Below are 55216 nucleotides of genomic sequence, written 5' to 3'. Positions count from 1 at the left end.
ATTTTGGGGATGTATGTCCGCAAAATGATTCTTTTTCTAGCAGCAACAAACCGTTCAAGAATTATTTTTTATTTACGTGCATTTGCCGTGGCAAAATGATAACATACATACATAGTAACCATTTTTGGCTCATTACTCGGGACTCATCATACATTATAATAAATGAGCTTGCAAAAGGAGGATCCTGTCATGAGAATAGAGCGATTAAGTCAAGATAAGATACGGATTTTCCTCACTTTTGACGACCTGAGCGAGCGAGGCATCCAGAAGGAAGACATGTGGCAGGAAGTTCCCAAGGTGCATGACTTGTTTACGGAAATGATGGACCAGGCGTACAGTGAACTTGGGTTCGATGCTACCGGTCCGCTTGCCGTGGAAGTATTCGCTTTGCCAGCACAAGGTATGGTCGTTATAGTGACTCGGGGAAAATATGATCACCATCAGTACGGTGCATCCGGGGAAGAAGAATTGCCTGAAGAGATTTATGAAATGGAAGTTACTCTCGAACAAAGCGACTCCATTGTATATGCATTCCGCGATTTTGAAGCTCTGGTTGAAGCGGCACATGTGCTCATCGGCAACATTACTTCTCAAGGAAAGCTGTATTCTTATAATGATATATGGTATCTCTACTTCGATCCGAAGGAATTTGAGGAATCCGTTTTGTCCGGCCTGGTTGGAGTGCTCTCCGAGTTCGGAGATTCATCTCCGGTCACTGAAGCTGTTCTGTCGGAATACGGCAAGACAGTAATGCCGGAGAATGCAATTGAACTGATATGCACTCATTTCAAACGCCAGCAATGACGGCAGGGGTAGGCCCTGGAAGTGTGAATTCCTTGCGCCTATCCTCGTTTTTTCCATATTAAAAAGTTAAGGCGGGGAGGATATTCGGTGCTTTTGTTATCGGTAATTACGTCAGCAGTGGCACCGGGACTTGCGCTGCTGACTTTTTTCTATCTGAAGGACAAGTACGATCAGGAACCGCTCCATATGGTCATTAAGGTATTTTTGCTTGGCCTGCTGATAGTTTTTCCTGTAATGATTATCCAAAGGGGTCTTACGCTTGGCTTGAACGGCGGACCTTATGTGGATTCATTCCTCATCTCCTCTGGTGTGGAAGAATGTCTGAAGTGGTTTGTGCTGTACCATATGATTTACAATCATACCGAATTTGACGAGCCATATGATGGGATACTATACGCCGTGGCGATTTCGCTCGGCTTCGCAACAATAGAAAATGTAATGTATGCCTGGTACAGCCATGCTTCAATAGGCACTATGTTCGTTAGGGCGCTTCTTCCGGTATCGGGACATGCGATGTTTGGTGTAATTATGGGATATCACATGGGCAGGGCCAAGTTTTCGGGCGGCGTCAAGACAAGGGGGATTCTGCTTATTTCCCTTCTGCTGCCGTGGCTGTGGCATGGAATCTATGACTTCATCCTTACGACTATGGCCAATTACTGGATCTGGTTTATTGTGCCTTTGATGGCTTTATTATGGTATGGAGGCATGGGAAAGGTGAAGCTGGCCAACAGCCGTTCCCCGTTCCGCTTCCTGAAGCGTGAAGAAGAGGTTAAGCTATAACAGAGATGGACACACTTATTCTTGAAGGGCAGTTCCGTAGCAAGGAATTCCAGAAAAGAGCGAGGTGTCTTTTTTTTGCGTGTAAAAGTACGGATTATCTGCAAGCAGTGCGGCGAAAGCTACATTTTGAGAGGAAACAAGGAGCAGGGAGTCATTCAAACAGGCTTTAAGCAATGTCTGTGCAACAGCAGCAGCGGCTTTGAGATTGAAGAACGGGCATGAGGCGGCTGCTTCTGAAACGTTCTTTTTTATTTTGCTGGCCGGTCCGGTGCATAAGACTTCTCAGTTATTGTCAAACTAACGGCAATAAGCTACCGAAAGGAGTCTTGCGGCCCTATGTACAGAAGATTAAGTGCCATAATGTTCCCGCTCACTGCTCTGCTGCTTGTCGGAGCGCTGCTCTGGGGGTATCAGGAGAACCAGGAGAAAAATTCAATTCTGATTAAGGCGGAGAACCAGTACCAGCGGGCTTTTCATGACCTCTCTTATCACGTGGAGCGGCTTCATGGAGAGCTTGGAAATACCCTGGCGGTGCATTCCGGTTCCAGTGGGATGCACCGGAAAGGACTGGTTAACGTATGGCGGCTGACGAGCGAAGCACAGAATGAAATTAACCAGCTCCCGCTTACCCTGCTGCCATTCAGCAAGACTGAGGAGTTCCTCTCCAAAATTTCTAACTTTTCCTACAAAGCGGCGGTGCGCGATTTCACCAAAAAACCTTTGACCGCAAACGAAATGGGCAATTTGAAGGCACTCTACAAAAACTCCGGTGAAATTTCCAAGGATCTGCAGGAGGTTCAGCACAAGGTCATCAGCAACCGGCTACGCTGGATGGATGTAGAGTCGGCGCTCGCGACTGAGGAGAAGGCAGAGGACAACACCATTATCGACGGCTTCAAAACAGTGGATAAACGGGTTGCAGCCTATCCCGAGCTGGATTACGGACCTTCCGTAGCCAGTATTTATGACAAGCGGTCTGTGAAAAAGCTGGGCGGCAAGCCTGTTACTGTGGAAGATGTGAAGCGTAAAGCGATCAAGTTCGCCGATCTCGGCGGAAATGCAAGTGTAGAAATCAGGGAGAACGGCAAGGGGACTGAATGGGCTTCTTATACCGCCACTGTAACCAGCCAGAACCATAAGCATCAGATCAGTATGGATTTTACGGTAGAGGGCGGACTGCTGATCTCCTATAATGACAACCGTGAAGTCGGGCCGGCTAAGGTCACGATGAAGCAGGCTGTTGTGAAGGCGGGGGAATTCCTGAAGAAGAAGGGATATCCCGGCATGACGGCGGTCAGCGCTGACAGATACGATAATCTGGGCAATTTGACCTTTGTAACGAGCAAGAACGGCGTGCTGATCTATCCGGAGAAATTAACGGTGCGTGTCGGGCTGGATACCGGTGATCCAACCGGCTTCCAGGCCAGTGACTATGTCCGCGAGCGTCAGGAGAAACGGCAGATTCCGAAGCCGGTGCTGTCTCTGGCCGCTGCCAGAAAAAAACTCAATCCAGAATTCAAAGAGCTGTACAACCGGCTTGCCTGGATCAAAAATGACAATGCCGAGGAAATGCTGACTTATGAGTTCGGAGGCAGAATCAACGGCGCGCAATACCGGATATATTTGAATGCTAAAGACGGAACTGAAGAAGCTGTCGAACAAGTCAGAACGTCTTCAGGGGCCCAGAATAAATAAATACGGCCGGGCTTCAGGATATAGCTGGAAAAGGAGGGTGTTCCACAGGGATACCCTTTTTTTGTTGTATGCTTGCTTGCACAGAATAATATTTTCTCACCGGGTGCCGGGCCTCCATGCTATAATTAGCTCTAGCATATATTACTAATCAAGTGGCGGTGACATGTTTGTATCCCAAAATCAACGAATATCTATACATACAAGTTGCTTCAAGCGATGCCGCTGAGGCCGAAGTAGAATATAGATCGAGAATTGCAGAGACAGAGGATGACGCTTTTCTTATTGAAATCCCCATGCAGGAAAGCAGCGGGCGGCTGAAAAAGCTGTTTATCGGGGACGAGCTCTCCGTGTATTTTCTTACAGAAGGCGGAATCAAAAATTATTTCAATACGCATGTGATCGGCTTTAAGGAAGATGTTATCCGTATGGTCCGGGTCCGCAAGCCGGAGAAGGACGCAATTTTCAAAATTCAGCGCCGCAGCTTTTTGCGTGTGAATGCCGAGCTTGAGCTGGCAGTGAAGGATTCTCTGGGAGGCCGCTTTTTGGTGCACACAGAGGATATTGGCGGTGGAGGCACATCGTTCCTCAGCGATGCCAAGACGAGCATGAAGGTGGGGGAGAAGCTGTCTTGCTGGGTGCTCATTAATTACCGCAACGGCAGCACCGAGCACGCGAGCTTTGAGGGTGAGATTGTGCGGATTAAGAAGCTTGAGAACGGCCGCAGTCTTGTAATGCTGAAGTTCGCAGAAATTTCCGATACCGAGCGGCAAAAAATAATCCGTTACTGCTTCGAGCGCCAGTTTGATTTCCGCAACCGCTGAAAAGGCATAAATAGACACTTTTTTCTGTATAAATAACTCTGTGCGCTTTTGCACTGAGTTCTAAACTGTGGTATAATTTTATAAGTCGCAGGCAATGCCTGCTTTTTTCTTGATAATATCAGCAAGTCTAGGTGTTTTGAGGAGGAATGCCCCGTTGGATAGGCAGGGGACACATACTTACGACAGAATTAACGTCGCCATCGACGGACCTGCCGGGGCAGGCAAGAGCACTGTAGCCCGATTGGTAGCCCAAAAGCTGTCTTACATTTATGTTGATACGGGTGCAATGTACCGGGCAATTACCTGGTATATGATCCGTGAAGGCATACCGGCTGAAGATCATGAACAGGTGGATCAAAGGGTCCGCGATATGGTGATTGAGCTTATTCCGGAGCAGGATGTGCAGAAGGTGCTGATTAATGGGGAGGACGTCACTCCACATATCCGCAGTCTACAGGTCAGCGGCCAGGTGTCGCAGTATTCGAAGATTGAAGGCGTAAGATCCAGACTGAGTCATTTGCAGCGTCAAATGGCGCTCCGCAAGGGGGTAGTAATGGATGGCCGCGATATCGGTACGACCGTGCTGCCGGATGCCGAAGTGAAGATATTCATGACGGCAAGCGTGGAAGAGCGGGCTCTTCGCCGTTACAAGGAACTGAAAGATGCGGAAACAGTGACGCTCCAGCAGCTTGAACGTGATATTGCCGCGCGGGACCGTCTCGATGAAGGACGGGAGATTTCACCGCTGCGCCGTGCAGAGGATGCCATTCTTCTGGATACGACGCATATGGATATCCAGCAAGCCGTGGAAGCTATAGTCTCCCACTGCAGATCTCATGTTTACGGGGAGAGAAATCCTTTATGATTTATGCCATTTGCGTTGGATTGCTTCGCTTGATTTATGCCGTTTTGTTTCCGCTTAAGATCATAGGGGGAGAAAATGTGCCGAAGGAGGGCGGAGTGCTGCTGTGCGCCAATCACATCAGTCTGCTTGATCCGATGACCATCGGAATCAAACTGAAACGCCAGGTCAAGTATATGGCCAAGGCGGAACTGTTCAATGTTCCTGTGCTGGGCTGGCTCATTAACAAGCTGGGCGCTTTTCCTGTCAAACGTGGCGGTGTAAGCAAGGAATCCATCAAAACAGCCCTTAATACGCTTCGCGGCGGACATGTTATGGGCATCTTTCCGGAAGGAACGCGCAACTCAGATTCCGGTGTGGCCAAGAAGGGCGCAGCAAGTTTTGCGCTTCGCAGCGGCGCAGCAGTTGTTCCGGCCGCTATTGTCGGGTCTTACAAGCCTTTTCGCCGGATGACCGTTATTTATGGGGCTCCCATAGATCTCAGCTCGTTTGACGGCGCGGGGAGCGACTCTCTTGATGAAGTTACCGATGTTATTATGGGACGTATTCATGAGATGATGAAGACTGGAAAGCCTACTGCGAACTAAGCAATGGCAGACAGGCGGATGTTCCGCTGATTATATAATGGCATAATCGCTATTTTTTGGAACATACTAACCTGAAAGTGCAAGTGGTATTATTAAGCAATGCTTGTTTTGAACTCTGCTCTACGCGGGTTTAAATAAATGGGGTTTTGAATCGAGGAGGGTAATCACATGTCTGAAGAAACTAGAAATCAGGAAGCTGCGGCAAATGTTGACAACAATGAAGCCGTGGAAGCTGTGGAAACCGCAGCAGAAGCAGTTGCCAGTAGCGAAGAGGAAGTGACTAGCCAAGAAGGTTTGGAAATCATTTCTCTGAAAAAAGGCGATACCGTGAAAGGAACAATCGTCAAAATCGAAGATAACCAAGCTTATGTAAGCATTGGATATAAATACGACGGCGTGATTCCGATTCGCGAATTGTCTTCCGTTCAACTGGACAACGCTGCAGCAGCGGTTGAAGTTGGACAAGAAGTGGAATGCAAGGTTGTCAGCATCAACGACAACAAGGAAAGCCTGGTGCTTTCCAAACGTGCAATCGACAGCGAAAAATCATGGGAAGATCTTGAGAAATACTTTGCTTCCCAAGAAGTGATTGAAGTTACTGTGGCTGACGTTGTCAAAGGCGGCCTCGTGGCTGATGTTGGCGCGCGCGGATTTATTCCAGCTTCCATGGTTGAACGTCATTTCGTTGAAGATTTCAGCGACTACAAAGGCCGCACATTGCGTGTGAAAGTGAAAGAACTCGACCGCGAGAACAGCAAGGTCATTCTTTCCGCCAAAGAAGTGCTGGAAGAAGAATTTGAAGCTAACAAGCAGAAGATTATGTCTGAGCTGTCCGAAGGACAAATCATCGAAGGTACTGTGCAACGTCTGACTCAATTCGGCGCATTTGTAGATGTTGGCGGCGTTGACGGTCTGGTTCACGTATCCGAAATCGCTTGGACTCACGTTGACAAACCTTCCGATGTAGTTTCTGAAGGCGATAAGGTTCGCGTAAAAGTACTTAAGGTTGACCCTGAAAAAGGAAAAATCAGCCTCAGCATCAAAGCTGCTGCTCCAGGTCCTTGGGACTCTGCAGCCGGCAAAATCAACATCGGTGATATAGTTACAGGCGAAGTTAAACGCCTTGTGAACTTCGGCGCCTTCGTTGAACTGCTTCCAGGCGTGGAAGGCCTTGTGCATATCTCGCAAATTTCCCACAAGCACATCGGCACTCCGCATGAAGTGCTTAAGGAAGGCCAAGAGGTACAGGTTAAGGTTCTGGACTTCAATCCGTCCGAGAAGCGCGTTAGCCTGAGCATCAAGGAAACCGAAGAAGCTCCGGCTCCTGTGGCTAGACCAGAACGCACCAACAACAGAGACAAAGCACCAAAAGAAGTGCTGAACAATCCTAACGTGTCGCTCAGCAATGAAGGACTCAGCTTCACCCTTGCTGAACGTTTCGGCGACAAGCTGGACAAATTCAAGGGTAATAACTAATCCCTTTGTATTTACACTCATTAATGGGTAAAGTAATCGGCGAACCCTCGATACGGGGGTTCGCCGATTGTCTTTTACAGAGAGTTGCTTTAGAGCGGCCGTCCTGTAAGGGTGTTAGCCAATTTCATGGTTTTTTGCTATGATGAGAAACGTAAGAAGGACAGGAGGAATGAATATGGCAAGACCCGTTGTGGCCATTGTTGGGAGGCCTAACGTCGGTAAATCGACGATATTTAACAGGCTGATCGGAGATAGACTGGCCATTGTAGAAGATAAACCGGGGATTACACGTGACCGGATCTATGGCGTTTCTGATTGGAACGGCAAATCCTTCAGTGTGATTGATACCGGAGGGATTGAAATTGACGGTGAAGATGCGATTCTGAAGTCAATCCGCGTTCAGGCGGAGCTGGCGATTGAGGAAGCGGATGTCATCGTTTTTATGTGTGAAGCGAAGAGCGGACTTACGAATGCAGATGAAGAGGTAGCGCAAATTCTTTTCCGCTCCGGCAAGCCCATCGTTCTGGCGATCAATAAAGTGGACAACATGAAACGGGCAGAAGATATTTATGAATTTTACAGTCTCGGAATCGGTGATCCTATCGGCATTTCCGGCAGTCATGGCACGGGCATCGGCGATCTTCTGGATGCGGTAACTGAACGTCTGCCGGAGAAGCTTGACGATGAATATGATGATGATGTCATTCGCGTGGCTCTGATTGGCCGTCCGAATGTAGGCAAATCTTCCCTGGTCAATGCTATTTTGGGGGAAGAACGCGTAATTGTCAGCGATGTCGCCGGTACTACGCGCGATGCTATTGATACGCCTTTTGAACGGGATGGACAACGTTATGTATTGATTGATACTGCGGGAATGCGCAAGCGCGGCAAGGTATATGAAACTACAGAGAAGTACAGCGTTATGCGGGCCATGCGTGCGATTGAGAGAGCCGATGTTGTGCTTGTTGTGATTAACGGTGAGGAAGGCATTATCGACCAGGACAAACACATTGCCGGTTATGCCCATGACGCAGGCAAGGCTTCGATATTTGTGGTGAATAAATGGGATGCCGTCGAGAAGGATGACAAGACGATGCAGAACTTCGAGAACACGATCCGCGACCACTTCCTGTTCATGACCTATGCTCCGGTAGTGTTCTTGTCTGCACTCACGAAACAGCGCTTGCAGAAGCTGCTGCCGGTTGTTCAGCATGTGGCTCAGCAGCATGCGCTGCGCATTACGACACATCTGGTGAATGATGTGGTATCCGATGCAGTCGCGATCAACCCTCCGCCAACGGATAAAGGGCGCCGCCTGCGGATTAACTATGTGACGCAGGTTGCCGTCAAGCCGCCTACGATTGTGGTGTTCGTTAATGACCCTTCGCTGATGCATTTCTCCTATGAACGGTATTTGGAGAATAAGATCCGTGCAGCGTTCGATTTCGAAGGCACACCAATTCGTCTGTTTACACGGCGCAAATCCGAAAACGAAGGTTAGGGGAGAAGATCAGTGGGGTTTGAACTTCTGGTTATCGTTGTAAGCTATCTGCTTGGCTCTGTCAGCTTCAGTGTTTTGCTGGTCCGGCTTCTCAAAGGTGTTGATATCCGCCAATATGGAAGCGGAAATGCCGGAGCTACCAACACACTGCGCGTAATGGGAAAAGGGCCGGCCATTATGGTGCTGGCTCTGGACGTACTGAAGGGAATTGCCGCAGTCTGGCTCGGAACCTGGGCCGGCGGCTGGGGGACGTGGGTGGCTGTTGCCTGCGGTATTGCTGCCATTATCGGGCACAACTGGCCGCTATATTTCCACTTTCGCGGAGGTAAAGGTATAGCGACCACGATTGGTGTTATGGCTACGCTCTGTTTTTGGCCTGCGCTGATTGCTGGCATCATTGCCATTGTGTCTATTGTGATAACGAAATATGTCTCCCTGGGCTCGCTCCTGTTCGTGGCACTGACTCCGGTGTTCCTGATCTTTTCCGGGTTTACTGCGCCTGAGCTGTGGGGCAGTATTGTTATTGCCATTTTTGCCTTTTGGCGGCACCGGAGCAACATTGTGAAGATCATCGAAGGCCGGGAGAATAAAATAGGCTCAAAGGCCAAGGAGGGGAACCGCGTTGTCTGATAAAGTAACCGTGCTGGTCGCGGGCAGTTGGGGAACCGCGCTGGCTACAGTGCTGGCGGCTAACCACTCGGAAGTTTATCTATGGACACGGAAGCCCGAACAAGCTGCTGAGATTAATACCTCGCATACCAATGAACATTTTCTGCCGGGTGTGATCTTGCCTGCGAATATTGTAGCCACCACGGATATGGAAGCAGCTGTTGCAGGGTCCAAGGCCGTTGTCATTGTGGCGCCATCTTCCGCAATGCGGGAGGTAGCCCGCAGCCTCAAGCCGTTCTGGAAGGAAAATATGCTCTGCATACATGCCACCAAGGGATTCGAGACTGAGACGATGAAGCGGATGTCAACGGTTATTGCCGAGGAGCTTGGCTGCACTGAAGGGGAAATAGTTGTGCTCTCCGGGCCCAGCCATGCTGAAGAAGTGGTGCGTCTGTGTCCGACTACAGTCGTTGTGGCCTCGCCGGATGATGTTCGTTCGGGAGCGGCGCAGGAGCTGTTCATTAACAATGATTTCCGCGTGTATACCAATCGGGATCAGGTTGGTGTGGAGCTGGCCGGAGCGCTGAAGAACATTATCGCCCTCGGTGCCGGATTGTCTGACGGTCTGGGCTTCGGTGATAATGCGAAGGCTGCGCTGCTCACCCGGGGCTTGGCCGAGATTTCCCGCGTTGGTGTGGAGCTTGGCGCGAACCCGCTAACCTTTGCAGGATTGGCCGGACTAGGAGACCTGGTTGTAACCGCAACCAGCAAGCACAGCCGCAACTGGCGAGCCGGCTCGATGCTGGGTCAAGGCAAGCCGCTGGCTGAGGTGCTGGACTCCATGGGAATGGTGGTTGAAGGAATCCGCACAACGGAAGCGGCCTACGCCATTTCGCTGAAGCTGAATGTGCAGATGCCGATTACGGATCAGATTTATCATGTGCTGTTCAAAGGCAGATCGCCGCGCAGAGCGGTTGAAGCCTTGATGGGGCGTGACCGCAAGACAGAGATGGAAGCCATTTCCCAGGAAACTTGGGAGCAGTGGCATTCCTGATGAATGTTCACCTTTTTCCGGAAATTCTCATATGTTGTAAGGGGATTGACGGAGGAGGGATGAAAAGTGAGCAGAAATTTTTCCAAGGATGCATTGAACGCCATCAACAAAAAGGCGGGCAAGAACATTACGGAAGGTGCCGTCAAAAAGCTGGCCGCTACGGTCAAGCCGGGAACAACGCAGAATGAAGCCCAGCTCCGCCAGTTAATCAAGCAGGTATCATCAATGGCGAAAGTACCGGTCAGTGAAGCTACTGTGCAGGAAATTGTCAACGCGGTCAAAAAAGGCGGCGCCAACACAGGCACAATGGAGTCATTAATGAAAATGATGCTGAAAAAATAGTGTGAGTTTTCGCGGTGCAAAGAGCAAAGGTTCCGGAGTCCCCCAGATTCCGTGAATGTTTGCTCTTTTTTTCGTTGCAATGATGCTATTTCTGGCTGAAAAGGATAAAATTCATGCTATAATGATCGCAATCCAATTGGCTGAACAGGGGGAGCTCTAACATGGACCCGATGACGAAGATGTGGTTGTCTTTGATTGCGATTCTGATTATGGGATTGTCTGTGTTTCTGATTACCTTTGCACGCAGCAAGACGAAAGGCCTGTTAAGAGCGGTATTGTCCGTTGTTGCTTTCCTCGTTATGTTAATCGGTCTGCTAAGCGGAGCGGCTTCGATCATGTAAGCATTTACATTAATTTCTGGCAGAGGGGCAGAACATAGGCCCAAGGAAGGAAGCTGCGTCATGAAAACGCAAAAGGGATGGACGGTTACCTTTCAGCCGGGCGGGCGTAGGGCTGTAGTTAAGCACGGAAGCTCGCTGCTGGAAGCCTCTCGCAAAGCCGGTGTGGCTCTGACCACCCGTTGCGGTGGCAAGGCAGGCTGTCTGATGTGCAAAATAAAAGTGGAAGATGGCTGTGCTGCGGCTTTAAGGCCTCCAGAGGATGCTGAGCGGCGTAAGCTGGGCGGTTTGCTGGCAGAGGGAGTTCGTCTGGCCTGTCAAGCTGCTGTATGGAATGATGTGACCGTTCATATCCCGGAAGATCCGCTTAAGGCCGCTGTACGGCGCAGGCTGGAAGCGGCAAAGCGCGGGGAAGAAGACGAGCTGTGGTAGCTAATACTGCTGGTGGCTGCTGTAATAAGCGGAGGGAGGCGGGCTTAATGAGCTGCATCAGGAGGGTGAAGAACCTGGAAATGAAATGGCGTTCGGCTATGCTGGTTGTGTTAATTCTTCTGTCATGCTCCCTCTCAGGCTGCATGTATCCCGATGCACAAAAGCAGTCAGGAAGCAATTACCGCGAAAGTGTGAAGCGTGTCCAAGCTGCTGTGGACGATTACCAGCGGGAGGAAGGGCTGCTGCCAATACTTAATGCGGATGAAGCTACTCCAAGATATGAGAAATTCGTTATCAATCTGGAGAAGCTGCATCAGAAAGGTTATCTGGATGAAATTCCGGCGGTTGCCTTTGAGAAGGGCGGCAGTGCGAATTTTCTGGTATTGGATGAAGAACAGGCGCCCTTGGTCAAACTGATGGATCTGGTTACGGTTCAGAAGGTCAATGATGTTCAGCGCCAGGTGGACCGCTATAAGTCCGCGCACGGTGGAAGATTGCCTGAAGGGGAGGAACTGTATCCGGGTCTCTTTGCTATTAATTCTAAGCAAGCAGGAACAGGCTCCATCACATTAAGCAGCATCTATTCCGGCCAGCCGCTGGAGTTCATCATGGACAAGAACGGTACGGTATACGCCGATTATAGTTTTGATATAATGGCCGCCATTGACAAGACCGGCGGCTCTCCTGAAGCAGGAGATGACCTTCGGCTTTACTTGGAGCAGGCCTCTTATTATGTGCCGGTGAAATCTTTGCTCTATCTTTGGCAAGGGGGTCAGCCGGTCCCCCAGCCCCCTCAGCAGTAAATCCATTATCTTCCCAAAAGAAAGTTCTATCCCCAGATCCTCCCTCATATGCTAGCTGAGAAGGCTTCCGGGCGTCGTGACGCTCTGCGGTGCGCAGTGGCAGATTTTATGAAATTTCGATAGAATTGCGCGGGTAGCGGGTCATAAATCCGTTCTGGATACATATGATGATACTAGTCCAAATGCATGTCCGAGCATTCGGAGTTTAGCTTCGGGGCAGAAGGTTCCGCCCTTAAGGCAGGCTAGGCTCCCTGGCGGGCAATGTCAAGTCCGGTGGATGTCCTGCAAGGGTCAGATAGCCGGCGGAACGCGAAGTCGATGCTCTTCAGGCATTTTTTCTTCGGAGTACTATGAGGAGGGGATCTCTTTTGGAAAAAGTGGATATTTTCAAGGACATTGCCGAGCGTACCGGCGGAGACATTTATCTTGGCGTCGTCGGCGCGGTTCGCACAGGGAAATCAACATTCATCAAACGTTTCATGGAAACCATCGTCTTGCCGAACATTACGAGCGAGGCGGACCGGGTAAGAGCGGTAGATGAGCTTCCGCAAAGCGCGGCAGGCAAAACAATCATGACAACGGAACCGAAATTTGTGCCGAACAACGCGGTGCAGATCAAGGTCGCTGAAGGGCTGGAGGTCAACGTCCGCCTGGTCGATTGTGTAGGTTATGCTGTCGAGGGGGCAAAAGGCTATGAGGATGAAAATGGTCCCCGCATGATCTCTACACCTTGGTTTGAGGAGCCGATTCCATTCCAGGAAGCGGCAGAAATTGGCACACGAAAAGTCATTCAGGAGCATTCCACGCTGGGTGTGGTTGTGACTACAGACGGCACTATTGCTGAAATTCCGCGTTATTCGTATGTGGATTCTGAAGAGCGGGTCATCGCTGAGCTGAAGGAGGTTGGCAAGCCGTTTGTGCTTGTGATCAACTCCACCCGGCCGCGCAGTGAAGAGGCGCAGCAGCTCCGCAGCGAGCTTGCCGCCAAATATGATATTCCGGTAATGACGCTCAGTGCAGCGAGCATGACTGAGGAGGACGTGACTGGCGTCCTGCGCGAAGTACTGTATGAATTCCCGGTTCATGAGGTTAACGTGAATCTGCCGAGCTGGGTGATGGTGCTTGGTGAGAATCACTGGCTGCGCAGCAGCTATGAGAATTCCGTCCGTGATACCGTGAAGGATATCCGCCGGCTGCGCGATGTTGACCGGCTGGTCTCCCAGTTTACGGAATACGATTTTATTGATAGAGCAGGACTCAGCGGAATGAACATGGGCCAAGGTGTGGCAGAGATTGATCTGTATGCGCCTGAAGAGCTGTATGATCAGGTTCTGATGGAGGTTGTCGGCGTTGAAATCCGCGGCAAAGATCATCTGCTGCAGTTGATGCAGGAATTCGCACATGCCAAACGTGAATATGACCGCTTCTCGGAAGCGCTGGAAATGGTCAAAACTACAGGCTACGGCATCGCTGCCCCGTCGCTTGCCGAAATGGCGCTGGATGAGCCGGAGCTGATCCGCCAGGGTGCACGGTTCGGGGTCCGGCTGAAGGCTACAGCGCCATCCATTCATATGATCCGCGTAGATGTGGAATCGGAATTCTCGCCGATCATCGGCACGGAGAAGCAGAGCGAGGAGCTGATGCGGTATCTGATGCAGGATTTCGAGAACGACCCGATCAAGATATGGGAATCCGATATTTTTGGCCGCTCCCTGCACTCCATTGTGCGTGAGGGCATTCAGGGCAAAATCGCCATGATGCCGGACAATGCCCGCTATAAGCTGCAGGAAACGCTGGGAAGAATTATCAATGAAGGCTCGGGCGGATTAATTGCTATCATTTTGTAAATTAAAGCTATAGGTAAAAAGAGAGTAGGGCGGGAGAAATCCCGCTCTCTTTTTTGCGTAAATCAAGACCATGAGCAGGATGCTTTGCGGATAAAAAATGCTACTTTCTGCTCCTTTTTTGTGTAACGCCTTGAAATTATGAATGGGCTGTATTACTATAAGTTTGTTGCGCTTCTAGGAAGAGTGGCGCCAATATCTAGTAAAAACGGGATTATCACGTATATTTTGCGTTGAAACGGAAACAGTGTATGATACCGGAAATTTGCCCAGGGAGGTGAGAAGACATGAATAAATCAGATTTGATCAATGTGGTAACAGAAGCAACTGAACTTCCCAAGAAAGATGCTACTAAAGCGGTAGATGCCGTTTTCGAAGCAATCACAGGAGCTCTGCAAAACGGAGATAAAGTTCAGCTGGTTGGCTTCGGAAACTTTGAAGTGCGTGAACGTTCCGCACGTAAAGGCCGCAACCCGCAAACTGGTGAAGAAATCGAAATTCCTTCGAGCAAGGTGCCTGCATTCAAACCAGGTAAAGCTCTTAAAGACGGAATCAAATAGAGATTTCTACATATCTATCCCATAATCTTTTTGAGTAACTACGATGCCGCCCGCAAAGGCGGCATTTATTTTTGAAAACTTTTAGGAGGATTGAATATGACTGAGAAGAATAATGGCGATCATTCCACCCCGGCGGACAGCGACTACGTTGTAATCAAAGCCAAAGAGAACGGCGTTCAGGTCATCGGGCTTACCAGAGGGCTCGACACGCGTTTTCACCACACGGAGAAGCTGGACAAAGGCGAGGTGCTCATCGCCCAATTCACCGATCATACCTCAGCTATAAAAATCCGCGGCAAGGCCGAAATATGGAGCAAACACGGACAAATGGAAAGTGAAAGCTGAAAAGCAGGCATAGCCTGCTTTTTTTAACAATATAACTAAGGATAGCCGAGTCTCAGTTCCCCGTATATTCGCACTACGAGGCGGCAACGATGGAGGATAAGGAGGCTTGTCATGAACCGGAGCTGGCTGATGGGAACAGTAATTCTAATATCCGTGGGTTCCGCCCTACTGCTGCCGCAGCTGGCGGCGGTTGAGCCTATCGTTGCCGGGAAGCATGTAGTGCTTGAGACCTTGGGCGGCAGCGGTACGGTTCTGGAGAATGACAATCTCGTAGACAGGCTGGCGGAGCTTCCACTGACCCTGTCCATTGACAGGGTAGGCTGGAAGAGCCAGGTTCTGACTCTGGATCTGAAGTTGACTGCGAATGATTCAGAGCCGCAGGAGCTGTATCAGAATATGGCTATGGCTATTTCCTTTGCCTTTCAGGATACCACGAACGTGGATCAACTGCTGCTGCGGATCGTTGCGGAGGATAAATGGCTGGACAGCCGCCGGCTGCTGCTTGCGGGCGATATCCGCCGGAGCGAATGGTCGCTGGAGCTGCAGGAGGCTCTGCAGAATGCCGGGAGCAGGCCGCTGCCGGATGACATCAAGAAAGGCTTCCGCATAAGTGAAAGCGAGCTCTGGAAGAAGCAGTTCATTTATCCCTAATCTGGGTAAAAGAAACTAGGACGGTCCAGAGTGCGTGACAAAAAAACATGTGATATAATAGACAAGATTGTGAACAAAGATATTGTCAAAACGTCAATGGCTTCGGAGGCTGAAATGAAACCGTACCGCATACCCCAACTGGCTAAACCTTACACCGACTATGATATGATTCAGCGGCATGCGGAATTGCCGCCGTTTTCAGACGGGCGGGGTCATTTGTTATATATTTTTCTTAACCACGGTTCCTCTGCCGGTCCGCAGAACGGAGAGCTGTTTACGCTTGTAACCGGGCTTGTACAGCTTGGACTGGATACCCATGAGAGTATCGACCGGTCGCAGGATGAGCCGGGTGGTGATCCTATGCGGTCCCGTCAGCTCAAGGTGCTGGCCGGAGATTACTTCAGCAGTTGGTTTTACCATTTGCTGGCTAAGCGCGGGCAGATTGAGATGGTGGGTGTACTAAGTTCGGCCATAGCCGACTTTAATGTGATGAAATCGAATTTGTACAGCAAGATGAAAGGTATGCTCCTATCGGCAGAACAATACCTGCGCCACACAGTACAGCTCAATATGAGGCTGTTTCTTTCTTTTACACCGATGATTGAGGAGTCGCTTGCAGAGCTGTGGGAAATGCTGCTGGCCGAATTCAGCCAGTGCGAGACCGCACTTCTGGAGCTGCGGCGCGGCTCGGATATGGCAAACGCCATTCAGGGCTATTGCTACTGGAAAGTGCTGGAAACCGCGACAGAGGATGAACGGCTACTGCTCCTGGAGCAGGACCTTGATCTCAAGGATTGGAAGAAGCTGAAGCTGAAATCTAAATGTGACTCCCTGCTGATGGACAAACTGCACGGGTCACTCCAGTCTATACAGGGCCTGCTGCAAGGCGTTAAGGACGAGAACCTGATCAGCGAGCTTAGTGCTGCGCTTGACCGCCTTCTCCTGCAGATGAAAATTTCCGGACAAGCAGCCGTGGAGGGTTAGGAATGACTATAGAGAAAACTACAACAATGGGTGATAAAGGCATCAAACCTAAGGAACAATTTGTGCATTCCGTATTTGAGAGCATTGCCGGCAAATACGATATAATGAACGACATTCTGAGCTTTCGCCGCCACAAAGCCTGGCGCAAGTTCACCATGCGCAAGATGGCGATGAAGCGCGGGGATTCAGCGGTTGATTTATGCTGCGGCACCTGCGACTGGAGCATCGCCCTCGCTGATGCAAGCAAGACCGGTAACGTCATAGGGCTTGATTTCAGTGCAGGGATGCTGGAGGTCGGCCGGCGCAAGGTGGAAGCGCGGAATCTTCAGGACCGCATCTCTTTAGTCCAGGGCAATGCCATGGAGCTGCCGTTCGGTGACAATTCCTTCGATTATGCTACGATAGGCTTCGGGCTTCGCAATGTGCCAGACCCCGTTCAGGTATTGAACGAAATGAAGCGTGTGGTGAAGCCGGGGGGAATGGTTGTCTGCCTGGAGCTGTCCAAACCGATGAAGCAGCCGTTCAAAGGCATCTATTATTTTTATTTCCAGCGCGTGCTTCCGCTGCTTGGCAAATTGTTTGCCAAACGCTACGAGCAATATAAATGGCTTCCCGAATCACTGGCCCTGTTCCCGGACAGAGAGCAGCTTGAGGTGATCTTCCGTGAAACCGGACTGCAAAAAGTGGAATCCTTCCCCTTGACCGGAGGCATCGCGGCACTACATATTGGGCTCAAGGAGAACGCAAATGTTTAAGAAAATCGGCATCTTTCTTCAAATGATCAAGTTTGAGCATACGGTTTTTGCATTACCTTTCGCATTTATGGGCGCATTGCTCGGTTCAGTTGTTGTGTCTCACGCCTTGCCCTCCTGGGGGCAGATCGGCTGGATTGTGGTCGCCATGTTCGGCGCACGCAGCGCGGCTATGGGGCTTAACCGGCTGATTGACCGGATCAGTGACGCCAAAAATCCCCGCACAGCGGGAAGAGCGATTCCGGCGGGATTGCTCAAGGTTGGAGAGGTTTCCCTGTTCATCGCGTTTTCATTCTTTTTGTTGTTCTGGGCGGCATTTAAGCTGAATCCTTTGTCAGCAAAGCTGCTGCCAATCGCTGTCTTCCTTCTTGTTTTTTATTCCTTCACCAAACGCTTTACCTGGGCCTGCCATTTAATTCTGGGGCTAACCATCGCTCTGGCTCCGCTGGGCGGCTGGGTTGCCGTAACAGGAACAGTGGACTCTGTGGCTATGGTATTCTATTTCACCATCGTATTTTGGACGGCAGGCTTCGATATCATTTACTCTTGTCAGGACGTTGAGTTTGATAAGAAGGAGGGCCTCTATTCCATTCCTGTCCGTTTTGGAGTTGCCGGTGCGCTGACCATTGCCAAGGTGTTCCACATTCTAACGGGAATCGGCTTTGTCTCGCTGCTCTTTTTGACCGACCTGAGCTGGTGGTATGTGGCGGGAATGATCATAGCCTATATCATCCTTTTTTATGAGCATCATATTGTGTCTCCAAGTGATCTCAGCCGGCTGCAGACAGCCTTCTTCACGATGAATGGTGTGCTGAGCATTGTTGTGTTCTCCTTCACTCTGATTGACCTGGTGGTGCAGTATTACAAATGACAGAACGAAGTCCGAAAAATTTTGTGGTTGGCATTACCGGTGCGAGCGGCAGCATTTACGGCGTCCGTTTGATAGAAAGTCTGCTCTCGCTTGGTCATTCGGTTCATTTGGTGATCAGCAGTGCGGGCTGGCGTGTGTTCAAGGAAGAGCTGGGCTTTACCGCCTCAGACCGGGAAGGCTTCTTGAACGAACAGTTCAGGGGCTATCCCGGTTCTCTTCATTATCACCCTGCTGCTGATATCGGTGCATCCATTGCCAGCGGCTCCTTCCGTACGGAGGCAATGATCATTATGCCATGCTCGATGGGAACCCTGTCTGCTGTGGCGCACGGAAGCTCCGACAATCTGATGACGCGGGCTGCGGATGTAATGCTGAAGGAAGGACGTCCCCTTGTGCTTGTGCCCCGCGAGACGCCGCTCCATGCGATTCATTTGGAGAATATGCTGAAGCTCTCCCGGCTCGGGGTGAAAATTATTCCGGCGATGCCCGCATTTTATTTTGGCCCGACATCTATGGATGATTTGATCAACTTTATGGTGGGCAAGGTGCTGGACAGCTTGAATATCGAGCATACGTTATTTCGCAGATGGGGGGAAGAGGCATGAGCCGCCCGGAAAGTACTGTTATCGGTAAAATCAGTTATACCAACTCATGGCCGGTATTTCACAATTTCGATCCTTCTTTGCTGAAGTACCCGGCGAAGATGGTGAGTGAAGTGCCTGCTTTTCTTAACAAGGGTATGGCGGAGGGAAGCATTCATGTAGGCGCTTTGTCTTCCTTCGCTTATGCCGCCGCCAGCGATCGGCTGCTGCTGCTGCCGGATTTGTCGGTCAGCGCCGACGGTCCGGTGAGATCCATTTTTTTGTTTTCGCGCGCACCGCTGGAACAGATTTCCACAGGCAGGATTGCCGTAACGAACACCTCCGCGACCTCGGTCAATCTGCTGAAAATATTGATGGAAAAGGCGGTCGGCGGCAAACCGGAGTACGTCAGCGCTGCTCCTGATCTGGATACGATGATGGCTCAGGCCGACGCCTGTCTGCTTATCGGCGACAACGCAATCAGAGCCTCATGGCAGGATCAGGGCTATATCGTTACCGATCTTGGCCAGCTCTGGAAGGAGTGGACGGGCCTCAGCATGACTTTTGCGGTCTGGGCTGTGAACCGTGAAGCTGTGAGGGATAAGCCGCGGGCGATAGCCGAGATTGCCGAAGCTTTTGTAGAGAGCAAAAGACGCGGCCAGCACGATTTGGCACCCATTATCCGTGAGGCCTGCAGGGTTATCGGGGGAACGGCAGCCTACTGGAACGGATACTTTCGTAATTTGTGTTATGACTTTGGGGAAAGGCAGCAGGAAGGTCTGAACCTCTATTTCCGCTATGCCTATGAATTGGGCCTGCTGCCGCAGGAAGTGAAGATGGAGCTTTGGAGTCACAATCTGCTGACACGGGTGAAAGAATGAAACGAATGCAAATGTTCGGCTTGCTTAATAAAGATATGGACCAGATTGAAAAGGAGCTGTACCGCAGTGTGCAGGGAGACGATGCTCTGCTCACCGAGACCTCTCTTCATCTGCTGAAGGCGGGCGGCAAAAGGCTCCGTCCTGTATTTGTGCTGATGGGCGGCAAATTTGGGCAATATGATCTGGAGAAAATGAAGCGTGTGGCGATTCCGCTTGAGCTTATCCATAGCGCTTCCCTCGTTCATGATGACGTAATCGACGATGCGGAGCTGCGGCGCGGCGAGCCTACCGTCAAAGCGAAGTGGGGCGACAAGATCGCTATGTACACCGGCGACTATATTTATGCGAAGGCGCTGGTCATGACCACAGAGCTGAAAAATCCCCGGATACACCAAATCCTCTCCAAAGCCATGGTGGAAATGTCAATCGGAGAGATGGAGCAGATCCGAGACTTCTTCAATACCGAGCAAACCGTGCGCCACTATCTGCGGCGGATCCGGCGCAAAACAGCGCTGCTTATCGCCGTCAGCTGCCAGCTTGGTGCGCTGGCTGCGGACGCAGAGCCGGAGACAGCACGGCTGCTCTACAATTACGGCTATAACGTCGGTATGGCGTTCCAGATCCGTGATGATCTGCTCGATCTTTCCGGGACAGAGAAGCAAATCGGCAAGCCGCCGGGCAGCGACATGCGGCAGGGCAACATCACGCTGCCGGTGATCTACAGTCTGGAGGATCAGCGGCTGCGCAGTACACTGCTGGAGGAGCTGGCTTCCATCCGTGAAGAGCACAGCGGTGTCGGCCGCGCCATTGAACTGATTCTCTCTGGCGAAGGCATCGCCCGCGCAGAGGAGCTGGCCACACGGTACATAAACAAAGCGCTGGCTGCGCTGGACCAGTTGCCGAGCAACCGGACGAAGCGCAATCTGCGGGATATTGCCCATTTTGTAACAGGCAGAGCTTATTAAGCTTCCGAGGGCTCAAAATATTAAGCGTTCACAGATGGCGAGGTTTCTGATAATATCAGAAAAACAGCTTATTTTTCAAAAGATAAGCATTTATATGTTTCACACTATAAGTTATCCTTCTCTTTCTCGCTGAAACGGATACCTGAAAGCGATACGGAGTATCGCTGCTTCGGAAGCGTATGCTTTTTTCAGAGGACGACGTAGCCGTTTCTACTTGTTCGGAACAATAAAAAATGGAGAGTGACTCTATGGAGAAAACGTATCTGATGATCAAGCCGGATGGAGTACAGCGCGGATTGATCGGGCGGATTGTCGCCCGTCTGGAGGACAAAGGATTTAAGCTGGTAGCCGCGAAGCTGATTACTGTTACAGAAGAGCAAGCGAAGAGACATTATGCAGAGCATGAGGGTAAGGATTTCTTCCCCGAATTGGTGGGGTTCATTACCTCCGGTCCTGTATTTGCTATGGTGTGGGAAGGCGATGATGTCGTAGCATTATCCCGTTTGCTGATCGGCAAAACGAAGGTAGGGGAAGCCCTGCCGGGTACAATCCGCGGAGATTTTGCCAGTCATACGCCGCTTAACCTGATCCACGGTTCGGACTCTCCGGAAAGCGCAGAACGCGAGATTGCGAATTTCTTCGCTCCGGCTGAATTGGCAGATTACAATAAAGACATCGCAGCCTGGATGTAGCAGACGGGCGGGAAGCAGGGGAGTAATATGGCTGAAAGAGATGAAGTGTCAACGATTGCGGACCCGGATTACACCGGCTTTATTCATAACGTCAACAAGAGCACCGGAATCGATTTGTCCCAGTATAAAGAAGCACAAATGAAGCGCCGGCTCACTACGCTGCGGACGAAGAACGGTTATAATTCCTTTAGTGATTTTTTTGCCGCGATGATGAAGGATAAGGCGCTGTTCTATGAATTTCTGGACCGCATGACCATCAATGTTTCGGAGTTCTGGCGCAACCCTAACCGGTGGGAGGTGCTGCGCGACGTTATTCTGCCCGAGCTGCAACGCTCAGGCCGCAGGCTGAAGCTCTGGAGTGCCGCCTGTTCAACCGGTGAGGAGCCCTATACGCTGGCGATGATCCTCTCTGACAAAAATATACTGGCGCAGACCGGGATTCTGGCAACGGACATTGACGACGGCGCGCTGGCCAAAGCCAAGCAGGGACTCTATTTGGAGCGTTCTCTTAAGGACGTGCCTAAGGATGTGGCCGAACGTTATTTTACACCTGAAGGACCGGTATTTAAGGTAAATGAAGGCTTGAAGAAAAATATTGATTTCCGCAAGCAGAACCTGCTGCTGGACAAGTTCGATGACGGCTTTGACTTGATTATCTGCCGCAATGTTATGATTTATTTTACGGAAGAGGCCAAGAATAAGCTGTATCACAAGTTCTCTGCGAGCTTGCGCCCGGGCGGATATTTGTTCGTGGGCAGTACAGAACAAATCTTCACACCGGCACAGTATAATTTCGAATCCACAGAAACCTTTTTCTATCGCAAGAAATCATAAAATCCATATCCATGTTCCATGGGCTCACCGCATGCCGTAACGTATACTTTTGTAAATTTTCAGTGATACTGAAAGTAGATATAGATTACGTGCGCCATGCGAAAGGTCGTTAATTCAGATGGACAAAAGCAAGGTCATTGAGGCTTACAAGCGGGGCTTTCTGACAGTCCGTGAATGCGGGCAAATCCTCGGCATTGAAGAGCGGCAGCTCCAGCGTCTGCTTGTCATTGAGGAGAGCAAGGCAGACTTCGAGCCACCGAGCCGGCGGATCGGCGGTTGACTGGAGCATTTGCCCGGGGCACACAGCAGCGCCGTCTTTACTCGAAAGAGTAGGGGCGGCGCTGTTCTTTTACAGGCCGGTGTCCATGAGGCGAGGCGTATCCCTTTCTTGTCAAAGCCGATTCGCTATACTATAATGAGCAAAGACATTTAACATTTTAGCGGTTTACAGTTTAAAAGTGTGAAGGGGGAACGCAGCATGAGTTTACGCTATTTGACAGCGGGGGAAACGCACGGCCCCCAGCTTACAGCTATTATTGAAGGACTGCCCAGTAATTTGACACTGAATTTCGAAGAGTTGAATTTCCAGCTCCAGCGGCGGCAAAAAGGCTACGGACGCGGACGCCGGATGCAAATTGAGAAGGATACCGCACAAATCGTCGGCGGTGTGCGTCACGGCTCCACCACAGGAGCTCCTGTAGCTCTGGTTGTTGAGAACAAGGACTGGACCCACTGGAAAAATATTATGAACATCGAGCCGATTCCGGGCAGTGACGAAGAGAAGCGGCGGGTGAACCGTCCGCGTCCCGGGCATGCAGATTTGAACGGCGGACTGAAATACAATCTGACGGACTTGCGTAATGTGCTGGAGCGCTCCAGCGCGCGTGAAACGGCGGCAAGAGTAGCCGTAGGCGCGGTAGCCCGGCAACTGCTTGCAGCGTTCGGTGTGAAGATTGCCGGACAGGTGATCCGTATTGGCGAGATTGAAGCGCCTGCGAATGATCTTCCGATTGACGAATTGATCGCGCAGACTGAAGCGTCTTCTGTGCGTGTTGTGGATAAAGAAACTGAGCAGAAGATGGAAGCTTACATAGACAAGATCAAGGAGGAAGGCGACTCCATCGGCGGCATCGTGGAATGCATCGTTGAGGGTCTTCCGGTTGGTCTGGGAAGCCATGTCCAATCCGACCGTAAGCTGGATGGCGCCATCGCCGGAGCTGTAATGTCCATCAACGCCTTCAAGGGTGTTGAAATCGGCATCGGCTTTGAAGCAGGCAAGCTGCGCGGGTCCCAGGTCCATGACGAGATCATGTATGAAGCTTCCCGGGGCTACTACCGGGCAAGCAACCGTCTGGGCGGCTTTGAAGGCGGAATGACCAACGGCATGCCGGTTGTGGTCCGTGGTGTAATGAAGCCGATTCCTACGCTTTATAAACCGCTGCAAAGTGTCGATATCGACACGAAGGAGCCTTTCACCGCCCAGGTGGAACGTTCGGACGCATGTGCTGTTCCGGCAGCTTGTGTCGTGCTGGAGAACGTGGTGGCCTGGGAAATCGCCAAAGCCTTCCTCGACAAGTTCGGCGGCGATTCTCTGGAAGAAATCCGGGCCAACTATGCCAATTACCAGGCGCAATTGGAGAGCTACTAATTATGCGCAGCATAACAGTAAGCTTAGGTGAACGTTCCTATCCGATTCATATCGGCAGCGGCCTGCTGCGTGAAATCGGCGGCAGATGTGTGGAAGCCGGATTTCCGCTCCGCAGTCCGATCCTGGTTGTCAGCGACAGCGAAGTCGGTCCCCGCTATCTGCCGGTGGTCGAAGCCTCGCTCCGGGAGCGCGGATACAAGGTCGTCAGCCATGTTATCCCGGCAGGCGAAGCCTCCAAATCGCTGGCTGTGTATGAAGAGGTCATTACAACCGCAATTAAGGCCGGTCTGGACCGCAGCTCGGCGGTTCTGGCGCTGGGAGGCGGCGTAGTAGGGGATTTAGCAGGTTTTGTTGCCGCATCCTATATGCGGGGAATAGGGTTTATTCAAATGCCTACAACGATCCTTGCCCATGACAGCAGCGTAGGCGGCAAGGTGGCGGTGAATCATCCGCTGGCGAAGAATATGATCGGCGCCTTCTATCAGCCTGAAATGGTGCTGTATGATCTGGACACCCTGAGCACGCTTCCGCCGCGCCAGGTTGCATCGGGACTGGCAGAGGTAGTGAAGCATGGTCTGATTCTGGACCGTGAATTTGCGTACTGGTGCCGCGAGCATGCAAGCGAGCTGCTTGCCCTGGACCCTGAGGCGCTGGGCTACGCCCTGGAGCGCGGCTGTGCGATCAAGGCAGTAGTAGTAGGCAATGATGAGCGCGAGCACGGGCAAAGAGCGATTCTGAACCTGGGACATACGATTGGTCATGCGATTGAGGCGGTTGGAGGGTACGGCGTATTTCTCCACGGCGAAGCCATTGCCATCGGAATGGCCGGTTCTGCGCTGCTAGCAGCCAAGCTTGGCCGGGACCAGGCGATTTATGAGGATACCGTTTCCATGCTGTCTGCACTCTCGCTGCCGGTAAGACTGCCTGCGCAGTACAGCGAGGATGAGCTGATGGAAGCGATGATGCATGACAAGAAGTTCAAGGAAGGCAAGATGACCTTTGTCGTACCGGATTCCATTGGGGCCGTCAGCATCGTGAATGAAGTGCAGCAGAGTGCTGTGCGTGAAGTCCTCGCGCAGCTTAAGAAGGAGGGAAGCCCGTGGTGAACCGGGGAATACGCGGTGCAACTACCGTAGTCCATAACGAGGAAAACGAGATTTTGCGTGAGACGGTTGTGCTGTTGCGTGAGATTGTTGAGCGCAACGATGTGATCGCCGAGGATATATGCAGTGTGTGGATTACTGTGACGGGCGATTTGGATGCCACCTTTCCGGCAAGAGCCATTCGTGAGATAGAAGGCTGGGAATGGGTGCCGCTGATGTGCTCTGTAGAAATTCCTGTCAAGGGCGGGCTGCCGAAGTGCATCCGGCTGATGGTACAGGTGAACACAGAGAAATCACAGCGGGAGATCCGCCATGTCTATCTGAATGAAGCCGAGAAGCTTCGTCCCGATCTCTCACAGAAGAAGTAACAAATTCATTGTGCGGGGTTGCCATTATCTATTGCCATCATGTATAGTGTAGTTAGCCGAGTGAAGCAGAGTTTAGTTTAGCTGAGATGAGTATAGTTGAGCAGAGTGCAGGATTTTAGTTGAGTACAGGCATACCATACGTAATGCAATTCTCTTTTTATGAATACCTTATAGTGTTATTTTGCACTATAGCTGTATTCTTTTATGGGAGAAGTGTATCTTTGATGATGGTTTTGTGCCGCTCATATGCGCTTATCACATACTTACTTACATTAACCTCTACTTCGGTAGAGGTTTTTCTGTGTTTCGGACAATATAAACAATATCCCAAGGAGGTATCCCAAGTGACGAATCCAAGAGTAGAAGAAGTATTGTCGCTATCGCGGGAATATAATCTGATTCCTGTAGTGAAAAGGCTGCTCGCCGATATGGAGACGCCGATCCGGTTATTCCAGCGTTTTGCTGAGCAGGACCGGGCATTTTTGCTGGAAAGTGTAGAAGGCGGGTTAAAGTGGGCGCGGTATTCTTTTATCGGCAGTGATCCGTTCCTGATGATCTCCGGCAAAAAAGGCGTGATCCACGTCGAGGTCGGCGGTGAGAAGAAACGTCTGCTCGGCAAACCCGTCGAGGAGCTTAAGGCGCTGCTGCGCTCCTACCGCAGTCCCAAGCTGGACGAAATGCCTCCTTTTACAGGCGGTGCCATTGGATTCTTCGGGTACGACCTCCTGCAGTATTATGAGAAGCTGTCCGCTCATGCGGTGGATGACCTGAACATGGATGATATCCGCTTTATGTTCTGTGACCGCATCATTGTGTTTGATCATGTGAAGCAGCAGATTCTGCTGGTCGGCAACCTGCACATCAAGGACGGCGATACGGATTCCGATATCCGCGCGGGATATGAGGAGCTGAGCCAGCGCTTAGAGAATATGGCTGAAGAGCTTCAAAAGGAAGGACCGAAGGAAAACGTCAACCGGCGCAGCATTCCCCAGGACATTGAGCTTGGCGAGATTCATTCGAACCTCACCAAAGAACAATATATGAGCAATGTAGAGCAGGCCAAGGAATATATACGGGCGGGGGATATTTTTCAGGTGGTGCTGTCGCAGCGTCTGCATATTGAAACCGAAGTCTCTCCCCTTCACGTGTACCGGGTGCTGCGGACCCTGAACCCTTCACCCTATATGTATTATCTGAAAATGGATGAGGAGATCATCGTCGGTACTTCCCCGGAGGCACTGGTTAAGGTGGACGGAAGCCGGGTGGAGACACGGCCGATTGCCGGAACGCGGCCACGGGGCGCGAATGAAGCAGAGGACCGGGCGCTGGTCGCAGAACTGCTGGAGGATGAGAAGGAGCGGGCGGAGCATCTGATGCTGGTCGATCTGGGCCGCAATGACCTGGGGCGGGTATCAAAGTTCGGTACGGTCAAATGCGATTCTTTTATGGAAATTGAGAAGTACTCGCATGTGATACACATGGTGTCCAATGTATCAGGCACCCTTGACACAGGAAAAGATTTCTTCGATGCCTTCCTCTCATGCCTGCCAGCCGGTACCGTCTCTGGTGCGCCCAAGCTGCGGGCAATGGAAATTATCGCCGAACTGGAGCAGGAAGCAAGAGGCGCGTATGCCGGGGCGATTGGTTATCTGGGGTTCTCGGGGAATATGGACTCCTGCATCACCATTCGAACGATCATTTTCCGCAAAGGGCGGGCTTATGTGCAGGCTGGAGCGGGTATTGTCTGGGATTCGGTGCCGGAGAAGGAATATGAGGAAACGCTCAATAAGGCCAAAGCGATGCTGAAGGCCATCCGGATGGCGGAAGCCATGTTCCCGGCTGAAGTGAAAGAGAAGCAGGTCATCAACCAGGATTACATGTATGAATATACCCCTTGATTATAATCGTTAGGAGGAGACAGCAATGGATGCAAGCCAATTGATACAATCGGGTATCGCCAGTCTGATTGAGGGCCGGGATCTTAACCGCCCGCAGGCTCGTGAGATTATGGGAACGATTATGGAAGGAGCGGCAACATCTGCGCAGATTGGCGCGCTGCTGACGGCACTGCGGATCAAGGGGGAGACCGTTGAAGAGATCACCGGCTTCGCGGAAGCGATGCGGGGATTCGGCACACATGTGGCTACAGAGCGCTCACAGCTCCTTGATACTTGCGGAACCGGCGGCTCCGGCATTCATAAGTTCAATATTTCCACCGCCTCGGCCATTATTTCTTCCGCAGCTTCCGTAAGAGTGGCGAAGCACGGCAACCGTTCCGCTTCCGGGCGGGCGGGCAGCGCCGATGTGCTGGAGGCACTTGGCGTCAATATTCATCTGAATGCGGAGCAGGCCCGGCAATGTCTGGACAGCATCGGCATCTGCTTCCTGTTCGCGCAGATCTATCATCCGTCGATGAAGCATGCGGCAGCTCCCCGGAGAGAGCTTGGCGTACGTACGGTGTTCAATATGCTCGGCCCGCTGACCAACCCGGCAGGGGCTGACCGTCAGTTGATGGGTATCTACGACAGAGACAAAACGGAGATTGTGGCAAACGTCCTGAAAGAGCTCGGGTCAAAGCGGGCGATGATTGTTAGCAGTCTGGACGGTTTGGATGAAATCAGCATTTCGGCACCTACACAGGTGTCCGAATTGAAAAATGGTGTTGTAACCACCTACGAGATTACACCGCAGGCGCTGGGGCTCAGCACGCATCCGCTTGAGGATGTGCTGGGCGGAGATGCGGCGGAGAATGCCGCGATTATCATGGGCGTTCTGCGAGGGGAGCTTAACCCTTACCGTGACATTGTGCTGGCCAATGCGGGGGCGTGCATTTATGTTGCCGGATTAGCCGACACCTTAAGAGAAGGTGTGGATAAAGCGAGAGAAGTAGTGGATTCCGGTGCTGCGCTGCAGAAGCTGGAACAGCTTAAAGCCATGACGAAGGAGCTTGATTATGTATCTTGACCGGATTGTCGCCACCAAAATCAAAGAAGTTGAAGCCTTAAGCCAAACCTTCTCTTTGGAGGAGGCCAAACGTCAAATTGCAGCACTGCCGCCTACAAAAGGGTTCCGCAATGCGCTCACGCAGTCGCGTAACAGGTCGATGGGGCTGATCGCCGAGGTGAAGAAGGCCTCGCCTTCCAAAGGCCTGATCCGTGCTGATTTCGATCCGGTATCCATTGCCAAGGGGTATGAAGCGGGCGGAGCCGATTGCTTGTCTGTCCTGACGGATAAGGATTATTTTCAAGGCAGCGGCGCTTATTTGCAGCAGGTAAGAGCGGCGGTAGGCCTGCCGCTGCTGCGCAAGGATTTCATCATTGATGAGCGGCAAATCTATGAAGCGCGTCTGCTTGGAGCCGATGCTATACTGCTGATTGCTGCAATTCTGACGTCTGAGCAGTTGATTTCATTCACGGATACCGCAGCAGCGCTGGGACTCGATATCCTGATTGAAGTTCATGACCGCAGCGAACTGGAAACGGTGCTGGCTACCGGAAAAGTGCAGCATTCTGGCGTGCTGCTGGGCATTAACAACCGCAATCTGCGCACGTTCGAAACATCGCTTGCCACTACAGCAGAGCTAGCCGCATTGCTTCCAGCAGGTGTTCCCGTAATCAGCGAGAGCGGAATAACCGGACCGGCAGATATCGAATATCTGAGAACTACCGGTGCTGCCGGTGTCCTCGTCGGAGAGTATCTGATGCGCAAGCCGGATGTGGAGCAGGCTGTGAATGAGCTGATGGGTGCGCTGCCCGCAGGGAAGGATCGTGCGACTCATGGCTGAGACAATGGTAAAAATCTGTGGACTTCAGGACGTTGAAGTGCTAAAATCTATGAAGCGATTACCTCTGGATGTTGTCGGATTTGTGTTTGCAAAGAGCCGCCGCAAGGTAAGCCCTGAGCGTGCGGCAGAACTCATTGCAGAGCTTGCCGGCTGGGAGAACGGGAAGCCTCCGCTCGCCGCAGGAGTGTTTGTGAATCCTACGCTGGCTGAGCTAGAGGAGCTTCTATCCACCGTAAGGCTTGATGTAATTCAGCTACATGGTCAGGAAAGCGCGGAATATTGCCGGGCCGTCAGGGAGGCTTTTCCACAGGTTCAGGTATGGAAGGCTCTTTCTGTAGCCGGAAGTGCAGGAGAGGCCGCTGCAGGCAGCCCTGATGATCTGAAGCCATATGCCGGGGCCGTCCATGCTGTGCTGCTGGATACATATGATCCGTCAGGCAGCGGCGGCTCCGGCCGGACCTTTGACTGGGAGAAGATTCCGGCTTATCAACAGGCAGCCGCTGCGTACGGCTTGCCTTTATTTATAGCTGGCGGATTGCACCCGGATAATGTGCGTGAGCTGCTGGAGGGCTATGCACCGTATGGAGTAGATGTCTCTAGCGGCGTAGAGAGCGATGGAATTAAGGATATCGTCAAAATCACAGCTTTTGTGGAAAGGGTGAAGCAATCATGATACAAGTACCGGACAAGAATGGACGTTTTGGTTCTTTTGGAGGCCGCTTCGTTCCTGAAACATTGATGAATGCGCTCATTGAGCTGGAGGAGGCCTACCGCAAATTTTCGGCTGATCCGGCTTTTCAGAAGGAAGTAGATTATTTGCTCAAGCAATATTCCGGGCGGGAGACACCGCTGTATTATGCGGAGCGCCTCAGCAAGCGTCTGGGTGAAGCCAAAATATATTTGAAACGTGAAGACCTCAACCATACAGGGGCGCATAAAATCAACAATGCAATCGGCCAGGGCATACTCGCCAAAATGATGGGCAAAACCAAGGTCATCGCCGAAACCGGCGCAGGCCAGCACGGCGTGGCGACAGCTACAGTGGCGGCGCTGCTGGGGATGGAGTGCAAGGTATTCATGGGCGAAGAAGATACGCGCCGCCAGGCGCTTAACGTCTTCCGCATGAAGCTGCTGGGAGCAGAAGTCATCCCGGTAACCTCCGGCTCCCGGACCCTTAAGGATGCAGGAAACGAAGCGCTCCGCTACTGGGTCAGCAACGTGGAAGATACGTTCTACGTGCTCGGTTCTGCAGTGGGACCGCATCCGTATCCGATGATGGTCCGCAATTTCCAGCGTGTAATTGGCGATGAGACACGCCGCCAGATTCTTGAAGCCGAAGGAAGGCTCCCGGATCTGCTGGTAGCGGCAGTAGGCGGCGGAAGCAACGCGATCGGCATGTTCTATCCGTTCATGGAGGATGAACAGGTCGCCATGATCGGAGTAGAGGCTGCCGGCAAAGGCGTAGATACTCCATTCCATGCAGCCACAATGAGCAAAGGCACACAGGGAGTGTTCCAGGGCTCGCTCAGCTATCTGCTGCAGGATGAGCATGGACAGGTTCAGGAGGCGCATTCGATATCGGCGGGGCTGGACTACCCGGGGGTTGGCCCTGAGCATTCCTATCTCAAGGATATTCACCGGGCGCAGTATGTGCCGGTCACAGATAAGGAAGCTCTGGAGGCGCTGGAGCTGCTGTGTGTTACAGAAGGCATCATTCCGGCGCTTGAATCCGCTCATGCGATTGCCCATGTCGTGAAGCTTGGACCTACCCTGACCAAGGATGATATCGTGGTTATTTGCTTGTCGGGACGCGGAGACAAAGATGTTGAATCGATCATGGCCTACACAGAAAGGGAGGGTAAGTGATGACAACCGAAACAACGAACCGGATGGATTTGACCTTCCGTAAGCTTAAGGAAGAGGGACGGACAGCACTTATTCCTTTCCTGACGGTAGGGGACCCTGATCTTGAGACAACACTTGATATTATCGCTGAGCTGGAAGCAGCCGGTGCGGATATTCTGGAGCTTGGCGTACCTTACTCCGATCCGCTTGCGGACGGCCCGGTCATTCAGCGTGCTTCTTCCAGGGCGCTGCGCGGCAACATCCATTTGCGCACCTGTATGGAAACGGCCCTGAAGGCCCGGCAAGCGGGCAGCAAGCTGCCTTTTATTCTGTTCACCTACTATAATCCGGTCATGCAGATGGGGCTCGACAGCTTCTTTGCTGCGCTTGATGCCCATGAGATCAGCGGCCTGATTATTCCCGATCTGCCTGTGGAGGAGTCGGAGGAGATGCGCGAGCGGAGCCGCGCTGCCGGGGTGAATCTCATTCCGCTTGTAGCGCCTACCTCCAGCGAACGCATCGCCAAAATCGTATCCGGCGCCAGCGGTTTTGTATACTGTGTATCCTCGCTGGGTGTAACGGGGGAACGCTCCAGTTTTCATGCCGGAGTAGAGGAATTTATTGCGTCTGTCCGCCAGGCTACGGACCTTCCTGTGGCGGTAGGCTTTGGCATTTCCACCGGGGAGCAGGTGGCGCGTTTTGCCCGTATCTGCGACGGCGTAGTGGTAGGCAGCGCGATCGTCCGCAAGGTGGAGGATGTCATTCCGCTGCTGGACAATCCTGCCACCCGAAGTGAAGGGCTGTTGCAAATTCGTGAATTTGTGGCACAATTAAGACCATAATGCTCTGCTGTCAGGACTGAAGCAGTTCTAATATTTATGGAGAGTGAGGACCGTTCATGAATCCGAAACCGAATATCGTTAACCTCCCTGTATACAAGCCTGGGAAACCTATCGAGGAGGTCAAGAAGGAGCTTGGCTTAGACGAAGTCATTAAGCTGGCCTCCAACGAGAACCCATATGGGTCTTCACCGAGTGCAAGAGCCGCCATCGTAGCGGAGCTCGACAATCTGTATCTGTACCCGGACGGTTCGGCTGCCGAATTGACGGCGGCAGTGGCCGCTCACCTTGGAGTGCAGAGCGACAACATTATTTTTGGCTGCGGCTCCGATGAGGTCATTGCCTTGATTGCCCGTGCTTTCTTCCTGCCGGGAGATGAGACCATAATGGCGGATCAGACCTTTTCCGTATATAAAAGCAATGCCGAAATTGAAGGTGCAGTCTCCATTGAAGTGCCGCTTGCAGAGGGTACGCATGATCTGGACGCTATGCTGGCCCGGGTTACCGACCGCACCAAAGTAATCTGGATCTGCAATCCCAATAATCCAACCGGAACCATTGTACCCGAGGAGGCGCTGATCAAATTCCTGAGCGCTGTTCCTGCCGGAGTGATGGTTGTTCTGGATGAGGCTTATTCCGAGTATGTAACTGATCCTTCCTATTCGAATGGCATCAAGCTGCTGGATGCTTATCCAAATCTGGTCGTACTGCGGACATTCTCCAAGATCTATGGTCTCGCTGCACTGCGCATCGGCTATGGCGTGGCAAGTCCGGAGATTATTTCCTTGATCAACAAGGTTCGTGAACCGTTCAATACTACACGCTTGGCGCAGGTTGGCGCCTTGGCTGCGCTGGCAGACCAGGAGTATGTGCAGGAATGCCGCCGCCTGAACAGTGCGGGCATCGTGCAGCTTCAGAATGAATTCAAGCGTCTGGGCCTGGCTTCTTTCCCGGCACATGGCAATTTCATTATGGTGGATGTGCGGAAGCCGGCTGTTGAGGTTTTTGATGCCTTGCTGCGTCAGGGGATTATTGTCAGAGCGGGACATCAGTTGTACCCGACCTATATTCGTGTCACTGTCGGATCTACGGAGCAGAATAAGGCATTTATCGCTGCTCTGGAGCAGGTGCTTCAGGAACAGGGAGTACAGGCCTGAGGGGCAGCCCACAAGACGAATCCATAGAAGGCAGGTAGTTCAAAGAACATGACGACAAAAATAGCAATTTTCGGTGTCGGTCTGATCGGAGGCTCACTGGCCCTTTGCTTCAAAGGCAAGGAGGGCCTGACTGTTGTAGGCCATGCCCACCGTCCTGAATCGGCAATAAAATACGTCAGCAGAGGTGTGGTCGATCAGGCCACACTTTCTATTGAGGAAGCGGCGCTGGACGCCGATTTCATTTTTTTATGTGTGCCTGTCGGCATGCTGGAGGACTATTTGCAACGCCTGAGCAAGCTGCCGCTGAAGCCCGGCTGCATTATTACGGATGTTGGCAGCACGAAGGCCACGATTGCCGCTTGCGCGGTGACCCTGGATCTGCCGGGGGTGCATTTCATCGGCGGCCATCCGATGGCCGGCTCCGAGCGCTCTGGTGTGGAAGCCGCCTCTTCGCTGCTGTTCGAGAATGCTTATTATGTGCTGACACCCCCGCCAGGAGTGCCGGAGGAGGCTTATCAGGCACTTGAAGCTTTGCTTCTACATACCAAAGCTCAGATCGTCCGGCTGCAGCCGGACCGCCACGATGAGATTGTCGGAGCAATTAGCCATTTGCCGCATATCATTGCTGTGGCTCTGGTCAATCAGATCCGGGCCTATGACGATACGGACTCATTGTACAGTACGCTGGCTGCCGGCGGTTTCCGTGATATTACGCGGATTGCCTCCAGCGATCCGATTATCTGGCGCGATATCCTGCTGAACAACCGCCCGGTTATGCTTCGTCTGCTCAAGGATTGGAATGAAGAGGTTTCTTCGTTTGTCCAAATGCTGGAAGAAGCCGATGGCGAAGGTATTGAGGCTGCATTCCATGAGGCGAATGATTTCCGCAGCCAGTTGCCGGAGCGGCGCAAGGGGATGATCACACCGCTGTTCGATTTGCATATTGATGTTCCCGATCATCCGGGGATCATTGGGCGTATCGCAACAGAGCTTGGGGATCAGGGCATCAATCTTAGCAACGTGCAGATTATTGAGAGCCGCGAGGATGTTCCGGGCATTATGCGCCTGTCCTTCCGTCAGGAGAACGATATGGAGCGGGCCAAGATTCTTCTGCAGAACAACGATTATACCGTTTATGTATAACGCCGGGGCGAGAGCCCCGGTTTTTTCATACCCCTCACAACCGCCTCGTCTAGCAGAAACTCCATTTTGCGGTATAATAGGATGGCAAAAGGAGGAAAACAGGCGATGAACGACGAGATATTGATTATAGAAGATGAAGCCGGAATTGCCGGGATGCTGGAGCTTTTGCTGGCCCGGGAAGGCTATTCGGCGGTCCGCACCGCTTCTACCGGCGCAACGGCGCTGAGCTTGCTGGAGAGCCGGGAGCCGGATATTATTTTGCTCGATGTTATGCTCCCGGACTGCAACGGGTTCGAGCTGTGCCTGGAGCTGCGCCAAAAAACGAATGCCCCTATCCTGTTTCTGACTTCCCGCACTGCGGATTACGACAAGCTGACCGGGTTTGCAATGGGCGGTGACGATTACATAACGAAGCCTTTTAACTCCCTGGAGGTGGTGGCGCGGATTAAGGCGCAGCTTGCCAGAAGGAGGCTGTACCTGCAGGAGGCTCCATCCTCCTGTTACGCTTTTGCCGATTTTGAAATCAACAAGGATACCGGCGGGCTGATGGTGCGCGGCCAGCAGCTCCGCTGCACGGCCAAGGAGTTTGCGCTGCTGCTGTTTTTTGCCGAGCATCCGAACCGGCTGTTTACGGCGGCGCAGCTCTATGAGCAGGTCTGGGACCAGATGCAGCTTGGCGATGATAAGACGGTTGTTATTTATATTTCCAAGATCCGCAATAAAATAGAACAGGACCCGAAGCAGCCCCGCTACATCGTTAATTTCCGGGGACTGGGGTACAAATTCATTCCAAACCCCTTGCCGGCGAATCCGGTATGAAAGGGGTTCTTCGTGTTGTCCTGCGGCTGCTGCTTTTTTTGCTGGCACTGGTTCTAGGCGTGGTATCGGCCTGGCTCGTGCTGTTTATCATATTTGCTTTTGCACGGGAAATCATTCCGTGGCTGAAAGGGCTCGCAATGTGGCATTATCAAATCTGGAGCTTCCTGATCCTGAGCCTGGCTGCGGTTGTCCTTTATTTGTGGAGTTTGACGAAGCCGGTATTTTATATGCTGACCTGGCTGAAGCGGCTGGCGCAGGGTCAATATGAGGAACCTTTACGGAGCGGCTGGTGCGGCCGCCCTGTTCCCGGAAACCGCATCGCGCTGCCGTATTCGCTCTTTAAGGAAATTATCGGGCAGCTGTCCACATTGACCCGTGCGCTGCAGCGCACGGAGCACGAACGGCGTGAGCTGGACGAGAACCGCAAAAACTGGATCGCCGGCGTGCGGCATGATCTGAAAACCCCGCTGGCTTATATTCGCGGGTACGGCTCCATGCTGGCGGCTGCCGATCAATATGCGTGGTCGACCGATGAAATCATACAGTTCGGCGCACTGATGGAACAAAAAGCAATCCAGGCAGAGCAGCTTATTGAAGATATGAACGCTTCCTATCAACTGGACAGCTCCGAGGTTCCGCTCAAGCGGGAGCCTGTGGAGATGGCTGGATTTATCAGGCAGATCGTTGCCGATATTGCCGAGCATCCGTTGTCCGCGCGCCATACCTTTGCATTTGACGCTGGTTTCGAGCAGCAGATGGAGATCGACAGCCGCCTGATCCGGCGGGCGCTGCACAATTTGCTGTGGAATGCCGTGGTTCACAATCCCGCAGGCTGCCATATTGAAACGGAACTTCACCGGGAACGGGACGGGCTGACGGTCGAGATCCGCGACAACGGGACAGGAATCGGGGCGGCGGCGCTGGAGCGGCTGAATGCGGTGGAAGATAACGTGCTGTCGGCACAGGCCAGGCTAACCGGCTCCGGTCTGGGCATGGCGCTGGCCAAAGATTTTGTAACACGGCATGGCGGCAGAATGACTGTACACAGCAAGCCGCAGCATGGGACGCAAATCACTCTTTACTTTTCCTCTTGAATCCGGCTGGCGGCCGCATCAATATAGCTTTGTAATCATTGCGGCACATTTTTCAGATTTGGCAAAAAAGCAGGCCTGGCCCCCTTGTTGTGGTGCCGGCCTGTTTTTTTACTTATTTTTTACTTTTCTTTACCTGGCTGCTACTTCCGGCGGCTAATATTATCTCCATATCAAAGATATGGGGTGACAGGATATGCCAGAGCTTATAGTGGAGACAGAAGGGCTGACCCGCCGCTTCGGCGAGCAGGTATCAGTTAATGAGGTGAACCTGGAGGTTCCCGAAGGAAAAATATACGGTTTTCTCGGGCCGAACGGCGCGGGGAAAACGACGACAATCAAAATGCTTCTGGGGCTGCTCCGCGCCGATGCCGGAACGATCCGCATTTTTGGACAAGAGATGCCGGGCCGCAGTCTGGACATTCTGCGCAAGGTCGGCTCACTGGTGGAGAATCCGTCCTATTACGGGCATCTGACAGGCTACAAAAATTTAAAAATACTGAGCACAATGCTGGAGCTACCCGACCGGCGTATCGGCGAAGTGCTGGAGATTGTTCGGCTGACATCAAGCGCGAACCGGAAAGTGAGCGGATATTCGCTTGGCATGAAGCAGCGGCTAGGCATAGCAGCCGCGTTGCTGCGGAGTCCACGGCTGCTGATCCTGGATGAGCCGACCAACGGCCTCGATCCGGCAGGCATCCAGGAAATCCGCCATCTGATGCTGGAGCTGGCCCATGAGCAGGGAATGACAATTATGTTATCCAGTCATTTGCTGAGCGAGGTGGATTCGATTGCCGACGAGATCGGCATTATCAGCAGCGGCAGGCTCGTCTATCAGGGAGCCTTGGAATTGCTGGAGCGGCGCAGCCGAAAGGTGCTGCGGTTTGAATTGGAGTCGCCGGAGGAAGCGCTCCGCTCGCCCGGGCTGCAAGGATTCAACGTGGAGCGGGAAGGCAATATGCTGTCGATAGCAGCGGAGGAGGGCAATGTGCCACAGACGGAATTGTTCAAGCTGCTGGGTCCTTACGGGATTAAAAATGTGCAGGAAACCGGCAAGTCGCTGGAAGAGCTGTTTCTGGAGCTGACAGGAAAAGGAGGAAGCTTATGATTTGGCGGGCTTTGCGGGCGGAAGGAATGAAGCTCAAACCGGCGGCCCGCTTGCTGCCGGTTATCAGCTCCTTGCTGTTCATCGCATTCATGGCCCTGGAATGGTACCTCTATTTCAGGAAGGGCCCGGGAGGGGTATACAGCGCTTTTAATGTGATGTATATGTTTCTGGGGTTCGTAATGCTGCTGAATACCGCGCTGTTCACCGGTATGCTTATCGGTGTGGAGCAAGAATCCAATAGCTGGAAGCAGCTCTTGACCCTTCCCGTTGCCCGCCCTTTTCTGTACTGGGCCAAGGCGCTCTGGGTTCTGATTCTGCTGCTCTGCACCGCGCTGCTGATTATTGCCGACATGGTTCTGCTATGGATTTGCTATACCTCAGAGCCGCTGCCATTCCAATTTCTGATCAAACAGATCATGTACAGCTTCCTTGCTTCTGCAGCAGTGCTGGGGCTGCAGATGTGGCTGTCCGTCCAATTCGCCAACCTGTCTATTCCGCTCTCCATCGGCTTCCTGGGGGCAGTTTCCGGCCTCTTCATCGCCCGGGACAGCGGGGCGGTGTGGGCCCGGCTGTGGCCATGGGCCTATCCGACGCTGTCCAGCCCGTTTATGCCGGGTGCCGGGATGTGGATTGCCATCAGCGTGGGTCTGGGAGCAGTACTGCTTACCGCCGGAGCAATGCATTTCAAAAATAAACAATTCTAATTAAAAGAGGTGTAATTATGGGAAGCTTGATGAAAGCCGAACGGATGAAGCTGCAGTATCCTGTGATCGTCATCCTGTTCCTCATCGGTGCGCTAGGTACGGTGATGCTCGGAGTTAACAGTTTAAATTCAGAAAATTTTGTAGGCTTTTATGTACGCGGCTGGAAAACCCTTTATCTGCATATGGCCAGCTTTCACGGCTTGTTTTTATATCCGCTGTATACGGGGGTGCTCGCGTCCTTTCTCTGCCGTTATGAGCATATGAACGGAGGCTGGAAGCAGCTGTATTGTCTGCCTGTCCGCCGTTCCCGCCTCTACTTCGCCAAACTGGGAACCCTGATGCTGCTGCTGGGTTGGATTCAACTGCTGTTTACCGGAACATATCTGATTGCCGGAGGGCTGCTGCGATTGGGGAATGATTTGGACTTTGCCGAATTGCTGACAGGTACGGCTGGGGGCTGGCTGGCCATACTCCCGTTTGCAGCGCTGCAATTGTGGGTATCCATGCGCTTGAAGTCGTTTGTTTCCTCCTTGATTTTAACAGCCTCGATTGTTATCGCCAACATTGTGCTTACCGGACTCCACGCTTCCATCGGCGCCTGGTTTCCGTCTACGACGGCTTACTATGCCATGTATCCAAGAGGAACGGCCTTGTCTCCCCGGCTGGATGTAATTCCGTTCATTCTTATTGTGGCCGTAACCTCTGTATTGTACATCTGGGCGGGCCGCCGTTCGCTTAATCGCGGGGCTCAGTTATAGACAAAGTCCTGAAAATTCGAACCAAAAATGGACAAAAAAAAGACCGCTTACATAATAAGCGGTTACAGTCCACAATTTCTTGGAACTGTGTAGTTTTTGGATAGGAGTGGAGAGAAACCATACTGTACTTTTATTATATGTATCCGTTTACATTTTGTCAACACTTTATTCAAAAGTAAATTGGATAATTTTTGTTTGTTTTTCGACCTCAATCCGGGGCTTAGAACGCTATTCCTGACGGCTCAAGTCTACTAATGTCATCCAGTTGGAATATATGTTATACTAGCTTAGTATGTTTATAGACTTCCAGCAGGTACATACATAAATGACCCGATGATCTGTTGCGTGGAAATCAGTGGATATGCATGCCTTATTTTTCGGGTGCCTGAATATACATAGGAAGTATCTGCGTTAAAATGCTGCGAATTTGGAATAGTACCGCAACTTTTTGAGCCCTGCCCGGTATAACGAAGTATGGACCGGACGGGATTAAACGTGCAAGGGCGAGGAGGGCCGATCTCACCATGACGGATTCCCAGTTGATCCAGCTAATCAAGCAAGGAAATACAGAAATATATTCAGAATTAATGCGGCGTTACCAACGTAAAATACTGGCTTTTGTCTATCATATGCTCAAGAATTCCCATTTGGAGCTGCTTGCCGAGGATCTGTGCTCGGAGACCTTCTATAAGGCCTTCCGCAGCCTTCATTCCTTCCGGGAGGTGGACGCGTCCTTCTCGACGTGGCTGTACACAATCGCCCGGAATACGGTGCTTAGCGAGCTGCGCAAGAACCGTGCCGGCAACGTGTCTCTGGAAGAGAGCGGGTATACGCCTGTAGCCCCGTCCGAGGTGGCTCCAGAGCAGGCCGCGCTGCGTAAAGAACGGATGAATCTGGTTCGTGAGGCGATCAATAACCTGCCGGAGAAGCAGCGCTCGGCGCTTATTCTGAGGGAGTATGACCAGATGGATTACCAGGAAATTGCTGTGATTTTGGATCAGAGTGTAAGCTCCGTGAAGTCACTATTGTTCCGTGCCAGGAGCAGTGTGAAGCTCCAGCTCGAATCCTACTTTTATGAGCCTGAGGCAGAAGAGCAGGCTGAGAGGGTGTAAGGCCAATGAATTGCAGGGAAGCGCAGGATTCCTTTCCGCTTCTGTGGGACGCTCCCCCCACCGACCCGAGGCGGATTGAACTGGAAAGGCATATTGCGGGCTGTCCTTACTGCAGCGCTGAGTGGGCGCTCTGGCAGGAGAGCAGCGAGCTGATGCAAGCAACAAAGATTGAAGTCAGCGAAGAACGTGCGGAGGCAGTCAATCTTCGGGTGATGGAGCGGATTTACCTGGAAAGCCCTTGGCTGTTGCCGGGGGATGGTAAGTCTCCTGGGAATTCTACCGTTTTCCGCCGTCGGCTGAGCCTTTGGATCGCCTGCTTCTTGGCGGTTTTTATATCCAGCTTTCTTTATTTCACAATGTTCAGAACACCTGACAACACCACTTCAGCCCAGAGCGGAATTGTGGACACGGGTGTAGCCGGTATGTCTTTGGACTGGTCGTCCTCTTATCCAGCTTCAGAGGCGGGAGGCGGCATTATTGAGCCGCTCGTTGTAAGCATGGGGCCAACCCACCCGCAATATTGGATGATGCTGTCCATGCTGGGAGTAGGGCTGTCGATATTTTTACTGTTCAGACTGAACCGTTACCGCAGACATTAGGAAGCTCACTTTACTTTAGGGTAAAGCGGGCTTTTTTTGTTTTTCCTTTTTGCGCGGAGACTGAATGAATATACATGATTAATCTTCAAAATGAAGACATTTGTTTTCATTCGTGTTACATTAGTAAGCAAACATAAAAGAAAGGGCTGGGTGATAGGCGATGCTGATCGGCTTAATACGCCATGGGCTGACGGATTGGAATGTGGAGGGAAGAATACAGGGGCAAAGCGACATTCCGCTAAATGACGAAGGCCGCAGGCAGGCTGACATGCTGGGGGACCGGCTTCTGCAGGAGCCTTACCATTGGGACTATTGCATTACCAGCAGTCTTTCCCGCGCAGCAGAGACAGGCCGGATTATTGCCGGTAAGCTCGGTATTCCACTTCTTGAGCCGGATGTCCGCATCCGTGAGCGTGCCTATGGCCAGGTTGAGGGAATGACAGCAGCGCAGCGCGAAGAGAAATGGGGCAAGGATTGGAACAGGCTGCCGCTCGGACAAGAGACGGATGAACAACTGCAGGCACGTGCCTTGGATTTTATGGAAGAGATTGCGGCGCGTCACCCGGAGAAGAATATTCTCGTCATATCGCATGGCGGGTTTTTGGCACAGCTATACATTGCATTGTATAAGGATAAATTTTCAGAGCGTTTGGGCAACCTCTCACTTACCATTTTGGAGAAAAAAGATCAGGACTGGAATCCGCTGCTGTACAATTGTACTCGGCATATCCTGCAAAATCAGCATTAACCCGACCCTTCGGGTTATTTTTTTTTGAGAAATAAGGAATAAAAAGGGCTGTATTTCCCATAATGGTAGTAAAACGGCGAGGCGATAAAAGATGAATCTGGCGGATATGCTCACTTACGCGGACATTGGTCAGCTTACCGCCATAGCGGGACACTACCAGTGTGATTGCAAACGAAATTCTAAACATGATTTGATTCAAAGTATATTGATCACACTGGGAAGCCGGGATTTCATGGAATCGCATATCCGTGAATGCGCCCCCGAGGAGCTGCGGTTTCTGAACACATTGCTGTTCGATGAGCGCAGCCATTACAGTCTTGAAGATTTGCTTGCTGCTGCGAGGCTTGCTTCGTTTGATGCCGTACCCGGCAAACATGGGGGCTACCGTGAAATGATCAGCCGGTTCAAAAACGGCGGTTGGCTCTTCAGCGGAGCTTCTCAGCAAAACAGGTATTTGTTCCAAGTGCCCCAGGATCTGAAGAAGCGCTTCCGTGAAGAAATGGGCGAATATCTCAAAGAACGTATTCCCTTAAGCGCCGAGCCTGCAATATACCGGGCCGAGGGGGATATGCTGGCCGGCGATCTGCTGCTGCTGCTGCGCTATGTCAAGGAAAATGAGCCGGAGCTGAACCAGGAAGGCGCGATGTATAAAAGATATCAGCAGGGGATTATGAACGCCCTCCAGATTCCTGAACCCCTTCTTGGCAAAGGCGGCTGGAGATTCGGCTATGGCAGAGCGTGTGAGCATTATCCGCCCAGGCTGGCCCTTATGGTTGATTATGCCCGTCACCGCCGCTGGACCTCGGAAGAGGGCTTTCGCTTAAAGCTTACCGTGGCGGGTGAGAAGCAGGTGTCTGAGGGGAATGCGGAAAGGCTGATGCAGTTATATTCCTTTTGGTTAAAACTGTATAAAGGCGCTGTTCCCAATCTCTCATCACTCGTATACTGGATTAGCGTAAGCGCGGGGAAGTGGGTCACTGTTTCCTCATTGCTTGCGGGAATCGGCTGGCTGATTAAGCCGTTTTATTACGATGATGCCGCTTCGATTCTGGAACAGCGCATACTGCGGATGATGCTGCATCTTGGGATGCTGCGGTTAGGCGAGACCTCTGAGGGTCCCGCAGTCATGATCACTCCTTGGGGAGCGGAGGCAGCTATTCCGAAGCAGCTTAGGTAAGGGGGAGAAGGATGCGGATAGCTTATGGGAACTACATACCGCAGATTGACGAATCTGTATTCGAAGCCGAAGGGGCGAAGCTGGTAGGAGATGTAAGAGTGGGCCGTCACTCCAGCATTTGGTTCAATGCAGTGCTGCGGGGAGATCTTGCCCCGGTCATTATCGGGGAGCGCTGCAATATCCAAGACGGAGCCGTAGGCCATGTGGCGGAAGGTCTGCCGCTGGTGCTGGCTGATGATATTTCGGTCGGCCATTCAGCGATTATCCACGGGTGCAGGATAGGCAAAGGCACATTAATCGGAATGGGTGCGATTGTGTTGAACGGAGCAGAGATTGGTGAATATGCTTTAATAGGAGCCGGATCAATTGTAACCGAAAACAAAATCATACCGCCCTATACCCTTTCCCTTGGTTCACCGGCTAAGGTGGTCCGTGAATTGAATGAACAGGATCTGCTGAGGATGTCACGCACAAGCGCGAGTTATGTGAAAAAAGCACAGGAATATGGAATTATCTAGACAGCGGAGGTGTATCGAATGGACAAAATGAAGGCTACCTATGAAGTGATGCTAGGACTTATGGCAGAAATGGTGTGGGATGAAGCGCTTCGAAAGCGCCGTACCGACATCTTGTACCGGGAGATCGACACGGCGCTGGCTGCCGGTGATAAGGCGGCGTTCCGCAATTTGACTGAAGAACTGAAAAGTTTGGCATAAACTAAAGGGAAATGCGCCTGGCGCATTTCTTTTTTTGTGGCCGCTCTCATATGTACAAAGAATAGCTCACGTCCATCCATTGTCTGTAACGCCGCCTGTCCCTTATAATAGCTGAAGCTTAACTGATAATAATAAGGGTACGATGGGTAGACGGGAGACCGTTTCGATTAAGGGGGAGTTATTATGAAATTCAGTGATTTCACTACAGATAGCTGGACAGAAAACGGCAGATTTTATGATACTTGTCTGCTTCCGTTAACGGGTCTGAGCGGTACAGAAAGCCCTGCCGAGGTGACGGCGGCGCTGGAGCGGCTGCGGGATTTTCTTGAGCTGATTGAAAAACCATTCCAGGGCCGCATCGTAACCTATCCGGCAGTGCAGTACATAGAAGCTAATTCGGCCGAGGTAGTCAACGAGATTTGCCAAAAAGTCAAATCCAAAACCTTCCAGTATGTGATTGTGCTGACGGCGGATGTTTCCTTATCGGGAATGGGGATTGATGAAAGCGATTTACTCCTTTCCCTGACTGATATTCAGGCCTCTCAAGCTCCTTCAATAAGCAGCTATGTCAGTGAGAAAATACAAGCGATGTGGCAGCGGGGAAGATGAGTTAAATGTGACGGAAAATCAACAATTTATTGAAAAAGGCAAAAATACGCCTGTCACAATTTAGACAATATTCTTGACGGGGTATGGAGCCTGGGCTATGATTAGGTTGAACTTATGTCGTGTGACTATTGTCATTGAAAACAGTTGATTTACAGAATATGTATTACTATCTAATCTGCAGGTGCCTTCTCCATTATTGAAAAGGGGGTTACACACCGTATGAGCAGCCATAATGAGGAGCATGAGCCGATTCCGCAAGGACCTCCCAGCCGAAAAGAAATGTCACGCAGACAGTTCTTGACGTATACGCTTGGTGGTGCAACCGCTTTCATGGGAGCGGGAGCCCTTCTGCCCATGATCCGTTTTGCCGTAGATCCGGTATTACATAAGAAAGGTGCGGGAGAATTCATTAAGGTTGCCGAGACGGCCAAAATCACCGATGTTCCGCAGGAATTTACCTTTGAGCTGGCGCAGCAGGACGGCTGGTATGCCAGTACAGCTACCCTGACCGCGTGGATACGTAAGGATGAGAACGGAGAAATTTATGCACTCTCGCCGGTCTGCAAGCATTTGGGCTGTACGGTGGGCTGGAACAATGATAAGGCGTACCCGGATGAATATCACTGCCCCTGCCATGGAGCGAGGTACACCAAGCTGGGTAAAAATCTCGCTGTAGCCCCCAAACCCCTTGACCAGTACAAGATCAAGATTGACGGAGAATGGGTCTACCTGGGCGAGATCGTCCCCAATTCCGAGGTTAATAAGGAGGCGTAGATCTGATGTTTAAAAATATCTACAACTGGGTTGATGAACGTCTGGATATTACGCCGATCTGGAGAGATGTGGCAGACCACGAGGTTCCCGAGCATGTCAATCCGGCCCATCACTTCTCGGCATTTGTGTACTGCTTTGGCGGGCTAACTTTTTTCATTACGGTCATTCAGATCCTGTCGGGCATGTTCCTGACCATGTATTATGTGCCTGATATTATAAATGCGTATGCCAGTGTGGAATATTTGCAGACTAAGGTTGCCTTTGGGCAGATTGTGCGCGGGATGCACCACTGGGGGGCCAGCCTGGTGATAGTGATGATGTTTCTGCACACGATGCGCGTATTCTTCACCGGCTCCTACAAGGCACCGCGCGAGATGAACTGGGTGGTCGGGATGCTGATTTTTTTCGTGATGCTGGGCCTGGGGCTTACCGGCTACTTGCTTCCCTGGGACAACAAGGCCTATTTTGCCACCAAGGTTACGCTTGAGATTGCCAATTCCGTACCGGTCATGGGGCCGGTGCTGAAGGAGCTGATGCAGGGCGGCAACATCGTCGGTGCGGAAACGCTGACCCGCTTTTTTGCACTCCATGTATTCTTCCTCCCGGCGGTCCTGCTTATTCTGCTCGTCGGACACTTTATCATGATCCGCAGACAGGGTATCTCGGGTCCGTTGTAGGCTTGGTCCACAGCAAAGGAGGAAATGCAATGGCTCACGGCGATAAATCCAAAGAAAAGGTTGTATATGTGGGAGATTCCCGGGTCCGCAGGGGCAATGGTTTCATCACGCCTCCGGACTATACAGCATATCCCGGCAAATCGGAAGCTTTTATTCCCAACTTTCTGCTCAAGGAGTGGATGGTCGGTGTCGTGGTACTGGTGGGCATACTGGTGCTGACGATTTCTGAGCCGGCTCCGCTCGGGTTTCCCGCGAATGCCAGTGCTACCGTTATTCCGATTCCGGACTGGTATTTCTTGTTTCTCTATCAATACTTGAAGCTGCCCTATGCATCAGGCGACTATATTGTACTGGGAACGCTGGGCGTTACCGGGGTGGCCTTCGGTTCGCTGCTGCTGGCTCCGTTCCTTGATACAGGGCGTGAGCGCCGCTTCTACCGCCGTCCGATTGCTTCCTCGCTGATGTTCCTCTCCCTGGCCGCGATTATCTATTTGACCAACACCGCCTGGACGGAATACAAGCACGAAATGGCTGAAACGGGACAGATTCCTGAAGATGTGCAGCGTGAGGAGAAGGCGGCCGAGAACAAAGCCAAGGGCTTGCCTACCACAAGTGCGGTGAAGGCCAAGGAGGTTGCCATCGTGGACAAGGATGATCCGGCAATGGCGCTGTTCAAGCAGGCCACCTGTGTGACCTGTCACGCAGTGGATCTGAAAGGTGCCGGAGGGCCATCGCTTCGGGGAGTAGGAGATAGACTGGATAAGGAAGCAATTCTCACGATTGTCAAAAACGGCCGGGGCCAGATGCCGCCGATGGCAGAGACCGCGATGTCGGCAGGTCTGAGTGAGCAGGATATCGACAGCCTGGCGGGCTGGCTTGCCAAACAAAAAAGCGAACAGTAAAATAATGATGACGCACTAGCCTGATCGTATTTGCGGTCGGGTTTTTGTATGCATTCATACTATGCTGCCACATTCGGGAGGTAAAGATTGTATATGCCGTTTCAATGGTTCGACAAGCTGTTCAAGCACCGGGGAGTCATGTGGCTGCTCTTTATTGTGAATTTTCTCGGTACGATTTACGGGTACATATGGTATGCCAATCAATTGGAATTTACGGCAAAAAATTATCCAGCCTGGCTGCTCCCCTTTGTCCCGGACAGCCCGACGGCAAGCCTGTTCTTTACGCTTGCTCTGCTGCTGCTGCTCTATCCGCCTAAAGGGCTAAAAGGAACGCTCATCCGTGAGCTGATTGAAGCGCTGGCGGTTGTCACGTCGGTGAAATATGGGATTTGGGCGGTCGGCATTATTTTTGCCGGGGGCTATCAGGGAAATGTATTAGGCTGGAAGGACTGGATGCTGGTAATTTCGCATACCGGAATGGCGGTTGAAGCGCTGATCTACGCCCGCTTCTTCTCCTTCCGCAGAATGCTGCCCCTGGCGCTGCTCTGGGCCTTTGCCAATGATATGGTGGATTATTCTGAAGGAGTGTATCCTTGGCTCCCCTCCGTTCTGGAGGATGATGTGACAAGTGTGCAATATGCCACTATTGGGCTTACCTTCTTCAGCGCCGCCCTAGCCTGGCTGTTTGGGGGAAGGTCTTCCCTGGACAAGTCCCGGAGCCGGCACTGACAGGCTGTTCTAACTCTTGTCCTCCTGCCATACATTTAGGGTAGGGGGGATGTCTCATGCCACGCAGAAGGTATGTTGTACTGACAGGTTGGGTGCTGTGCTGGCTGCTGGCCGGCATGAGTGCAGGAAGTGTTCATGCGGAAGCTGAGGCAGCCGCACAGGATTCCGGCAACGGGGTGTCTCTGCATGCAGGAAGTACTGCGGGCAGTGTTGCACCGCCGCTTACCGCCAAGAATGCTGCGCAGAAGCTGGAAGAGTCGGCTGAAGCCTTGTATGGATATGTGGAGGAAGGCGATGTGGTCAAGGCTAGGGAGGAGAGCGGGAAGATTTCACAGATCTTTATCTCCTCATCCTTTGAAGGGCTGACCTCTGTAGAAGGGGTGAACGCATTGTCCTCGGTCATTATAGATCTGAAAGGAACGCTGGCCGCAGCGCAGATCTCCCCGCAAAAATGGGAAGCCGCTGCCGCGAGACTCCGGCTTGCCGTCAACAGTCTGAACCATCCGCGCCAGCCGATGTGGCTGCAATATTACAAGCTGATCCGGGAGGATCTGAACGATATGGAGCAAAGTGCTGCGGCGAACGACCTCAAGGGCTGGCAGACAGCCCTTGAACGGTTGCAGGGCAGATATGACAATATCCGGCCCGCTGTGATCATTTCCCGCACACCGGAGAGTGTGAACGCCTTTGATTCCTGGCTGTCCTATGCAGCAGGTATTCCTTCCTCATCGCAGCCTGTACAGCGTGCCAGACTGCTGGAGATTATCTCCTACGGCCAGGACGCGGCCCGGGTGCTGTTCGGCAAAGAGCGGAACGAACCGGCATTGACACTACCGCTTGCCCCGCAGGGGTATAGTGTTTGGGGCCTGCTGGCTGGAGGATTCATCATAGCCTCGCTGATCTACGTTGCCTACCGGAAATACCGGGGGGAGAATGAGGAATGGAAGCCGGTATGAAGCCGGGAATAACGGCAGAAGTGCCGTTAATTCGGCCGCAGCCTGCCTGGAGCTGTGAATAACGGCAGAAATGCCGTTAATTCAGCCATAGCTGGGCCTGGGGTCGAAAATAACGGTAAAAATGCTGTTAATTTAGCCGCAGCCTGGCCTAAAGCCGGGAATAACGGCAGAAGTGCCGTTAATTCAGCCTCGCAAATAAAGAAGACTGTCTCACCTGTGGATATTCTGCAAGTGAGGCAGTCTTTTTGTGTAGCAGGTTAGGTAGTCAGTGATGATCAGGTCTCCCGGAATCCTTCTCCATGCACATCGTGAACATCGCTGATAATGACGAACGCCGTAGGATCGACCGATTTGACAAGCTGGCTGAGCCGGCGGATCTCCTGTCTGGAAACCACGCAATATACCATATGCTTCGCCTGTTTGGAATACGCGCCGATGGCGGGAATCAGGGTTACTCCGCGGTCCATCTCCGCTGTAATGAGATCGGCGATTTTTGGAGCATGATCACTGATGATCGTGAAGGCTTTGGCAGCATACGCACCTTCCTGAATGAAATCAATGACTCGTGAAGAGATAAAGACCGCAACGAGTGTGTACAGTATTTTTTCACGGGGAATATACAGCAGGGAAGTGCCGATAATGATAACGTCGACCGCAAGTATAATCTGTCCCATGCTCCACCCGAATTTGCGGCTAAGAATTCTTGCTACGATATCTACGCCGCCTGTAGTGCCCCCGAAGCGGAAGACAATACCCAGACCCAGGCCCAGCGTAACACCTGCATATAATGAAGCAAGGATAAAGTCACGTTCTGTGCCGAACGTAACAATCCACCCGGCGTTGATCATTCTTTCGAACAGCCAGAGGAAAAAGGACAACGCGCCGATTCCTACACCGGTGTATGCAATTTGCCGCGCACCCAGCACCTTCCAGCCCAGCAGGAACAGCGGCAGGTTGAGCAGCAGTGTGGTTAAGAAGATCGGTATGCGAAAGGCATAGTTAAGCAGGATCGTAATCCCGGTTACGCCGCCCTCCATAAGCTGGTTGGGTACAATAAAGTACAGCAGCCCGAAAGCGTATACTGCAGCTCCCAGCAGAATGGGTGCTACCGTTTTACCTATAGAGACAATTTTGGATGATGAATTCATGTAATCCCTCGCATAGCCCTGAAAATGGGGCAGAATGTAATAATTCAAGTATATCTTTGTTATGTATATTTAAAAAAGATTTGTCTTCAAAACGTCTTTACGATAACATAGGGGCAAACAGAAGGCAAGAACATACAGGGGGCGAAGAAAGAAATTTATGGATAAAAGTCTTGCTGATTTGCAGCGTGAGGTCGATGCCTATATCTCACAGTTCAAAGAAGGTTACTTCAGCCCGCTGTCCATGCTGGCCCGGATGTCAGAGGAGGTAGGCGAGCTTGCCCGGGAAGTCAATCATCAATTTGGCGAGAAGCCGAAAAAAGCGGATGAAGCGGATAACTCCATTGAGCTGGAGCTGGGGGATATCCTGTTCATCACGATTTGTTTTGCCAATTCGCTGGGGATTGATCTGACCGAAGCGCACAATAAGGTGATGCATAAGTTCAACACGCGTGATGCCGGGCGCTGGACACTGAAAAACACCGAATAGGCTTCTACAACATATGCTGTACCAAACGACCGGGATTTAGCCGTGAGGATGGTGAGTATATGAATCATAACGATTACGTCAAAGCGGCATACCGCTCTATTTTACAAAGCGATTTCGAAGGGGCGATCACATTGTTCGAAGCTGCGATTGCGGCCAAGCCGGACGATGCCGAGGTGAGATACCGCTGCTCTATAACGTATGCCCGCAGCGGCATGCTGGAGAGAGCCCTGGAGCATGCGGGGGCTGCGCTGAAGCTCGATGGAGGAAAGCCGGAGTATCGGCTGCATCTTCATCACTTGCAAGCGCTGCAGCTTGTGAGAGAGGCTAAACGTCATCTGGAGGATGAAATTACGGGAGCAAGCAACCCCTATCATCCGGTTACGCTGCTTAAAGAAGCGATAGCACTCGATCCTTTGTACGGGGACGCTTATGTATGGCTTGCAATTGCCCACAGCAGGATGAATGAGCATGTGCAGGCGATTGCCGCATTAAAAGAAGTTATAGCTCTGCACCCGGATGATTCCGGACTGCAGCAGCTCATGAAGGACCTTCAGAAATCGTTGCAGAAATATATCCAATAATTTTGAACCAGTGAAAGCGAGGAGGAATAAGGGTGAGCGACAAGATCAGAGTTATTGTGTCCGGTGCAGGAGGCAGGATGGGCAAAGAGGTTGTTAAGCTGGTGCTGCAGGATGATGCGCTGGAGCTGGCGGCAGCGATTGACCGTTCAAATAGCGGCAGTGATGCCGGCCGTTTGGTGGGGCTTGAGGAGAGCGGAGTCGAAGTTACCGCAGATTTGGAAGCTGCCCTGGCAGAAAGCGGTGGAGAGGTGCTTGTTGATTTTACAACTCCGCAGTCGGCCTATACCAATACTGCACTGGCGATAAAATATGGTGTGCGCCCGGTTATCGGCACTACCGGATTCACTCCCGAGCAGATCGCCGAGCTGGACAAGCAATGCCAGGAAAAGGGGATTGGAGGACTTATTGCCCCCAACTTCTCTATTGGTGCTATTCTGATGATGAAATTCGCAGCGCAGGCGGCGAAATACTTCCCTCATCTGGAAATTATAGAGTATCATGGAGACCAGAAGCTGGATGCCCCATCGGGGACTGCGATCAAAACAGCCGAGATGATTTCCGAAGCCCGGCAGGAGCTGCGTCAGGGCAATCCTAAGGAAGAAGAGGTGATTGAGGGTGCGCGTGGGGCCTACTATAACGGGTTCCGTATTCACAGCGTCCGTCTTCCCGGAGTTTTTGCGCAAGAGGAAGTGGTTTTCGGCGGTTATGGGCAGTCGCTCAAAATACGCCATGATTCTTATGAACGGGCAGGTTACATGCCTGGGGTCAAACTAGGTGTCCAGAAGGTAATGGGCTACACCGGATTGATCTATGGCTTCGAGCATTTTATAGAATAGACGGGAGAGAGTACATCATGTTAAAGATCGCATTTATCGCGCATGACCGTAAAAAAGATGAAATGGTTAATTTCGTAACGGCATATGAGCATGTATTTGTCGGGCATGAATTATATTCTACCGGAACTACCGGTCAGCGTATTATGGAAGCAACCAAGCTGTCCATTCACCGCTATATGTCGGGTCCGCTGGGCGGGGACCAGCAGATCGGCTCTTTGGTGGCGACAGACGAGCTGGATTTGATTATTTTCCTGCGCGATCCGCTGATGGCGCAGCCGCATGAGCCGGATATTACAGCACTCCTTCGCCTATGCGATGTATACGGTATTCCCGTAGCGACGAATATCGCCACTGCGGAAATTCTGGTTAAAGCGATTGACCGGGGCGATTTCGCCTGGCGTGAGCTGGTACATAAGTACAAGCCGGGTGTGGATGAATGAAGCTGGACATCCTGGTATTCGGAGCACATGCCGACGATGCTGAAATCGGCATGGCGGGAACCATCGCCAAGCATACCGCCGCAGGATTGAAGGTAGGCTTATGTGATTTGACCGCTGCGGAGATGTCATCGAACGGAACGGTAGAGCGCCGCAAAATCGAAGCGCAGCAGGCGGCTGAGCTGCTGGGTGCTTCCATACGCACTAACCTGGGGCTTCCCGACCGTGGCCTGTACATGACAGAAGAGCATCTGGCTGCGGTGACTTTGGAAATCCGCCGGTTTGCTCCGGATATTGTTTTTGCTCCTTATTGGGAAGACCGGCACCCGGATCATATCGCCTGCAGCAAGCTGGTGGAAGAGGCGGTCTTTAATGCCAAGCTGCGCAAGTATATGCCGGACAAGCCTGCTGTGCCTGCGCCGCAGCTGTATTTCTATTTCATTAATGATCTGGGGCGTACCGATCTTATTGTGGATGTAACCGAGCAATACGGCCTCAAGGAGCAGGCGCTGTCCTGTTACCGTTCCCAATTTGAGAAAGCTCCGGGGGAGGATGTAGTCTCCACTCCGTTAAATGAAGGCTACATTGAGCGCGTCCGCTCAAGGGATATGCTGCTGGGACAGCGGAGACTTATTCCTTATGCCGAGGGGTTCGCCAGTAAGATTCCGTATCCGGTGGATTTGTTTGTAAAATCGGAATGAACGGCTATAATAAATTCATATTATTACATGAAGTAATAATCATATGTCATACGAAGGGGACGGAACGATGGACCGGTTAAAAATTGGCATCACCTGTTATCCGTCTCTTGGCGGATCGGGTGTTGTGGCGACTGAACTGGGCAAGCTTCTGGCTGAGAAGGGCCACGAGGTTCATTTTATTACACACAGTATCCCATTCCGGCTCGGAACGTTTCAGAAGAATATATTTTATCATGAGGTCGAGGTTAACGATTATTATGTCTTCCGTTACCCTCCTTATGATCTGGCGCTGGCCACCAAGATGGCTCAAGTCGCTAAAATGGAAGGCCTCGACCTGCTTCATGTTCATTATGCGGTTCCGCATGCGGTCTGCGCCTTTCTTGCCAAGCAGATGCTTGGAAATGATATAAAGGTGGTTACGACACTGCATGGAACCGATATTACGGTGCTGGGCCAGGATGAATCGCTCAAGGATCTGATCCGGCTTGGCATTAATGAGAGCGATGCAGTTACGGCAGTCTCGCGGGATCTGATCAAGGAGACTCGCCAAGTGCTCGATATTACCCGTGACATCGACCTGACCTATAATTTTGTCGACAAGCGTGTGTACTATCCGCGTGATGTGACGGAGCTGCGGGGGGATTTTGCTTCCCCGGATGAGAAAATTCTGATGCATATCAGCAACTTCCGGCCGGTCAAACGGGTAGCGGATGTGGTGGATACTTTTGCGCTGGTGAACCAGGAGCTGCCGTCAAGGCTGCTGCTCGTCGGTGAAGGGCCGGATCTGCCCAAGATTCAGGCCAAGATTTGTGAGATGGGTATTGAGGACAAGGTCCGTTTTCTCGGCAAGCAGGATGAAATCGCACAGGTGATCTCTCTGGCTGACCTGCTGCTGCTTCCTTCGGAGAAGGAGAGCTTTGGCCTCGTGGCGCTGGAAGCGATGGCGTGCGGTGTGCCGACAATCGGCTCGCAGGCCGGGGGCATTCCGGAGCTGGTTCAGCATGGCAAGACCGGGTTTCTGGCTCCGATAGGTGATACGGCTGCAATGGCGAAGTACGCTATTAAGCTGTTGTCCGATGACCAAATGGTGGAGCAGTTCAGAGCTGCATGCCTGGAGCGGTCCTGCAATGATTTCAGCAGAGATATGATTACGAATCAATATGAGGATATATATTACCGTGTGCTTGGGCGCAAGGTGCGCGGACTGGATATGATCCAGAAGTAAGGAGTGCTCGCTTGATGGATTGGACAATGGCGCCTGCCGGGATGGCTGAAGCGGCGGGGAAAGTGCTCGCAGGCCTTCTTGAACACGGACATGAAGCCTTCTTTGTCGGCGGCTGCATCCGGGATGAGCTGCTGGGCCGGCCGGTGCATGATATGGATCTGACGACCTCGGCGCTTCCTGAAGAGGTATTGTCTATCTTCCCGCGTTGTGTACCGACGGGTCTTGCACATGGCACAATTACAGTGCTACAGGATAGCTGGAGCTTTGAAGTGACGACGTACCGGACGGAGAGCGGTTATGCAGACCACCGCCGTCCGGAGCATGTTGATTTTGTGAAGGATGTAAAAGAGGATCTGCGCCGCCGCGATTTCACGATCAATGCGATGTGCTCTGCGCTGGATGGGGTTCTGGTTGATCCGTTCGGCGGGGAGAAGGATCTAAGTCAGAAGCTGATCCGCTGTGTGGGCGATGCGGAGGAGCGCTTTAACGAAGATGCGCTGCGGATGCTGCGCTGTGTCCGCTTCGCTTCTGTACTGGACTTCGCCATCGCCAAGAATACTTGGCGGGGACTTATGCGCCAGCGGGACAAGCTGGCGCATATTGCTGTAGAACGCGTTCGCGCAGAGCTCGAACGCATCGTCCTCGGCCCGCATCCGCTGCGTGGCCTCGGATTGCTTGCGCGCAGCGGACTGCTGCCGCGCGGTAAAGCGCCGTTCCCCTGGACCGGCAGCGACATGGCGGCAGCAGCCGCCCTGACGGCCGGGATCGGGGAACTGCAGGACGCCCACCTGCGGTGGGCGTTCCTGCTCCATGCCCTGAAGCGGTCGGCCACAGAGGCCGACGAGCTGCTGCGGGCATGGACGTTCCCTGGGGCGACGCGCAGCGCCGTCGCCGGGGTGCTGCGCGTCCGCGAAGCGTGGGACGCGGCGCTTGTAGAGGTGCCGCCGGGGGAAGGCGGCACTGAGGCGCTGCGGCGGCGCTGGATCGCCGCCGTGCTTGCCTGTGGCACGTCAGCCGCCGAAGGGTGGCTGACGGTGCTTGCGGCGCTGCCGCAGGCCGCCGCAGCGGGCGTTGCGCCGGAGCGCGGCGCTACTGCCGCGCAGCGGCCAAACGCGGCGGCGGTAGGAGCCGCGTCCACTGCTGCAGGCGATGCGGAGCCGCCTGCGGCCCTTGCGCCGGAGCGCGGCGCATCTGCCGCGCCGCCAATCGCCATCCTGCGGTCCTGGACCGCAGGGATGCCGCTCCACAGCCTGGCGGAGATGTCGGTGACGGGTGGCGAGCTGGCCAAGGTCCTGGGGCAACGCCCAGGGCCTTGGCTCGGCGGGCTGCTGCAGCGGCTGCTGCATGCCGTGGCTGCAGGAGATATCCCTAACGACAATCAATTATTGCTTCTGGAAGCAAAAAGGATGATTCTAAATGAAGAGCAATGAGATGCGGCCGCAGGGAGTGCTGAGCCGGGATACTTTTACTTCCGGCTGGCTGGAGAGCGTACATTTGCTGGAGACGGTAGTGTCCACGCAGGAGGAAGCCAAAAAGCTTGCCGAAAACGGCGCGCCTGAGGGCACCGCTGTACTGGCTGAAGAACAAATCGGAGGCCGGGGGCGGATGGGCCGGAAATGGCATTCGCCGCGCGGCAAGGGGATCTGGATGAGCGTGGTGCTGCGTCCCAAGCTTCCGCTGTCCCTGACTCCGCAGCTTACGCTGCTGGCAGGAGTGGCTGTCTGCACGGCCATTCGTGAAGTAACAGGTGTGCAGGCAGGGATCAAGTGGCCCAATGATCTGCTGGCCGGAGGACGCAAAATTTGCGGCATCCTGCTGGAATCCTCGCTTCGGGAAGGCGGACTTCATTATTGCATCGCCGGAATCGGAATTGCGGTGAACTTAACGGAAGCGGATTATCCCGAAGATTTGCAGGGAATTGGCACTTCGCTGCTGATTGAAGGCGGCGGAATTCCTGTTGACCGTTCTGAGCTTACGGCTGCGGTGCTGACCGAGCTGGAGTTTTTGTACAATCTTTACATAGAGCAAGGGTTTAAGCCGATCCGGAAGCTCTGGGAGTCGATGTCGGTCACGCTTGGCCGCAAGGTTAGCTTCAATACCCCTGAGGGGCGTAGCGAGGCCATGGCAGTGGGAATGGATGACAATGGCGGATTGCTGCTAGAGGACGGCACAGGAAGCATTAACAGTGTGCTGTCAGGTGAAATCGAAATGATCTAGTGTGGAATTACTCAGACTGTTGAGAAACCCAATATTTCAATACGACACCGCATTCATTTGATTTGGTATAATATAGGTAATTTTGTAGGAAAGTGCGGTGTCTCATGTTAAACGAAAAGGATCAAGGGAATAGCGGGAAATATCAAATGGA

66 protein-coding genes are annotated in these 55216 nt (G+C 52.2%); 65 read left to right on the top strand and 1 reads right to left on the bottom strand.

Annotated elements, in window-relative coordinates:
* Positions 1 to 189 precede the first annotated feature (189 nt).
* The 57 genes from AC0LWN_RS30255 to AC0LWN_RS29975 all read left to right on the top strand — a co-directional run bounded on the left by AC0LWN_RS30255 (position 190) and on the right by AC0LWN_RS29975 (position 47433).
* Positions 190 to 804 (top strand): genetic competence negative regulator, encoded by a 615-nt coding sequence (locus AC0LWN_RS30255; RefSeq protein ID WP_458964254.1) that lies wholly within the window; start codon positions 190 to 192, stop codon positions 802 to 804.
* An 87-nt stretch (positions 805 to 891) separates the two neighbouring features.
* Positions 892 to 1587: a glutamic-type intramembrane protease PrsW gene (gene prsW / locus AC0LWN_RS30250; protein WP_474671933.1), complete on the top strand. Its 696-nt coding sequence runs from the start codon at positions 892 to 894 to the stop codon at positions 1585 to 1587.
* A 75-nt stretch (positions 1588 to 1662) separates the two neighbouring features.
* A complete protein-coding gene (locus AC0LWN_RS30245; RefSeq protein WP_458964256.1) occupies positions 1663 to 1809 on the top strand; it encodes a hypothetical protein in 147 nt (48 codons plus the stop codon).
* A 114-nt stretch (positions 1810 to 1923) separates the two neighbouring features.
* Positions 1924 to 3282: a germination protein YpeB gene (gene ypeB, locus AC0LWN_RS30240; protein ID WP_474671931.1), complete on the top strand. Its 1359-nt coding sequence runs from the start codon at positions 1924 to 1926 to the stop codon at positions 3280 to 3282.
* Positions 3283 to 3449: 167 nt separating this feature from the next.
* Positions 3450 to 4103, top strand: coding sequence for a flagellar brake protein (locus AC0LWN_RS30235; RefSeq protein WP_474671929.1), 654 nt, complete (start codon positions 3450 to 3452; stop codon positions 4101 to 4103).
* Between the two features lie 154 nt (positions 4104 to 4257).
* Positions 4258 to 4968 (top strand): (d)CMP kinase, encoded by a 711-nt coding sequence (gene cmk / locus AC0LWN_RS30230; protein WP_474671927.1) that lies wholly within the window; start codon positions 4258 to 4260, stop codon positions 4966 to 4968.
* Positions 4965 to 5552, top strand: coding sequence for a lysophospholipid acyltransferase family protein (locus tag AC0LWN_RS30225; RefSeq protein WP_474671925.1), 588 nt, complete (start codon positions 4965 to 4967; stop codon positions 5550 to 5552). The genes cmk and AC0LWN_RS30225 overlap by 4 nt, the downstream gene beginning before the upstream one ends.
* A gap of 168 nt (positions 5553 to 5720) precedes the next feature.
* Complete coding sequence (gene rpsA / locus AC0LWN_RS30220) at positions 5721 to 7028, top strand: 30S ribosomal protein S1 (protein ID WP_458964261.1); 1308 nt, start codon at positions 5721 to 5723, stop codon at positions 7026 to 7028.
* Positions 7029 to 7203: 175 nt separating this feature from the next.
* Entirely contained in the window at positions 7204 to 8529 is a 1326-nt protein-coding gene (gene der / locus AC0LWN_RS30215; protein ID WP_474671923.1) for a ribosome biogenesis GTPase Der, read from the top strand.
* Between the two features lie 12 nt (positions 8530 to 8541).
* Positions 8542 to 9159: a glycerol-3-phosphate 1-O-acyltransferase PlsY gene (gene plsY, locus AC0LWN_RS30210; protein WP_474671921.1), complete on the top strand. Its 618-nt coding sequence runs from the start codon at positions 8542 to 8544 to the stop codon at positions 9157 to 9159.
* Positions 9152 to 10192: an NAD(P)H-dependent glycerol-3-phosphate dehydrogenase gene (locus AC0LWN_RS30205; protein ID WP_474671919.1), complete on the top strand. Its 1041-nt coding sequence runs from the start codon at positions 9152 to 9154 to the stop codon at positions 10190 to 10192. The genes plsY and AC0LWN_RS30205 overlap by 8 nt, the downstream gene beginning before the upstream one ends.
* Before the next feature lie 66 nt (positions 10193 to 10258).
* A complete protein-coding gene (locus AC0LWN_RS30200) occupies positions 10259 to 10534 on the top strand; it encodes a stage VI sporulation protein F (RefSeq protein WP_474671917.1) in 276 nt (91 codons plus the stop codon).
* Between the two features lie 161 nt (positions 10535 to 10695).
* Complete coding sequence (locus tag AC0LWN_RS30195) at positions 10696 to 10875, top strand: DUF2768 family protein (RefSeq protein ID WP_458964266.1); 180 nt, start codon at positions 10696 to 10698, stop codon at positions 10873 to 10875.
* Between the two features lie 60 nt (positions 10876 to 10935).
* On the top strand, positions 10936 to 11304 hold the full coding sequence (locus AC0LWN_RS30190; RefSeq protein WP_474671915.1) for a 2Fe-2S iron-sulfur cluster-binding protein: 369 nt from the start codon (positions 10936 to 10938) through the stop codon (positions 11302 to 11304).
* Positions 11305 to 11351: 47 nt separating this feature from the next.
* Positions 11352 to 12107, top strand: coding sequence for a DUF3939 domain-containing protein (locus tag AC0LWN_RS30185; protein ID WP_474671913.1), 756 nt, complete (start codon positions 11352 to 11354; stop codon positions 12105 to 12107).
* Between the two features lie 368 nt (positions 12108 to 12475).
* On the top strand, positions 12476 to 13954 hold the full coding sequence (gene spoIVA / locus AC0LWN_RS30180) for a stage IV sporulation protein A (RefSeq protein WP_458964269.1): 1479 nt from the start codon (positions 12476 to 12478) through the stop codon (positions 13952 to 13954).
* Between the two features lie 284 nt (positions 13955 to 14238).
* Positions 14239 to 14511 (top strand): HU family DNA-binding protein, encoded by a 273-nt coding sequence (locus tag AC0LWN_RS30175; protein WP_020427702.1) that lies wholly within the window; start codon positions 14239 to 14241, stop codon positions 14509 to 14511.
* A 96-nt stretch (positions 14512 to 14607) separates the two neighbouring features.
* Positions 14608 to 14856: a trp RNA-binding attenuation protein MtrB gene (gene mtrB / locus AC0LWN_RS30170; protein ID WP_458964270.1), complete on the top strand. Its 249-nt coding sequence runs from the start codon at positions 14608 to 14610 to the stop codon at positions 14854 to 14856.
* Between the two features lie 111 nt (positions 14857 to 14967).
* The gene (locus AC0LWN_RS30165) at positions 14968 to 15507 is read left to right on the top strand and encodes a hypothetical protein (protein WP_474671911.1); all 540 of its coding nucleotides are present in this window, start codon (positions 14968 to 14970) and stop codon (positions 15505 to 15507) included.
* Positions 15508 to 15621: 114 nt separating this feature from the next.
* Complete coding sequence (locus AC0LWN_RS30160; protein ID WP_474671909.1) at positions 15622 to 16491, top strand: heptaprenyl diphosphate synthase component 1; 870 nt, start codon at positions 15622 to 15624, stop codon at positions 16489 to 16491.
* Between the two features lie 26 nt (positions 16492 to 16517).
* Positions 16518 to 17246: a demethylmenaquinone methyltransferase gene (locus AC0LWN_RS30155; RefSeq protein WP_474671942.1), complete on the top strand. Its 729-nt coding sequence runs from the start codon at positions 16518 to 16520 to the stop codon at positions 17244 to 17246.
* A complete protein-coding gene (locus AC0LWN_RS30150; protein WP_458964273.1) occupies positions 17239 to 18114 on the top strand; it encodes a UbiA-like polyprenyltransferase in 876 nt (291 codons plus the stop codon). Before AC0LWN_RS30155 ends, AC0LWN_RS30150 begins: the two co-directional genes overlap by 8 nt.
* Positions 18115 to 18167: 53 nt before the next feature.
* Entirely contained in the window at positions 18168 to 18719 is a 552-nt protein-coding gene (locus tag AC0LWN_RS30145) for a UbiX family flavin prenyltransferase (protein WP_474671940.1), read from the top strand.
* The gene (locus AC0LWN_RS30140; RefSeq protein WP_474671907.1) at positions 18716 to 19576 is read left to right on the top strand and encodes a menaquinone biosynthetic enzyme MqnA/MqnD family protein; all 861 of its coding nucleotides are present in this window, start codon (positions 18716 to 18718) and stop codon (positions 19574 to 19576) included. The genes AC0LWN_RS30145 and AC0LWN_RS30140 overlap by 4 nt, the downstream gene beginning before the upstream one ends.
* Positions 19573 to 20541 carry a polyprenyl synthetase family protein gene (locus AC0LWN_RS30135; protein ID WP_474671905.1) on the top strand — a complete coding sequence of 323 codons (969 nt, stop codon included), beginning with the start codon at positions 19573 to 19575 and terminating at the stop codon, positions 20539 to 20541. The genes AC0LWN_RS30140 and AC0LWN_RS30135 overlap by 4 nt, the downstream gene beginning before the upstream one ends.
* Before the next feature lie 248 nt (positions 20542 to 20789).
* A complete protein-coding gene (ndk, locus tag AC0LWN_RS30130) occupies positions 20790 to 21233 on the top strand; it encodes a nucleoside-diphosphate kinase (RefSeq protein ID WP_474671903.1) in 444 nt (147 codons plus the stop codon).
* A gap of 27 nt (positions 21234 to 21260) precedes the next feature.
* Entirely contained in the window at positions 21261 to 22067 is an 807-nt protein-coding gene (locus tag AC0LWN_RS30125; RefSeq protein ID WP_474671902.1) for a CheR family methyltransferase, read from the top strand.
* Positions 22068 to 22185: 118 nt separating this feature from the next.
* Positions 22186 to 22347, top strand: coding sequence for a hypothetical protein (locus AC0LWN_RS30120; protein WP_474671900.1), 162 nt, complete (start codon positions 22186 to 22188; stop codon positions 22345 to 22347).
* A gap of 198 nt (positions 22348 to 22545) precedes the next feature.
* Complete coding sequence (gene aroC, locus AC0LWN_RS30115; RefSeq protein ID WP_474671898.1) at positions 22546 to 23715, top strand: chorismate synthase; 1170 nt, start codon at positions 22546 to 22548, stop codon at positions 23713 to 23715.
* 2 nt (positions 23716 to 23717) lie between these two features.
* Complete coding sequence (gene aroB, locus AC0LWN_RS30110) at positions 23718 to 24821, top strand: 3-dehydroquinate synthase (RefSeq protein WP_474671896.1); 1104 nt, start codon at positions 23718 to 23720, stop codon at positions 24819 to 24821.
* Positions 24815 to 25186 (top strand): chorismate mutase, encoded by a 372-nt coding sequence (aroH, locus tag AC0LWN_RS30105; RefSeq protein WP_474671894.1) that lies wholly within the window; start codon positions 24815 to 24817, stop codon positions 25184 to 25186. The genes aroB and aroH overlap by 7 nt, the downstream gene beginning before the upstream one ends.
* 344 nt (positions 25187 to 25530) lie before the next feature.
* A complete protein-coding gene (trpE, locus tag AC0LWN_RS30100; RefSeq protein WP_474671892.1) occupies positions 25531 to 27084 on the top strand; it encodes an anthranilate synthase component I in 1554 nt (517 codons plus the stop codon).
* A 25-nt stretch (positions 27085 to 27109) separates the two neighbouring features.
* Complete coding sequence (gene trpD, locus AC0LWN_RS30095) at positions 27110 to 28150, top strand: anthranilate phosphoribosyltransferase (protein WP_474671890.1); 1041 nt, start codon at positions 27110 to 27112, stop codon at positions 28148 to 28150.
* The gene (gene trpC, locus AC0LWN_RS30090; RefSeq protein ID WP_474671888.1) at positions 28140 to 28970 is read left to right on the top strand and encodes an indole-3-glycerol phosphate synthase TrpC; all 831 of its coding nucleotides are present in this window, start codon (positions 28140 to 28142) and stop codon (positions 28968 to 28970) included. The genes trpD and trpC overlap by 11 nt, the downstream gene beginning before the upstream one ends.
* Positions 28963 to 29643 carry a phosphoribosylanthranilate isomerase gene (locus tag AC0LWN_RS30085; RefSeq protein ID WP_474671886.1) on the top strand — a complete coding sequence of 227 codons (681 nt, stop codon included), beginning with the start codon at positions 28963 to 28965 and terminating at the stop codon, positions 29641 to 29643. Before trpC ends, AC0LWN_RS30085 begins: the two co-directional genes overlap by 8 nt.
* Positions 29640 to 30836, top strand: a complete 1197-nt coding sequence (trpB, locus tag AC0LWN_RS30080) for a tryptophan synthase subunit beta (protein WP_458964286.1) — start codon at positions 29640 to 29642, stop codon at positions 30834 to 30836. The genes AC0LWN_RS30085 and trpB overlap by 4 nt, the downstream gene beginning before the upstream one ends.
* On the top strand, positions 30836 to 31657 hold the full coding sequence (trpA, locus tag AC0LWN_RS30075) for a tryptophan synthase subunit alpha (RefSeq protein ID WP_474671883.1): 822 nt from the start codon (positions 30836 to 30838) through the stop codon (positions 31655 to 31657). The genes trpB and trpA overlap by 1 nt, the downstream gene beginning before the upstream one ends.
* A gap of 56 nt (positions 31658 to 31713) precedes the next feature.
* On the top strand, positions 31714 to 32811 hold the full coding sequence (gene hisC, locus AC0LWN_RS30070; RefSeq protein WP_474671881.1) for a histidinol-phosphate transaminase: 1098 nt from the start codon (positions 31714 to 31716) through the stop codon (positions 32809 to 32811).
* 48 nt (positions 32812 to 32859) lie between these two features.
* Positions 32860 to 33954: a prephenate dehydrogenase gene (locus AC0LWN_RS30065; RefSeq protein ID WP_474671879.1), complete on the top strand. Its 1095-nt coding sequence runs from the start codon at positions 32860 to 32862 to the stop codon at positions 33952 to 33954.
* A gap of 105 nt (positions 33955 to 34059) precedes the next feature.
* A complete protein-coding gene (locus AC0LWN_RS30060) occupies positions 34060 to 34773 on the top strand; it encodes a response regulator transcription factor (RefSeq protein WP_474671877.1) in 714 nt (237 codons plus the stop codon).
* Complete coding sequence (locus tag AC0LWN_RS30055; protein WP_474671875.1) at positions 34770 to 35867, top strand: sensor histidine kinase; 1098 nt, start codon at positions 34770 to 34772, stop codon at positions 35865 to 35867. The genes AC0LWN_RS30060 and AC0LWN_RS30055 overlap by 4 nt, the downstream gene beginning before the upstream one ends.
* Positions 35833 to 36024 (top strand): hypothetical protein, encoded by a 192-nt coding sequence (locus tag AC0LWN_RS30050; protein ID WP_474671944.1) that lies wholly within the window; start codon positions 35833 to 35835, stop codon positions 36022 to 36024. Before AC0LWN_RS30055 ends, AC0LWN_RS30050 begins: the two co-directional genes overlap by 35 nt.
* Before the next feature lie 36 nt (positions 36025 to 36060).
* The gene (locus tag AC0LWN_RS30045; RefSeq protein WP_474671873.1) at positions 36061 to 36972 is read left to right on the top strand and encodes an ABC transporter ATP-binding protein; all 912 of its coding nucleotides are present in this window, start codon (positions 36061 to 36063) and stop codon (positions 36970 to 36972) included.
* Positions 36969 to 37676 carry an ABC transporter permease gene (locus AC0LWN_RS30040; RefSeq protein ID WP_474671871.1) on the top strand — a complete coding sequence of 236 codons (708 nt, stop codon included), beginning with the start codon at positions 36969 to 36971 and terminating at the stop codon, positions 37674 to 37676. Before AC0LWN_RS30045 ends, AC0LWN_RS30040 begins: the two co-directional genes overlap by 4 nt.
* A 17-nt stretch (positions 37677 to 37693) precedes the next feature.
* Complete coding sequence (locus AC0LWN_RS30035; protein WP_474671869.1) at positions 37694 to 38434, top strand: ABC transporter permease; 741 nt, start codon at positions 37694 to 37696, stop codon at positions 38432 to 38434.
* A 524-nt stretch (positions 38435 to 38958) separates the two neighbouring features.
* The gene (locus AC0LWN_RS30030; protein WP_458964292.1) at positions 38959 to 39546 is read left to right on the top strand and encodes an RNA polymerase sigma factor; all 588 of its coding nucleotides are present in this window, start codon (positions 38959 to 38961) and stop codon (positions 39544 to 39546) included.
* A gap of 5 nt (positions 39547 to 39551) precedes the next feature.
* Entirely contained in the window at positions 39552 to 40145 is a 594-nt protein-coding gene (locus AC0LWN_RS30025; protein WP_474671867.1) for an anti-sigma factor family protein, read from the top strand.
* A 160-nt stretch (positions 40146 to 40305) separates the two neighbouring features.
* On the top strand, positions 40306 to 40893 hold the full coding sequence (locus AC0LWN_RS30020; protein ID WP_474671865.1) for a histidine phosphatase family protein: 588 nt from the start codon (positions 40306 to 40308) through the stop codon (positions 40891 to 40893).
* 91 nt (positions 40894 to 40984) lie between these two features.
* The gene (locus tag AC0LWN_RS30015) at positions 40985 to 42070 is read left to right on the top strand and encodes a hypothetical protein (RefSeq protein WP_474671863.1); all 1086 of its coding nucleotides are present in this window, start codon (positions 40985 to 40987) and stop codon (positions 42068 to 42070) included.
* 11 nt (positions 42071 to 42081) lie between these two features.
* The gene (locus AC0LWN_RS30010) at positions 42082 to 42588 is read left to right on the top strand and encodes a gamma carbonic anhydrase family protein (protein WP_474671861.1); all 507 of its coding nucleotides are present in this window, start codon (positions 42082 to 42084) and stop codon (positions 42586 to 42588) included.
* A gap of 18 nt (positions 42589 to 42606) precedes the next feature.
* Positions 42607 to 42786, top strand: a complete 180-nt coding sequence (locus AC0LWN_RS30005) for an IDEAL domain-containing protein (protein ID WP_019910001.1) — start codon at positions 42607 to 42609, stop codon at positions 42784 to 42786.
* Positions 42787 to 42969: 183 nt separating this feature from the next.
* A complete protein-coding gene (locus AC0LWN_RS30000) occupies positions 42970 to 43395 on the top strand; it encodes a DUF2487 family protein (RefSeq protein WP_474671859.1) in 426 nt (141 codons plus the stop codon).
* A 219-nt stretch (positions 43396 to 43614) separates the two neighbouring features.
* The gene (locus AC0LWN_RS29995) at positions 43615 to 44169 is read left to right on the top strand and encodes a Rieske (2Fe-2S) protein (RefSeq protein WP_474671857.1); all 555 of its coding nucleotides are present in this window, start codon (positions 43615 to 43617) and stop codon (positions 44167 to 44169) included.
* Positions 44170 to 44174: 5 nt separating this feature from the next.
* On the top strand, positions 44175 to 44846 hold the full coding sequence (gene qcrB, locus AC0LWN_RS29990) for a menaquinol-cytochrome c reductase cytochrome b subunit (protein WP_474671855.1): 672 nt from the start codon (positions 44175 to 44177) through the stop codon (positions 44844 to 44846).
* Positions 44847 to 44875: 29 nt separating this feature from the next.
* Positions 44876 to 45748: a c-type cytochrome gene (locus tag AC0LWN_RS29985; protein ID WP_474671853.1), complete on the top strand. Its 873-nt coding sequence runs from the start codon at positions 44876 to 44878 to the stop codon at positions 45746 to 45748.
* Positions 45749 to 45841: 93 nt separating this feature from the next.
* Positions 45842 to 46477, top strand: a complete 636-nt coding sequence (locus AC0LWN_RS29980; RefSeq protein ID WP_474671851.1) for a DUF1405 domain-containing protein — start codon at positions 45842 to 45844, stop codon at positions 46475 to 46477.
* Positions 46478 to 46533: 56 nt separating this feature from the next.
* Positions 46534 to 47433 (top strand): sporulation protein YpjB, encoded by a 900-nt coding sequence (locus tag AC0LWN_RS29975; RefSeq protein ID WP_474671849.1) that lies wholly within the window; start codon positions 46534 to 46536, stop codon positions 47431 to 47433.
* Between the two features lie 275 nt (positions 47434 to 47708).
* Here AC0LWN_RS29975 and AC0LWN_RS29970 read toward each other — a convergent pair whose 3' ends face one another.
* Positions 47709 to 48581, bottom strand: coding sequence for a YitT family protein (locus AC0LWN_RS29970; RefSeq protein ID WP_474671847.1), 873 nt, complete (start codon positions 48579 to 48581; stop codon positions 47709 to 47711).
* Between the two features lie 157 nt (positions 48582 to 48738).
* Between AC0LWN_RS29970 and AC0LWN_RS29965 the strand changes: the two genes are divergently transcribed.
* From AC0LWN_RS29965 to AC0LWN_RS29930, 8 genes are all read left to right on the top strand, one after another.
* Positions 48739 to 49068: a nucleotide pyrophosphohydrolase gene (locus tag AC0LWN_RS29965; protein WP_474671845.1), complete on the top strand. Its 330-nt coding sequence runs from the start codon at positions 48739 to 48741 to the stop codon at positions 49066 to 49068.
* A 59-nt stretch (positions 49069 to 49127) separates the two neighbouring features.
* Positions 49128 to 49649, top strand: coding sequence for a tetratricopeptide repeat protein (locus AC0LWN_RS29960; RefSeq protein WP_474671843.1), 522 nt, complete (start codon positions 49128 to 49130; stop codon positions 49647 to 49649).
* Positions 49650 to 49681: 32 nt separating this feature from the next.
* Positions 49682 to 50485, top strand: coding sequence for a 4-hydroxy-tetrahydrodipicolinate reductase (gene dapB, locus AC0LWN_RS29955; RefSeq protein ID WP_474671841.1), 804 nt, complete (start codon positions 49682 to 49684; stop codon positions 50483 to 50485).
* Positions 50486 to 50502: 17 nt separating this feature from the next.
* Positions 50503 to 50925, top strand: coding sequence for a methylglyoxal synthase (gene mgsA, locus AC0LWN_RS29950; RefSeq protein WP_458966642.1), 423 nt, complete (start codon positions 50503 to 50505; stop codon positions 50923 to 50925).
* Entirely contained in the window at positions 50922 to 51623 is a 702-nt protein-coding gene (gene bshB1, locus AC0LWN_RS29945) for a bacillithiol biosynthesis deacetylase BshB1 (protein ID WP_458966643.1), read from the top strand. The genes mgsA and bshB1 overlap by 4 nt, the downstream gene beginning before the upstream one ends.
* A 67-nt stretch (positions 51624 to 51690) precedes the next feature.
* Positions 51691 to 52848, top strand: coding sequence for an N-acetyl-alpha-D-glucosaminyl L-malate synthase BshA (bshA, locus tag AC0LWN_RS29940; protein WP_474671839.1), 1158 nt, complete (start codon positions 51691 to 51693; stop codon positions 52846 to 52848).
* Positions 52849 to 52862: 14 nt separating this feature from the next.
* A complete protein-coding gene (locus AC0LWN_RS29935) occupies positions 52863 to 54278 on the top strand; it encodes a CCA tRNA nucleotidyltransferase (RefSeq protein WP_474671837.1) in 1416 nt (471 codons plus the stop codon).
* Complete coding sequence (locus AC0LWN_RS29930; protein WP_474671835.1) at positions 54265 to 55065, top strand: biotin--[acetyl-CoA-carboxylase] ligase; 801 nt, start codon at positions 54265 to 54267, stop codon at positions 55063 to 55065. Before AC0LWN_RS29935 ends, AC0LWN_RS29930 begins: the two co-directional genes overlap by 14 nt.
* Positions 55066 to 55216 lie beyond the last annotated feature (151 nt).

This window comes from Paenibacillus sp. sgz302115, from assembly GCF_056120445.1.
Note: the sequence above shows the minus strand (reverse complement) of the source record. Positions and strands in the feature narration are given on the sequence as shown.

Excerpts from the sequence above, each read along its gene's own strand:
- AC0LWN_RS29930 (WP_474671835.1), top strand. The coding sequence starts at position 54,265 with ATGAAGAGCAATGAGATGCGGCCGCAGGGAGTGCTGAGCCGGGATACT.
- AC0LWN_RS30055 (WP_474671875.1), top strand. The coding sequence starts at position 34,770 with ATGAAAGGGGTTCTTCGTGTTGTCCTGCGGCTGCTGCTTTTTTTGCTG.
- AC0LWN_RS30185 (WP_474671913.1), top strand. The coding sequence starts at position 11,352 with ATGAGCTGCATCAGGAGGGTGAAGAACCTGGAAATGAAATGGCGTTCG.
- mgsA (WP_458966642.1), top strand. The coding sequence starts at position 50,503 with ATGTTAAAGATCGCATTTATCGCGCATGACCGTAAAAAAGATGAAATG.
- AC0LWN_RS30225 (WP_474671925.1), top strand. The coding sequence starts at position 4,965 with ATGATTTATGCCATTTGCGTTGGATTGCTTCGCTTGATTTATGCCGTT.
- der (WP_474671923.1), top strand. The coding sequence starts at position 7,204 with ATGGCAAGACCCGTTGTGGCCATTGTTGGGAGGCCTAACGTCGGTAAA.
- AC0LWN_RS30155 (WP_474671942.1), top strand. The coding sequence starts at position 16,518 with ATGGGTGATAAAGGCATCAAACCTAAGGAACAATTTGTGCATTCCGTA.
- AC0LWN_RS29995 (WP_474671857.1), top strand. The coding sequence starts at position 43,615 with ATGAGCAGCCATAATGAGGAGCATGAGCCGATTCCGCAAGGACCTCCC.
- trpA (WP_474671883.1), top strand. The coding sequence starts at position 30,836 with ATGACAACCGAAACAACGAACCGGATGGATTTGACCTTCCGTAAGCTT.
- AC0LWN_RS30050 (WP_474671944.1), top strand. The coding sequence starts at position 35,833 with ATGGGACGCAAATCACTCTTTACTTTTCCTCTTGAATCCGGCTGGCGG.
- AC0LWN_RS30140 (WP_474671907.1), top strand. The coding sequence starts at position 18,716 with ATGAGCCGCCCGGAAAGTACTGTTATCGGTAAAATCAGTTATACCAAC.
- AC0LWN_RS29970 (WP_474671847.1), bottom strand. The coding sequence starts at position 48,581 with ATGAATTCATCATCCAAAATTGTCTCTATAGGTAAAACGGTAGCACCC.
- AC0LWN_RS29985 (WP_474671853.1), top strand. The coding sequence starts at position 44,876 with ATGGCTCACGGCGATAAATCCAAAGAAAAGGTTGTATATGTGGGAGAT.
- trpC (WP_474671888.1), top strand. The coding sequence starts at position 28,140 with ATGTATCTTGACCGGATTGTCGCCACCAAAATCAAAGAAGTTGAAGCC.
- bshA (WP_474671839.1), top strand. The coding sequence starts at position 51,691 with ATGGACCGGTTAAAAATTGGCATCACCTGTTATCCGTCTCTTGGCGGA.
- trpD (WP_474671890.1), top strand. The coding sequence starts at position 27,110 with ATGGATGCAAGCCAATTGATACAATCGGGTATCGCCAGTCTGATTGAG.
- AC0LWN_RS29975 (WP_474671849.1), top strand. The coding sequence starts at position 46,534 with ATGCCACGCAGAAGGTATGTTGTACTGACAGGTTGGGTGCTGTGCTGG.
- AC0LWN_RS30005 (WP_019910001.1), top strand. The coding sequence starts at position 42,607 with ATGGACAAAATGAAGGCTACCTATGAAGTGATGCTAGGACTTATGGCA.
- AC0LWN_RS30135 (WP_474671905.1), top strand. The coding sequence starts at position 19,573 with ATGAAACGAATGCAAATGTTCGGCTTGCTTAATAAAGATATGGACCAG.
- AC0LWN_RS30165 (WP_474671911.1), top strand. The coding sequence starts at position 14,968 with ATGAACCGGAGCTGGCTGATGGGAACAGTAATTCTAATATCCGTGGGT.
- qcrB (WP_474671855.1), top strand. The coding sequence starts at position 44,175 with ATGTTTAAAAATATCTACAACTGGGTTGATGAACGTCTGGATATTACG.
- AC0LWN_RS30160 (WP_474671909.1), top strand. The coding sequence starts at position 15,622 with ATGAAACCGTACCGCATACCCCAACTGGCTAAACCTTACACCGACTAT.
- ypeB (WP_474671931.1), top strand. The coding sequence starts at position 1,924 with ATGTACAGAAGATTAAGTGCCATAATGTTCCCGCTCACTGCTCTGCTG.
- AC0LWN_RS30020 (WP_474671865.1), top strand. The coding sequence starts at position 40,306 with ATGCTGATCGGCTTAATACGCCATGGGCTGACGGATTGGAATGTGGAG.
- trpB (WP_458964286.1), top strand. The coding sequence starts at position 29,640 with ATGATACAAGTACCGGACAAGAATGGACGTTTTGGTTCTTTTGGAGGC.
- AC0LWN_RS30030 (WP_458964292.1), top strand. The coding sequence starts at position 38,959 with ATGACGGATTCCCAGTTGATCCAGCTAATCAAGCAAGGAAATACAGAA.
- AC0LWN_RS30025 (WP_474671867.1), top strand. The coding sequence starts at position 39,552 with ATGAATTGCAGGGAAGCGCAGGATTCCTTTCCGCTTCTGTGGGACGCT.
- AC0LWN_RS29965 (WP_474671845.1), top strand. The coding sequence starts at position 48,739 with ATGGATAAAAGTCTTGCTGATTTGCAGCGTGAGGTCGATGCCTATATC.
- bshB1 (WP_458966643.1), top strand. The coding sequence starts at position 50,922 with ATGAAGCTGGACATCCTGGTATTCGGAGCACATGCCGACGATGCTGAA.
- aroB (WP_474671896.1), top strand. The coding sequence starts at position 23,718 with ATGCGCAGCATAACAGTAAGCTTAGGTGAACGTTCCTATCCGATTCAT.
- AC0LWN_RS30175 (WP_020427702.1), top strand. The coding sequence starts at position 14,239 with ATGAATAAATCAGATTTGATCAATGTGGTAACAGAAGCAACTGAACTT.
- AC0LWN_RS29980 (WP_474671851.1), top strand. The coding sequence starts at position 45,842 with ATGCCGTTTCAATGGTTCGACAAGCTGTTCAAGCACCGGGGAGTCATG.
- AC0LWN_RS30120 (WP_474671900.1), top strand. The coding sequence starts at position 22,186 with ATGGACAAAAGCAAGGTCATTGAGGCTTACAAGCGGGGCTTTCTGACA.
- AC0LWN_RS30190 (WP_474671915.1), top strand. The coding sequence starts at position 10,936 with ATGAAAACGCAAAAGGGATGGACGGTTACCTTTCAGCCGGGCGGGCGT.
- AC0LWN_RS30150 (WP_458964273.1), top strand. The coding sequence starts at position 17,239 with ATGTTTAAGAAAATCGGCATCTTTCTTCAAATGATCAAGTTTGAGCAT.
- AC0LWN_RS30000 (WP_474671859.1), top strand. The coding sequence starts at position 42,970 with ATGAAATTCAGTGATTTCACTACAGATAGCTGGACAGAAAACGGCAGA.
- AC0LWN_RS30255 (WP_458964254.1), top strand. The coding sequence starts at position 190 with ATGAGAATAGAGCGATTAAGTCAAGATAAGATACGGATTTTCCTCACT.
- AC0LWN_RS30040 (WP_474671871.1), top strand. The coding sequence starts at position 36,969 with ATGATTTGGCGGGCTTTGCGGGCGGAAGGAATGAAGCTCAAACCGGCG.
- AC0LWN_RS30085 (WP_474671886.1), top strand. The coding sequence starts at position 28,963 with ATGGCTGAGACAATGGTAAAAATCTGTGGACTTCAGGACGTTGAAGTG.
- mtrB (WP_458964270.1), top strand. The coding sequence starts at position 14,608 with ATGACTGAGAAGAATAATGGCGATCATTCCACCCCGGCGGACAGCGAC.
- AC0LWN_RS30125 (WP_474671902.1), top strand. The coding sequence starts at position 21,261 with ATGGCTGAAAGAGATGAAGTGTCAACGATTGCGGACCCGGATTACACC.
- AC0LWN_RS30035 (WP_474671869.1), top strand. The coding sequence starts at position 37,694 with ATGGGAAGCTTGATGAAAGCCGAACGGATGAAGCTGCAGTATCCTGTG.
- AC0LWN_RS30015 (WP_474671863.1), top strand. The coding sequence starts at position 40,985 with ATGAATCTGGCGGATATGCTCACTTACGCGGACATTGGTCAGCTTACC.
- AC0LWN_RS30195 (WP_458964266.1), top strand. The coding sequence starts at position 10,696 with ATGGACCCGATGACGAAGATGTGGTTGTCTTTGATTGCGATTCTGATT.
- hisC (WP_474671881.1), top strand. The coding sequence starts at position 31,714 with ATGAATCCGAAACCGAATATCGTTAACCTCCCTGTATACAAGCCTGGG.
- AC0LWN_RS29935 (WP_474671837.1), top strand. The coding sequence starts at position 52,863 with ATGGATTGGACAATGGCGCCTGCCGGGATGGCTGAAGCGGCGGGGAAA.
- aroC (WP_474671898.1), top strand. The coding sequence starts at position 22,546 with ATGAGTTTACGCTATTTGACAGCGGGGGAAACGCACGGCCCCCAGCTT.
- rpsA (WP_458964261.1), top strand. The coding sequence starts at position 5,721 with ATGTCTGAAGAAACTAGAAATCAGGAAGCTGCGGCAAATGTTGACAAC.
- AC0LWN_RS30045 (WP_474671873.1), top strand. The coding sequence starts at position 36,061 with ATGCCAGAGCTTATAGTGGAGACAGAAGGGCTGACCCGCCGCTTCGGC.
- AC0LWN_RS30065 (WP_474671879.1), top strand. The coding sequence starts at position 32,860 with ATGACGACAAAAATAGCAATTTTCGGTGTCGGTCTGATCGGAGGCTCA.
- ndk (WP_474671903.1), top strand. The coding sequence starts at position 20,790 with ATGGAGAAAACGTATCTGATGATCAAGCCGGATGGAGTACAGCGCGGA.
- AC0LWN_RS29960 (WP_474671843.1), top strand. The coding sequence starts at position 49,128 with ATGAATCATAACGATTACGTCAAAGCGGCATACCGCTCTATTTTACAA.
- AC0LWN_RS30060 (WP_474671877.1), top strand. The coding sequence starts at position 34,060 with ATGAACGACGAGATATTGATTATAGAAGATGAAGCCGGAATTGCCGGG.
- AC0LWN_RS30010 (WP_474671861.1), top strand. The coding sequence starts at position 42,082 with ATGCGGATAGCTTATGGGAACTACATACCGCAGATTGACGAATCTGTA.